Source organism: Acrocarpospora pleiomorpha (assembly GCF_009687885.1).
Taxonomy (GTDB): domain Bacteria; phylum Actinomycetota; class Actinomycetes; order Streptosporangiales; family Streptosporangiaceae; genus Acrocarpospora; species Acrocarpospora pleiomorpha.
Genome location: NZ_BLAF01000004.1, coordinates 247,260 through 304,930, shown reverse-complemented (window position 1 = coordinate 304,930; position 57,671 = coordinate 247,260). Strand labels below are relative to the sequence as shown.

Annotated in this window: 49 protein-coding genes (1 of these 49 only partly in view); 17 read left to right on the top strand and 32 right to left on the bottom strand. The window is 68.5% G+C overall.

What is annotated here, in order from left to right:
- From Aple_RS01400 to Aple_RS01385, 4 genes are all read right to left on the bottom strand, one after another.
- Positions 1-798: the beginning of an amidohydrolase gene (locus Aple_RS01400; protein ID WP_155342565.1), read on the bottom strand. The gene continues 828 nt to the left of window position 1, outside the view; only the first 798 of its 1,626 coding nucleotides appear in the window; it begins with the start codon at positions 796-798; its stop codon lies beyond the left edge, outside the window.
- Positions 788-1,909, bottom strand: a complete 1,122-nt coding sequence (locus Aple_RS01395; RefSeq protein ID WP_155342564.1) for an ABC transporter substrate-binding protein — start codon at positions 1,907-1,909, stop codon at positions 788-790. The genes Aple_RS01400 and Aple_RS01395 overlap by 11 nt, the downstream gene beginning before the upstream one ends.
- Before the next feature lie 135 nt (positions 1,910-2,044).
- Positions 2,045-4,285, bottom strand: coding sequence for a N,N-dimethylformamidase beta subunit family domain-containing protein (locus Aple_RS01390; RefSeq protein WP_155342563.1), 2,241 nt, complete (start codon positions 4,283-4,285; stop codon positions 2,045-2,047).
- Positions 4,282-4,641 (bottom strand): N,N-dimethylformamidase alpha subunit family protein, encoded by a 360-nt coding sequence (locus tag Aple_RS01385; RefSeq protein ID WP_155342562.1) that lies wholly within the window; start codon positions 4,639-4,641, stop codon positions 4,282-4,284. The genes Aple_RS01390 and Aple_RS01385 overlap by 4 nt, the downstream gene beginning before the upstream one ends.
- A gap of 60 nt (positions 4,642-4,701) precedes the next feature.
- On the opposite strand from Aple_RS01385, the gene Aple_RS01380 reads away from it, so the two are divergent.
- The gene (locus tag Aple_RS01380) at positions 4,702-5,310 is read left to right on the top strand and encodes a cysteine hydrolase family protein (protein ID WP_155342561.1); all 609 of its coding nucleotides are present in this window, start codon (positions 4,702-4,704) and stop codon (positions 5,308-5,310) included.
- Between the two features lie 9 nt (positions 5,311-5,319).
- Here Aple_RS01380 and Aple_RS01375 read toward each other — a convergent pair whose 3' ends face one another.
- A complete protein-coding gene (locus Aple_RS01375) occupies positions 5,320-6,588 on the bottom strand; it encodes an MFS transporter (protein ID WP_155342560.1) in 1,269 nt (422 codons plus the stop codon).
- 103 nt (positions 6,589-6,691) lie between these two features.
- On the opposite strand from Aple_RS01375, the gene Aple_RS01370 reads away from it, so the two are divergent.
- The 3 genes from Aple_RS01370 to Aple_RS01360 are packed head-to-tail and all read left to right on the top strand — an operon-like array spanning position 6,692 to position 11,020.
- On the top strand, positions 6,692-8,245 hold the full coding sequence (locus Aple_RS01370) for a gamma-glutamyltransferase (RefSeq protein ID WP_155342559.1): 1,554 nt from the start codon (positions 6,692-6,694) through the stop codon (positions 8,243-8,245).
- Positions 8,242-9,585 (top strand): amidohydrolase, encoded by a 1,344-nt coding sequence (locus Aple_RS01365; protein ID WP_155342558.1) that lies wholly within the window; start codon positions 8,242-8,244, stop codon positions 9,583-9,585. The genes Aple_RS01370 and Aple_RS01365 overlap by 4 nt, the downstream gene beginning before the upstream one ends.
- A 1-nt stretch (position 9,586) precedes the next feature.
- The gene (locus Aple_RS01360) at positions 9,587-11,020 is read left to right on the top strand and encodes an amidase (RefSeq protein WP_155342557.1); all 1,434 of its coding nucleotides are present in this window, start codon (positions 9,587-9,589) and stop codon (positions 11,018-11,020) included.
- A gap of 5 nt (positions 11,021-11,025) precedes the next feature.
- On the opposite strand, the gene Aple_RS01355 is transcribed toward Aple_RS01360, so the two are convergent.
- Complete coding sequence (locus Aple_RS01355; protein WP_155342556.1) at positions 11,026-12,054, bottom strand: phosphotriesterase family protein; 1,029 nt, start codon at positions 12,052-12,054, stop codon at positions 11,026-11,028.
- Between the two features lie 130 nt (positions 12,055-12,184).
- On the opposite strand from Aple_RS01355, the gene Aple_RS01350 reads away from it, so the two are divergent.
- The 5 genes from Aple_RS01350 (at position 12,185) to Aple_RS01330 (ending at position 16,642) form a co-directional block, all read left to right on the top strand.
- Positions 12,185-12,697, top strand: a complete 513-nt coding sequence (locus Aple_RS01350; RefSeq protein WP_218038048.1) for a RidA family protein — start codon at positions 12,185-12,187, stop codon at positions 12,695-12,697.
- A 136-nt stretch (positions 12,698-12,833) separates the two neighbouring features.
- On the top strand, positions 12,834-13,715 hold the full coding sequence (locus Aple_RS01345) for an ABC transporter permease (protein WP_155342555.1): 882 nt from the start codon (positions 12,834-12,836) through the stop codon (positions 13,713-13,715).
- A 4-nt stretch (positions 13,716-13,719) separates the two neighbouring features.
- Positions 13,720-14,562 (top strand): ABC transporter permease, encoded by an 843-nt coding sequence (locus Aple_RS01340; RefSeq protein ID WP_155342554.1) that lies wholly within the window; start codon positions 13,720-13,722, stop codon positions 14,560-14,562.
- Complete coding sequence (locus Aple_RS01335) at positions 14,559-15,635, top strand: ABC transporter ATP-binding protein (protein ID WP_155342553.1); 1,077 nt, start codon at positions 14,559-14,561, stop codon at positions 15,633-15,635. The genes Aple_RS01340 and Aple_RS01335 overlap by 4 nt, the downstream gene beginning before the upstream one ends.
- Positions 15,632-16,642, top strand: coding sequence for a phosphotriesterase family protein (locus Aple_RS01330; RefSeq protein ID WP_155342552.1), 1,011 nt, complete (start codon positions 15,632-15,634; stop codon positions 16,640-16,642). The genes Aple_RS01335 and Aple_RS01330 overlap by 4 nt, the downstream gene beginning before the upstream one ends.
- Before the next feature lie 13 nt (positions 16,643-16,655).
- On the opposite strand, the gene Aple_RS01325 is transcribed toward Aple_RS01330, so the two are convergent.
- From Aple_RS01325 to Aple_RS01305, 5 genes are all read right to left on the bottom strand, one after another.
- On the bottom strand, positions 16,656-20,477 hold the full coding sequence (locus Aple_RS01325; RefSeq protein ID WP_155342551.1) for a type I polyketide synthase: 3,822 nt from the start codon (positions 20,475-20,477) through the stop codon (positions 16,656-16,658).
- A 27-nt stretch (positions 20,478-20,504) separates the two neighbouring features.
- The gene (locus tag Aple_RS01320) at positions 20,505-21,545 is read right to left on the bottom strand and encodes a ketoacyl-ACP synthase III family protein (protein ID WP_155342550.1); all 1,041 of its coding nucleotides are present in this window, start codon (positions 21,543-21,545) and stop codon (positions 20,505-20,507) included.
- Positions 21,546-21,571: 26 nt separating this feature from the next.
- Complete coding sequence (locus tag Aple_RS01315; RefSeq protein ID WP_155342549.1) at positions 21,572-21,850, bottom strand: phosphopantetheine-binding protein; 279 nt, start codon at positions 21,848-21,850, stop codon at positions 21,572-21,574.
- Positions 21,847-22,914, bottom strand: a complete 1,068-nt coding sequence (locus Aple_RS01310) for a ketoacyl-ACP synthase III family protein (protein ID WP_246264025.1) — start codon at positions 22,912-22,914, stop codon at positions 21,847-21,849. The genes Aple_RS01315 and Aple_RS01310 overlap by 4 nt, the downstream gene beginning before the upstream one ends.
- Before the next feature lie 640 nt (positions 22,915-23,554).
- Entirely contained in the window at positions 23,555-24,880 is a 1,326-nt protein-coding gene (locus Aple_RS01305) for a cellulose binding domain-containing protein (RefSeq protein WP_155342548.1), read from the bottom strand.
- 518 nt (positions 24,881-25,398) lie between these two features.
- Between Aple_RS01305 and Aple_RS01300 the strand changes: the two genes are divergently transcribed.
- Positions 25,399-25,617 (top strand): hypothetical protein, encoded by a 219-nt coding sequence (locus Aple_RS01300; RefSeq protein ID WP_155342547.1) that lies wholly within the window; start codon positions 25,399-25,401, stop codon positions 25,615-25,617.
- Positions 25,618-25,715: 98 nt separating this feature from the next.
- On the opposite strand, the gene Aple_RS01295 is transcribed toward Aple_RS01300, so the two are convergent.
- Entirely contained in the window at positions 25,716-26,135 is a 420-nt protein-coding gene (locus Aple_RS01295; RefSeq protein ID WP_155342546.1) for an SRPBCC family protein, read from the bottom strand.
- Between the two features lie 110 nt (positions 26,136-26,245).
- On the opposite strand from Aple_RS01295, the gene Aple_RS56605 reads away from it, so the two are divergent.
- From Aple_RS56605 to Aple_RS01270, 5 genes are all read left to right on the top strand, one after another.
- On the top strand, positions 26,246-26,647 hold the full coding sequence (locus Aple_RS56605) for a DoxX family protein (RefSeq protein ID WP_246264024.1): 402 nt from the start codon (positions 26,246-26,248) through the stop codon (positions 26,645-26,647).
- Positions 26,648-26,881: 234 nt separating this feature from the next.
- Positions 26,882-27,553, top strand: coding sequence for a hypothetical protein (locus Aple_RS01285; RefSeq protein ID WP_155342545.1), 672 nt, complete (start codon positions 26,882-26,884; stop codon positions 27,551-27,553).
- Between the two features lie 290 nt (positions 27,554-27,843).
- Entirely contained in the window at positions 27,844-28,662 is an 819-nt protein-coding gene (locus Aple_RS01280) for a nitroreductase/quinone reductase family protein (RefSeq protein WP_155342544.1), read from the top strand.
- Between the two features lie 112 nt (positions 28,663-28,774).
- Entirely contained in the window at positions 28,775-29,497 is a 723-nt protein-coding gene (locus Aple_RS01275; protein ID WP_308805490.1) for an enoyl-CoA hydratase/isomerase family protein, read from the top strand.
- 205 nt (positions 29,498-29,702) lie between these two features.
- Positions 29,703-30,536 (top strand): IclR family transcriptional regulator, encoded by an 834-nt coding sequence (locus tag Aple_RS01270; protein WP_155342543.1) that lies wholly within the window; start codon positions 29,703-29,705, stop codon positions 30,534-30,536.
- Positions 30,537-30,607: 71 nt separating this feature from the next.
- On the opposite strand, the gene Aple_RS01265 is transcribed toward Aple_RS01270, so the two are convergent.
- The 9 genes from Aple_RS01265 to Aple_RS01225 form a co-directional block, all read right to left on the bottom strand.
- Positions 30,608-31,486, bottom strand: coding sequence for a cyclase family protein (locus Aple_RS01265; RefSeq protein WP_155342542.1), 879 nt, complete (start codon positions 31,484-31,486; stop codon positions 30,608-30,610).
- A 12-nt stretch (positions 31,487-31,498) separates the two neighbouring features.
- Positions 31,499-32,596 (bottom strand): PLP-dependent cysteine synthase family protein, encoded by a 1,098-nt coding sequence (locus Aple_RS01260; RefSeq protein WP_246264062.1) that lies wholly within the window; start codon positions 32,594-32,596, stop codon positions 31,499-31,501.
- A 54-nt stretch (positions 32,597-32,650) separates the two neighbouring features.
- Positions 32,651-33,430, bottom strand: a complete 780-nt coding sequence (locus tag Aple_RS01255; RefSeq protein ID WP_170321224.1) for an ABC transporter ATP-binding protein — start codon at positions 33,428-33,430, stop codon at positions 32,651-32,653.
- 20 nt (positions 33,431-33,450) lie between these two features.
- On the bottom strand, positions 33,451-34,305 hold the full coding sequence (locus Aple_RS01250; protein ID WP_155342540.1) for an ABC transporter permease: 855 nt from the start codon (positions 34,303-34,305) through the stop codon (positions 33,451-33,453).
- Positions 34,302-35,282 carry an ABC transporter permease gene (locus Aple_RS01245; RefSeq protein ID WP_155342539.1) on the bottom strand — a complete coding sequence of 327 codons (981 nt, stop codon included), beginning with the start codon at positions 35,280-35,282 and terminating at the stop codon, positions 34,302-34,304. The genes Aple_RS01250 and Aple_RS01245 overlap by 4 nt, the downstream gene beginning before the upstream one ends.
- A complete protein-coding gene (locus tag Aple_RS01240; RefSeq protein WP_170321223.1) occupies positions 35,279-36,151 on the bottom strand; it encodes an ABC transporter ATP-binding protein in 873 nt (290 codons plus the stop codon). The genes Aple_RS01245 and Aple_RS01240 overlap by 4 nt, the downstream gene beginning before the upstream one ends.
- Positions 36,152-36,177: 26 nt before the next feature.
- Complete coding sequence (locus tag Aple_RS01235) at positions 36,178-37,668, bottom strand: ABC transporter substrate-binding protein (RefSeq protein WP_170321222.1); 1,491 nt, start codon at positions 37,666-37,668, stop codon at positions 36,178-36,180.
- 88 nt (positions 37,669-37,756) lie between these two features.
- On the bottom strand, positions 37,757-39,739 hold the full coding sequence (locus Aple_RS01230; protein ID WP_170321221.1) for a hydantoinase B/oxoprolinase family protein: 1,983 nt from the start codon (positions 39,737-39,739) through the stop codon (positions 37,757-37,759).
- Positions 39,739-41,766 carry a hydantoinase/oxoprolinase family protein gene (locus Aple_RS01225; RefSeq protein WP_170321220.1) on the bottom strand — a complete coding sequence of 676 codons (2,028 nt, stop codon included), beginning with the start codon at positions 41,764-41,766 and terminating at the stop codon, positions 39,739-39,741. Before Aple_RS01225 ends, Aple_RS01230 begins: the two co-directional genes overlap by 1 nt.
- Before the next feature lie 275 nt (positions 41,767-42,041).
- Between Aple_RS01225 and Aple_RS01220 the strand changes: the two genes are divergently transcribed.
- Positions 42,042-42,800 carry an IclR family transcriptional regulator gene (locus tag Aple_RS01220; RefSeq protein WP_155342534.1) on the top strand — a complete coding sequence of 253 codons (759 nt, stop codon included), beginning with the start codon at positions 42,042-42,044 and terminating at the stop codon, positions 42,798-42,800.
- Between the two features lie 14 nt (positions 42,801-42,814).
- On the opposite strand, the gene Aple_RS01215 is transcribed toward Aple_RS01220, so the two are convergent.
- A complete protein-coding gene (locus Aple_RS01215; protein ID WP_155342533.1) occupies positions 42,815-44,305 on the bottom strand; it encodes a hypothetical protein in 1,491 nt (496 codons plus the stop codon).
- Between the two features lie 447 nt (positions 44,306-44,752).
- On the opposite strand from Aple_RS01215, the gene Aple_RS01210 reads away from it, so the two are divergent.
- Positions 44,753-45,097, top strand: coding sequence for a carboxymuconolactone decarboxylase family protein (locus Aple_RS01210; RefSeq protein WP_155342532.1), 345 nt, complete (start codon positions 44,753-44,755; stop codon positions 45,095-45,097).
- A gap of 22 nt (positions 45,098-45,119) precedes the next feature.
- On the opposite strand, the gene Aple_RS01205 is transcribed toward Aple_RS01210, so the two are convergent.
- The 10 genes from Aple_RS01205 to Aple_RS55385 all read right to left on the bottom strand — a co-directional run bounded on the left by Aple_RS01205 (position 45,120) and on the right by Aple_RS55385 (position 57,439).
- Entirely contained in the window at positions 45,120-46,658 is a 1,539-nt protein-coding gene (locus Aple_RS01205) for a benzoate-CoA ligase family protein (RefSeq protein ID WP_155342531.1), read from the bottom strand.
- Between the two features lie 2 nt (positions 46,659-46,660).
- Entirely contained in the window at positions 46,661-47,992 is a 1,332-nt protein-coding gene (locus Aple_RS01200) for an LLM class flavin-dependent oxidoreductase (protein ID WP_155342530.1), read from the bottom strand.
- A 15-nt stretch (positions 47,993-48,007) separates the two neighbouring features.
- A complete protein-coding gene (locus Aple_RS01195) occupies positions 48,008-50,395 on the bottom strand; it encodes a molybdopterin-dependent oxidoreductase (protein WP_155342529.1) in 2,388 nt (795 codons plus the stop codon).
- Between the two features lie 8 nt (positions 50,396-50,403).
- Entirely contained in the window at positions 50,404-51,378 is a 975-nt protein-coding gene (locus tag Aple_RS52720) for an ABC transporter ATP-binding protein (RefSeq protein WP_218038047.1), read from the bottom strand.
- The gene (locus Aple_RS01185) at positions 51,353-53,299 is read right to left on the bottom strand and encodes a dipeptide/oligopeptide/nickel ABC transporter permease/ATP-binding protein (protein WP_155342527.1); all 1,947 of its coding nucleotides are present in this window, start codon (positions 53,297-53,299) and stop codon (positions 51,353-51,355) included. The genes Aple_RS52720 and Aple_RS01185 overlap by 26 nt, the downstream gene beginning before the upstream one ends.
- Positions 53,296-54,204 (bottom strand): ABC transporter permease, encoded by a 909-nt coding sequence (locus Aple_RS01180; protein WP_170321219.1) that lies wholly within the window; start codon positions 54,202-54,204, stop codon positions 53,296-53,298. Before Aple_RS01180 ends, Aple_RS01185 begins: the two co-directional genes overlap by 4 nt.
- An 84-nt stretch (positions 54,205-54,288) precedes the next feature.
- Positions 54,289-55,800, bottom strand: a complete 1,512-nt coding sequence (locus tag Aple_RS01175; protein WP_218038046.1) for an ABC transporter substrate-binding protein — start codon at positions 55,798-55,800, stop codon at positions 54,289-54,291.
- A 197-nt stretch (positions 55,801-55,997) separates the two neighbouring features.
- The gene (locus tag Aple_RS01170) at positions 55,998-56,537 is read right to left on the bottom strand and encodes a flavin reductase family protein (RefSeq protein WP_218038045.1); all 540 of its coding nucleotides are present in this window, start codon (positions 56,535-56,537) and stop codon (positions 55,998-56,000) included.
- Positions 56,534-57,073, bottom strand: coding sequence for an NADPH-dependent FMN reductase (locus Aple_RS01165; RefSeq protein ID WP_155342523.1), 540 nt, complete (start codon positions 57,071-57,073; stop codon positions 56,534-56,536). The genes Aple_RS01170 and Aple_RS01165 overlap by 4 nt, the downstream gene beginning before the upstream one ends.
- Positions 57,074-57,316: 243 nt before the next feature.
- Entirely contained in the window at positions 57,317-57,439 is a 123-nt protein-coding gene (locus tag Aple_RS55385; protein ID WP_281361510.1) for a hypothetical protein, read from the bottom strand.
- Between the last annotated feature and the right edge of the window lie 232 nt (positions 57,440-57,671).

Genomic DNA, 57,671 nt, shown 5'->3' with positions numbered 1-57,671 from the left:
TGGTATGTCGGTGTCGGCCAGCGGCATGCCCATGGTCCGCAGGGTGAGCCGGCCCGTCCGCCAGGCGTCCTGGTAGACGGCCATCTCGTGGGGGTACAGGCCGGGCTCGCTGGCCCCGGTGACGCCCAGCGAGTGCAGGTGAGGCTGGGCCTCCTCCAGCGCGGCCGCCAGTTCCTCCGCCGAGGGCGGTGGGATCAGCGAGAAGACCAGGTCCGCCGCCGGGCGCTCGATCAGGACGCCGGTCGGCTCGCCGTTCGGGGTCCGCTCGATGCGCCCGCCGGGCGGATCGGGGGTGGCGCGGCCGATCCCGGCGCGGCGCATCGCCTCGCTGTTCACGATCGCGTCGTGGGTGCGCCGGTCCAGGTAGAGGGCGACCCCCGGGGAGACAGGGTCCAGGTCGGCCGCGGTGGGCAGCCGGCCCTCGGCGAGGTCCTCCTCGTGGAAGTGGGCCCCGGCCACGACCCAGTCGTGGCCGGGGTTGGCCGCGAGCCAGTCCCGGATCCGGTCGACCACCTCGGCCACCGACTCCGCCTCCGAGATGGTCAGCCGCCGGCGTTCGAGTCCGACGGTGAGCACGTGGAGGTGGGAGTCGATGAAGCCGGGGAGCACGGGCCCCGCCGCCTGGTGGACGGGGACGTGCGCGCCCGCCAGGGCGCGCACGTCGGCGAGGTCGCCCGTGGCGGCGATCCGGTCGCCGGCCACGAGCATCGCCTCGGCCAGCGGGCGCGCCGGATCCATGGTCCGGATGGGCCCGGCGACCACGGTCGCCGGGCCGGCCGGATCCGGGCTACTGGGCAAGCCAGCCCGTGTACCAGGCGAGGAGGGCGTCACGCTGCTCCGCACGCGCCAGGGAGTTCTGCCAGACGATCTTGTCGTGTTCTGGCGCGGTGACGATGTTGGCAAGGGTCTCCTTGGTCATGTGCTGGAACGCGTCCGGGTTGCCGGGGCCGTAGCCGGTCAGCTTCGCGAACTCGGCCTGCCGCTGCGGGTCGCTCATCCACTCCGCGAGCGCCAAGATGTTGTCCGGGTTCGGCGCCTTGGCGGGGGTGACCATCACGTTCGGCGCGACGACCGCCTGGTTCCAGGAGACGGTGATGTCCTGGCCGCCGTTGCGGAGCGCGGCGTACTGGCCGCTCGGGCCGAGGGCGACCGCGGCGGTCCCGGAGGCGATCAGCTGCTGGATCTCCGGGTAGGCGTTGTAGAAGACCATGTTCGGGCGCAGCTCGTTCAGCTTCTTGGTGCAGCGGTCGAGGTCGAGCGGGTAGAGCTGGTCGGGGGCGACGCCGTCGGCGAGCAGTGCGACCTCGCAGGTGCTGTCGTAGCTGCCGGGGGTGCCGGGCCAGGCCCGCTTGCCCGGGAACTTCTTGACGTCCCAGAAGTCGGCCCAGGTCTGCGGGCCGCCGTTGGGGAAGGTGCTGGTCAGGTAGCCCTGGGCGTGGCCGACCAGGAAGGTGCCCCACGCCTTGTCCCTGATGTCCTCCGGCAACTGCTGGTCCAGGGTGGCGCCGGCGGGCCGGGAGAGGATGTTGTCCTTGTACTTGTAGGCGTAGTCGAGGCCGACGTGCATGGCGTCGTAGTCGCCCGCGCCGCCGTTGAGCATGGTGTCGGCGAGCGCGTCCTCCTCGACGGTGGAGACCACCTCGACCCCGGTGTCGCCGGTGAATCCGTCGAAGTAGGTGGTCTGGCGGGCCTTGTTGGTGGGGCCGCCGAAGTCGGCCCAGATGACCTTTCCGGACAGCTTCTGCCCGCCGGACGGGGCGGCCGTGCCGGAGGCGGCGCTCGTGGTGGGTTCGGCGTCGCCGCCGCAGGCGCTCAGCGCGAGCGCGGCGGTGAGGGACAGCGCCACCGCGGAGAACAGGCGACGGGTGGGACGCGGGGGAATGGGACGGAGCGGCCGTGGAGCGGACATAGGCTTCGAGCCTCCAAGTCGGGACGCTGCGGTGTCGCAGATACCTCGGGGCTGTGGATTCACTTTGAGGTGTCTTGGATCCAATGTAAGCACCTAGGATGCATCCGTAGGTTAAGGACAGGTATCGGATTTCGGTCACCCGGGCTCGTCGAGCACCGGCGCCCCCGAGGCGAACCTGCGGACGACGTTGCCGAGCAGCCGGCTGACATCCCCGTCGAGCTCGCGCAGCGCCCCCGCGAACGCGATGGACCCGACCGAGAAGACCGCTCCCCCACCGGCCCGGGGAACGAGCACCAGGTCCGCGTGGACCCGCGGGTTCCGCCCGCCGCCCAGCACCCGGCTGGTCATGTTGAAGTTCTCCCGGGCCTCCAGCATGTCGTCGTCGTGCCCGACCGAGGTCGCGAGCACGATGGCCTCGTCCGCCGTGCCCAGCGGCGGGGCGGCCGAGTCGATCTCCAGTCCGGCCGCGCCGCCCGACACGCCGTCGGCGCCGAAATCCCGGGCGCGGACGCCGTCGAACACCCAGTCGGTGGCGGGGTCCCGGGCGACCCGGCGGTACGGCGCCCCCGAGCCCGGATTGCCCGCCGCGACGAACCCGACCCCGAAGGTCTTCTGCGGCGCCCGGCCGCGGAACCGCCAGATGCCGCCCTGCTGGCCGGTGAACCCCAGGTGGTACTCGCCGGGCTCTGCCTGCCAGGCCTGGGTGCCGCCCCACCGCCGGACCTCGATCACCTGCTCGTCCTGCGGATCGGCCCCGGTCACCCAGTACATGCCGTTGCCGCCGAGGTAGCAGAGCCGCCCGCCGGTGGCCGCGTACTCCTCGTAGGCGGCCAGCATCTCCAGGGTCGGGTATTCGGGATGCGTCCCGGTGAGGACGACGGCGTACCCGGACAGCAGGCCGGCGCCCTCGCGGTGCAGGTCGCGATCGGTGGCGACGTCGAACTCGACGCCCGAGCGGTCGAGCCAGTCGACCAGCTGCATGTCCCCGGTGAACTGCCAGACCGGCGCGTTGTGGTCGTAGGCGCGTTCGCGCATTGTGAGCAGCGGGCGCCGCCAGCTGGAGTAGCAGACGCCGGTGCCGTCGGCGTGCGCCTCGTACAGGGAGTAGCCGAGCTCGCGGTGGGCGTCCCGGAACAGCTCGAAGTCGTCGAGGGCCGGGACCTGCTGGGTCCACACCTGGGTGCGCGGGCTGTCCACCCCGACGTGGTCGTTGCCGTAGGCGAGGTAGCTGTTGGTCGGCAGGACGAGCAGCACCGGCGCCGGGCGGGCGCCCTCGGCCGGGCGGACGAACACCGGCACCGTGTCGGCGGCGCCGTCGTTGTCGGTGAGCTCCAGCGCGTACACGCCGCTCGGCAGGTCGGACGGCAGCCGGAGCACGGCCGGATCCCGCCAGCCGCAGTCGGTCATGTCGTCCCGGTGGAAGTGGATCGCGGCGTACTGCCCGGGGGCGAACCGGAAGTCGGTGACGTCTCCCGTCCACCGGGACGCGGTCACCGCGCGTTGCGGGTGGTGCAGCGCCGTCCCGTGCCGCCCGTGCGGCCCGGCGTCCGCGACATGACCGGTACGGCTGACGCCCCCGGGCCCGATACCCGCCGCCAGATCCCAGGCGGCGACCACGTCCGGATGCGCCGCCAGCTCGCCGCGATCACCGCGCACCCCCGCCCGCCCGACGACCACGGGGTTCTCGACCCGCCCGTCGTAACGCTCGTCCCCCTCTCCGCTGGCGCTTTCCGACCGCCGCCCCCAGCGCAGCGGAACGCCCTCGGGGGCCAGCGGTTCCCCGGCCAGCCGGGTCTCCGCCCGGGCCGGAGCGGTGCGGGGCAGCACCACCCGGTCGGCCTCGAACGTGCCGCACGCGGCGACCTCCAGCTCGACCGCCGCCCCCGCGGCTCCGCCGATCGAGGCGCGCAGCTCGTACCAGCACCCGGACACCAGCGGCGACCCGGCGACCAGCTCGGTCACGCCCGCCGCCGTGCCCACCACGAGCCGCGCCCGCCCGTCGGCGGTCAGGCCGAGCGTCCACCCCGCCGTCCCGTCCCAGTGCGCGAGCACCGTCTGGGCGTCCGCGCCCGGCCGGGTCGGCATCACCGCGACGGCCACGGTCAGCCCGGCGGGTCCGGCCGCGGGGAACCTGTCGACCCGTACGGACGAGCCCACGACCGTCTCCTGCGCGACCCCCGGACGGGTGATCGGAGCGACCCCGGGCACCGGGACGACCCGGCGGCGCACGCCCGCGCCCGGGATCGACAGCGCGAGCAGCCGGACCAGCCGGGCGCTCCACTCGGCCGCGGGCGTGCTCACGTAGCAGGTCACGTCGTCGCCCGGCCGGTAGGAGATCCGGTCGGTGTACCCCATCACCCCGGGACGCCCGCTCACGGCAGCATCCCGTAGTCCCGCAGCCTGCGCAGCAGCACCGCGTGCTCGGCCTCCCGGCGGGTGGTGTGCCGGTCGTCGCCGTCCGGCGTCGGCGGCGCGCCGCGGACCGGGGCGCGGCGGACGACCGCGAAGCCGTCGGGGGTGCGCAGCACCGCGTACCGTGGCAGCTCGGGGTCGGGGTTGCGGCGCAGGAAGTCCAGCACCTCGACCAGCGCGGCGGACCGCCTGGCGCGCGGCGGATCGGCGCGGGCCTCGGCCAGCAGCTCGGGGGTGACGAGAGCGCGGATCCGGTTGGCGCGGATGAACTCGTCCTGGATGCTCAGGCCCATGCCGGCTCCCCTCAAGAAAATGGACATTCTGGATCCTAGCAAGATGATTTAGGATCCAGATCTGACGTCTGACCCTCAAGGAGCCTCATGGAGATCATCGGAAACGCCGTCCTCATCGTGGTCGACATCCAGGGCGGCGGGGTGCCCGAGGCGGACTCCCGCACCGAGATCCCGCACATGGGCGGCCGGTCCGAACGGGTCGCGCGGGTCGAGAAGCTGATCGGCGACTGCCGCGCCAAGGGTGTCCCCGTCGTGTTCATCCAGGAGGTCCACAAGGCGTCACTGGTCGACATCGGGCGTGAGCTGGACGGCGTGGAGGGGCCGCACTGCGTCGAGGGCTGGCCGGAGACCGAGCTGGCGCCGCACATCCGGCCGCGGCCCGAGGAGTTCCTGATCCGCAAGCGCCGCTACTCGGCGTTCTTCGGCACCGAGCTGGAGATCGTGCTCAAGGCGTACCGCGCCCAGACCGTGCTGCTGATCGGCGGGCTGACCGACGTCTGCATCCACTACACGGCGGTGGACGCGCACCAGCACGACTACCACGTCAAGGTGCTGACCGACTGCGTCGGCGGCTCCTCGCAGCGCGCCCACGACGCCGCCCTGGAGGCCGTCCGGTACCTCCAGCGCGACGCGCTGGTGACCAGTGCGGAGGTGACGGCGTGGCTCGACGCCCGTGAGCTGGTGGCGACGCCCTAGCAGGGCCCGTCAAGGGCGCCGGGCACGCAGGCCGTGCCCCGGCTCGGTCGCGAGCACGCCCAGCCCGGCCACCGCCAGGGCTGCGGCGGCGACGAACGCCGACCACTCCCCCCACCAGCCGGACAGCACGCCCCCGGCGAACGACCCCCCGGCCATGCCGACGGCGATGTACGCGTTGAAGAAGCCGAGCCCGGTGGCGCGCAGGCTCGACGGCAGCCGTTCTGTGGCGATCATGGTGAGGGACGGGAACAACGGGGCGAACCCGGCGCCGAGCACCACCGCGCCCGCGGCGGCCATCGCGAACGACCCCGCCGCCGCGATCACCAACAGCCCTGCGGCCACGCAGCTCAGCGCCAGCACCGCCGACCGCCGGGCGCCGATCCTGTCTGGCAGCCCGCCGACCGCCAGCCGGGCCAGCACCACCGAGGCCGCGAAGACGGTGAACACGCTCGCCCCGCCGAACACGCCGTCCGGCCGGACGCCCCGGGACTCCAGGTGCAGTACCAGGTAGGTGAGCAGCACGCCCTCGGTCGCCCAGACCAGGCCCGCGACCACCCCGGCCCGCGTCACCGACCGCACCGCGACCCGCCAGCCGGGCGCACTGGGCACACCGGGCGCACTGGGCGAGCCGTCGGTGGGGCCCGCCGCGCCCCCGGCCAAGTTCTCCCCCGTCACCACCGCGGCCTCCTCCGGCGGCAACCCGTCCGCCCGCTGGCGGACGACCAGGGCGGCGGCCACGGAACCCAGTTGCAGCGCCCCGCAGACCAGCCAAACCGCGCCGAACCCGGCGAGATGGAAGGTGTTCTCGCCGACCACGGGGCCGAGGGCGAGCCCGATCCACACGCCGAGGCCGAACACCCCCAGCGCCTGCCCGCGCCGCTCGGGGGCGACGATCGCGAGCACCCAGGCCATCAGCGCCGTCGCGATCACCGAACCACCGGCGCCGAAGAGCACCCGGCCCGCGGCCACGCCGGGGACGGTGGCCGACACGAGCAGGAACAGCACGCCGACGGAGGCGAGCAGGCCGCTGGCCACCGAGACCACGCGGTAGCCGTACCGGTCGGCCAGCACGCCGGCGAAGGGCTGGACCACGAGCGACGCGATCGGGGAGAGCCCGACCAGCGATCCGACCAGGGCGGGCCCGCCGCCGAGCACCTCCACCACGTAGCGTGGCAGCACGGGCGCCGTGGTGCTGTACGCGACGTTGCTGAGCGCGGACGAAACGAAGATCAGCCAGAATGCGGGCGTCGAGAAGCGCGGCGCGCCGTCTCGCCTCATCCGCGGCGGTCCGAGTCGACCCCGATTGTATCCATGTGTCGATTATCAACACAGTTAGGAAATGTTCATCCCGTTCTGACGTGATTCTCCGCATACTGAATCCATGAGCACGACGATCGGATCCAAAGTTGCCCTTGCGGCACCACATCGCGCGGCGGTCGACGCCGGGCGGCACGCGGTGTCCGCGGGCGGCAACGCGCTCGACGCCGCCCTCGCCGCCGCCACCGCCCTGACTGTCGTCTACCCGCACCAGTGCGCGCTCGGCGGGGACCTGGTGGCGCTGGTCCGCCTCCCCGGACCGGACGGCCCGGGGTCGGCGGCCGTTCATGCCGTCGTGTCGGCCGGGGCCGCGCCCGCCGCCCTCACCCCAACCGGCCTCCCCGGCCCCGCCATGCCGCGCCAGGGCCCGCACACCGTCACCGTCCCCGGTGTCGTCGCCGGCTGGCAGGCACTGGCGAGCCTCGGCGCCCGGCTCCCGCTGAGCGATCCGCTCCGGTACGCCCAGGGGCTGGCCGAACGGGGATCCACCGTCACGGCCGGGCTGCGGCGCGCGCTCGGCAGCCGGGCCGAGGCCGTACTCGCCGACCCAGGCCTGCGCGCCCTCTTCGCCCCGGACGGCGACCTGCCGGCGACCGGCGCACGGTTCACCCAGCCCGCCCTCGCCCGCACTCTCGCGCACCTCGCCGACGACCCGGCGAGCTTCTACCACGGCGAGATCGCCGACCGCCTGGTCGCCGGGCTCCGCGCCGCCGGCGGCCTGCACACCGCGGCCGACTTCGCCGCCCACCACGCGGAGGTCGTGCCCGCTCTGGCCACCCGGCTCGGCCCGGACACCTGGTGGGCCGCCCCGCCCCCGACCGCGGGACCCCTCCTGCTCGGCGTGGCGGCCGCGGCCGGTGGCGACACCGCCCTGCTCGACGCCTGCCTGCGGGCCGTCCAGGTACGCCTCCGCCACCTCGGCGACCCGCGAACGGCCCCGGTGAACATCCCGGCGATCCTGGCCCTCGATTCCCGGGACGATCCCGGCCCGGCGACTCCGTGGTCCGAGCCGCCCGCCCACGGGGACACCGTGGCGGTTTCCGCGAGCGACGATTCAGGGCTCTCGGTGGTGCTGATCCAGAGTGTGTTCCAGACCTTCGGCGCGGGCCTGCTCGAACCCCGGACCGGCATCGTCCTGCACAACCGCGGCGCGGCCTTCAGTCTCGACCCGGCCAGCCCGGCCCGGCTGACCCCCGGCTCCCGGCCGCCGCACACGCTCTGCCCGCTGATCGTCGACTCCCCCACCGGGGTGCTCGCGATCGGCTGCCAGGGCGGGCGCGCCCAGCCGTGGATCCTGGCGCAGGTCGCCCCCGTCCTGCTCGCCGACCCCGAGCAGGATCCCGCCGACGTGCTGGCCCGGCCGCGCTGGGTCGTCGGCGACGTCGACCTCGGGCACGACCGCACCACCCTGGTCGCCGAGCCCGGCCTCGGTGCGGTGCTCGCCGCGGCGCGATCCAGGGACCTGCCGGTCGACGAACGCGCCGGCCCGGAGGACATCGCCGGCCACGTCCAGCTCACCCGCCACCGGGTGGCGCCAGACGGGACGACCCGGCTCGACGCCGCGAGCGACCCCCGTGCCGACGGCGCGGGCGAACTGATCGAGGAAGGACGCCGATGACCGCCGGAGCGCCAGTGATCGTGGCCGGGCACCTGGTCACGATGGATCCCGAGCGGCCGGTCGCGCAGGCCATGGCCGTGGTCGCGGACCGGATCGCCGCCGTCGGATCCCTCGCGGAGGTGCGCGCCGCCTACCCGGAGGCCGCCATCGAGAGGCAGGACGCGGGCGCCGTGCTGCCCGGCCTGATCGACGCCCACCTGCACCTGGCGCGGGCGGCGCTCAAGTTCGGGCACGACGCGGCCGGCGCGGAACCGGACGTCCCCGGCTTCCTGGAGATCATGGCCAGGGACTGGCACGGCGAGGGGTGGGACGTCCCCCGATCCCCCGCGGAACGCGCCGACGCCCTGCGCCGGGTCCAGCCGCTGATCCACGGGCTCGGGATCACCGGTGTCATCGATCCGGCGGTCACCGACCCGGAGCTGCGCGGATACCAGGAGTCGTGGCGGCGCGGCGAGCTCACCGTGCGGGTGACGGCGATGCCGTACCCCGAACTGGGCACGCCGCGGGCGCCGGCCGTCGAGGACGCGATCGGACGGCTCAGCGGGCTCGGCCTGCACACCGGGTTCGGCGACGACCTGCTGCGGATCGGCGGGGTGAAGGTCTACTTCGACGGTGAGGGCCTGAAGCGGGAGGCGCTGCTCGACGCGCCGTGGCCGTCCACCGGGTCGCCGGGACGGCAGCTCCTCTCGGATGAGGACTTCACCAGGTTCGCCCGGTTCTGCATCGAGTACGGATGGTCGATGGGCGTGCACGCGGTCGGCGGCGGCGCCGTCGCGAAGGTGGTCGACCTGCTCGCCCGCGCGGCCGGGGAACGCTCGCTGCGCGACGGCCGCTTCCAGATCATCCACGGCTACCTCGACGTCGCCCCCGCCACGATCGCCCGGGCCGCGGCGCTCGGTCTGGTTGCGAGCGCGCAGCCCTCCATCACCTGGTTCAACGGCGCGCGGCTCGCCGGCGAGCTGGGGGCGCGGACCGACACGATCAACCCGCTCCGGTCCTGGCTCGACGCCGGGGCCCGGGTCGTCCTCGGCTCCGACGGCCCGTTCTTCCCATTCGACCCCTGGCAGCTGATGTGGACGGCGGTGACCCGGCACGTCGACCGCCGGGACGAACCGCTCGGCCCGGCCGAGGCGATCACCGCCGCGGAGGCGCTCGCCGGATACACCCGCTCCGCCGCCGACGCCGCGTTCGCGGGCGGCGACCGCGGCGTCCTGCGCGCGGGCTGCCTGGCCGACTGGATCGCCGTCGACCGCGACCCCACCGCCTTCGGCGCCGACCTGCGTTCGGTACGCGTGCTCCGTACCGACGTCGGCGGCCGGACCGTCTACCGGGAGTCATGACATGACCACTTCCCCCGACGCGCTCCACCGCCAGTCGGCGCGTGACCTAGCGGCGGCCATCAGGGAGCGGCGCGTCTCCGCCGTCGAGGTGATGCGCGCCCACCTCGACCGGATCGACCAGCTCAACGGCGTGCTCAACGCGATCGTCTCGCCGCTGCCCCGGGCGACGGCGCTGGCGATGGCCGAGGAAGCCGACCGCGCCGTCGCCCGCGGGGACGAGCTGGGCCCGCTGCACGGGCTGCCCACCGCGGTGAAGGACCTCGTCGACGTCGCCGGCCTGCCGACGGTCCACGGCTCCGCGGTCCACTCCGGCGCCCCGCCCGCGGCGCGCGACAGCGTGCTGGCCGAACACCTGCGCGGCGCCGGGGCGCTCATCATCGGCAAGACCAACACCCCCGAGATGGGCCTCGGCACCCTGACCTTCAACCCGGTGTTCGGCACCACCCGCAACCCGTGGGACCTCTCCCGGCACGCCGGGGGCAGCAGCGGCGGGGCCGCGGCGGCCGTGGCCAGCGGGATGCTGCCGATCGCGGACGGCTCCGACAGCGGCGGCAGCATCCGCTACCCGGCGGCGTTCTGCAACGTGGTCGGCCTGCGCCCGACCCCGGGAGCCGTGCCGAGCGGCCGTCCCGGCAACGCCTGGAGCCCGCACGGGGTGCTCGGCCCGATGGCCCGCGACTCGGCCGACGCGGCCCTGCTGCTGAGCGGGATCGCGGGGCACGACCCCCGGTGGCCGCTGTCGTGGATCGAGGATCCGTACGGGCTGGCCCGGCTGGACGAGCTCGATCTGCGCGGGCTCCGGCTGGCCTGGAGCGCCGACGTCGGCGGTCTCCCGATCGACCCGGAGATCCGCGCCGCGCACGCGCGGGCCCGCGCCGCCCTGGAGTCCGCCGGCGCGGTCGTCGTGGACCGCGAACCGGACTTCTCCCACGCCGACCGAGCCTGGGAGACGATCGAGATGTTCGAGTTCTTCTCCTACGGCCACGAAAGGGTCGACGCCCGGTCGGCGGACTACCGCGAGGACTTCTTGCGCAACGTGGAGCAGGGCCGGGGAACCAGCGCGAGCGCGCTCGCCGAGGCGTTCGCCCGCCGTACCGACCTGTTCCGGGACACCGCCCGCCTGCTGGCGGAGGTGGACGCGCTGGTGCTGCCGGCGACCCCGGTGCCTCCTCCCCCTACGGAGCTGGAATGGGTGCCCGAGATCGACGGGGTGCGCTTCGACCGCTACTTCCGCTGGCAGCTGGTCGCGAACCGGATCACGGCGACCGGCCATCCCGCCCTCGTCACCCCGGGCGGTTTCACCGAGGGCGGGCTGCCGGTGGGCCTCCAGGTGGTCGGCCCGTCGCGCGGCGACGCCCGGCTCCTGGCGATCGGCGCGGCGATCGAGTCGGTGCTCGGCCTCGTCGGCAGGGCGCCGGCCGCGATTCCGGACTGAACGAGTCAGCCGCCGAACAGCGCCCGGCGGGGGTTGTCCACGGTGAACCTGCGGATCAGGCCGGGGTCGAGGCCGCGGTCCACGGCCAGCGGGAAGAAGTCGGTGAACAGGAAGGCGTAGCCGGGGCCGCCCTTGAGGTGCAGGTGCGAGCGGGCGCAGACGTCCTGGGAGAGGAGGATCTGATCCTCGTATCCGGCGTCGACCAGCTGGAGCAGATAGGAGATGCGGCGTTCCAGCTCCGGCATGACCAGGTGCCCGCCGATCCGGCAGGTCATCAGGCAGTCGTACTGGACGAAGACGCCCCGGCGGGCGAGTTCGAGCGAATAGCGGATGTGCTTGACCGTGTCGGCGTGCCCGATGACGATCCGCTCCGGCGGCACGCCCTCCTCGGTCAGGATGTCGAGCTGGGCCAAGCCGACGGGGTGGGTCGGCGCGTGGGTGCTGATCATGACGCCGGTCTCCCGCGCGGCCCGGCCCGCGGCGCGGAAGGAGCGCTCCTCGGCCGTGGTGACGTGGGCGTGGTCGGCGGCGATCTCGCCCAGGAAGCCCGCGCGCACACCGGTGCCCGGGATCTCGTCGACGAGGTCGCGGATCAGGAAGTCCGCGAGCCGGTTGGTCGGCGTGCTCTCGAACCACTGTCTGTGCAGGTAGCTATCGTGGTAGTGGCCGGTGCCGAGCACCACGGCGAGCCCGACGGTCTCGGCCATCGCCTTGGTGGCCAGCACGTTGGCGGGCGACCTCGAGCCGGTGACCGGGTCCTGGTGCGGACTGATCTCCAGTCCCTGCTCCTCGCCCCAGAAGAGCGGCGCGGCGAGTTCGCTCAGCTCGCCGTTGGTGACGTCGAGGATGGTGGTCCCCCCGGCCTCGGCGTACCGGCGCAGCTCGGCTTCCTGCTCCTCCCAGACGTTGAGCAGGCCGTCCCTGGGGGCGGTCCGCAGCATGTTGATGAAGACGTGCTCGTGCGGCAGGGTCACGCCGAGTTCGGCGGGTGCGATCGGTCCCGTCACGCTGTTGACGCTGGTGAGCGCAGCCATGCGATACCTCCGGTCGGGCTGAGAAGGGGGTGGCGCGGGGGCGTCGCTGCCAAGAAGTCCGAATTATGGATTCCCAATCGCCAACTTGGGATCCAATAATAGGGGTTCCGTCCGCTTTTGGAGGAGTACTGTGACCGACTTGACCCCAGAGCAGCGGGTGGCCGAGCTCGGGCTCGTCATCCCCGACTACGCCGACCCGCCGTACGGACAGCGCTACGGCACCGTGAAGGCGTTCCACCGATCCGGGCGCCTGGTCCTGCTCGGCGGGATCACCTCGGAGTCACGGGACGGCGAACGCCTGCACCCGGGCGTCCTCGGCGCCGGCCTCACCGTCGAGCAGGGCTACCTCTCCGCCCGGCAGGCGGCCGTGAACTGCCTCGGCATGGTCAGGTACGCCATCGGCTCCCTGGACGAGGTGACCGCCATCCCCCGGGTCCAGGTGTTCGTCGCCGCCGTGCCGGCGTTCGAGGAGCACCACCTGGTCGCGGCCGGCATGTCCGATCTGTTCCTGGAGGTGTTCGGCCCCGAGATCGGCACGACCGCCCGTGCCACCATGGGCGTGACCAGCCTCTCCCGGCGCAACTCGGTCGAACTGTGGCCTACCTTCGAGAGCCGGGACGCCGCGCGTGAGGCCGAGCTGTAACACGGCCGATACGCACGCCCAGTAGCTTCGGATCCGACATCCATGTTTTTGGATCCTCAATCATCGTGACTCGTTAAGGAGAACGCGTAGTGACCCCACCCCGCAAGCGATCACACGCGACGCCCGGCGGGTCGCGGTGAGCACCACGGCACTCGCTCCCCCGGAGCACGCCGCCCCGGCGGACCGGCACGAACCGGGGCGCGACCGCGCGGAGGCCCGCTGGTTGCTCTGGCCGCCGCTGGCCTTCTTCGTGGTCGCCCTCGGGGCGCCCCTGGCCGCCCTGGTCATCCGGGCCCTCGACAACGAGACCGGCGACAACAGCTTCGCCACCGCCCTGACGATGCCCGTCTTCCTGGACTCGCTGGCCAGGACCGTGGTGATGGCGTTCGTCGTCACCGCGCTGACCGTCCTGCTCGGCACCGTCTACGCGACCGCCGTCGCCGTCTCACCGGGCTGGCTGAAGATGTTGCTGGTCGCGGCGCTGCTGCTCTCGCTGTGGACCTCGATCATGGTCAGGACCTTCGGCTGGATGCTGCTCGAACTGCCGCGCGGCGCGATCTTCTGGCTCGGCGACATGCTCGGGCTGATGGACGAGCCGCTCGGGGTCTACCAGACGGCCGTCGCCATGTACCCCGCGATGGTCGCCGTGATGCTGCCGTTCGCCGTGCTCCCCATCGCCTCCGCCCTCGCCGCCATCGACCGCGAACAGCTCAACGCCGCCGCGGTCTTCGGCGCGGGACCGCTGCTCACCTTCCGCACCATCATCCGCCCCGCCATCACCCCCGCGATGATCAGCGGCGGCGTCCTCGTCTTCGTCATGGCGCTCGGCTTCTACGTCACCCCGCTGCTGCTCGGCGGCCCCACCAACATGACCGTCTCCGGCATCATCTCCGGCCAGCTGCGCACCGCCGGCCGCCCCGACCTCGGCGCCGCGATGAGCATCCTGCTGGTCGGCGGTACCATCGCGATCTACCTGGTCGCCGACCGCCTGTTCAAGGTCAGCGAGAAGTGGGGCTGACCGGATGAACGACCGTTCACTTCTCCGCGCCATCGGCTGGTACCGGACGCCCGTCATCGCCGTCGGGCTGCTGGCGAGCCTGCTGTTCTTCGTCCCGTTCCTGGTGGTCGTCGCCACCTCGTGGACGTCCGGATCGTTCATCCTCTTCCCGCCGACCGGGTTCTCCCTCCAGTGGTACGAGACGGTGCTCACCGACCGGCAGTGGCTGAACTCGTTCTGGTTGTCGGTCGTGGTGGCGGTGATCGCCACGGCGGCCTCCGTGGTGCTCGGCACCCTCGGCGCGCTCGGCCTCACCCGGATCCGCTCCCGCGCGCTCCAGCGGTGGGTGCGCACCCTGTTCATCGCGCCGATCGCGCTGCCCCCCATCGCGTACGCGGTCGGGCTCTGGTCGGTCGACCGGCAGCTGCCGTTCCTCGACGACACACTGGTCAGCCTGGTGCTCGGGGAGACCCTGCTCGCGGTGCCGTACGTCTTCGCGCTGGTGTCGAGCGCGCTCGCGGGCGGCGACCCGTCGCTGCGGCCGGCGGCGAGCACCCTCGGCGCGTCCTGGCCCATGATCCTCTGGCGGATCGAGCTGCCGCCGCTGCTGCCCAGCATCCTCGGCGGCACCCTGTTCGCCTTCACCGTGGTGTTCGACGAGGTCGTCCTGTCCGTGCTGCTCCTGCCGCCGGGCACCCAGACCCTGCCCCTGAAGATGTTCACGGCCTCGCAGGAGGCGTTCTCCCCCGAGCTCACCGCGGCCTCGACGATGGTCTCGCTTCTGGCGATCGTCGTCCTCGGCGGCGCCCAGCTCGTGTCCAACCGGCGCAACCGAGCCGCACGGCTCCGGCGAAAGGCAACGGCATGACCGTCGCGCTCTCCGTCCAGGACGTTCACGTCACCCTCGGCCAGAACCACGTGCTCAAAGGCGTCAGCCTCGACGCCCAGCCCGGGGAGTTCGTCACGCTGCTCGGCGCGAGCGGCAGCGGCAAGTCGACGCTGCTCAACGTCATCGCCGGCCTGCAGGGCATCGACCGCGGCCACGTCGCGTTCGACGGGACCAACGTCGAGAAACGCCCGCCGCGCAAACGCGGCGTCGGAGTCGTCTTCCAGTCCTACGCGCTCTTCCCGCACATGACGGTCGGCGAGAACGTCGCCTTCCCGCTGCGCGCCGCCCGCCGCCCCGCCGCGGAACGGGCCAGGGTCGCCCGCGAGATGCTCGAACTGGTCCAGCTCGGAGAGCTGATCGACCGGCGGCCCGCCCAGCTCTCTGGCGGCCAGCGGCAGCGTGTCGCGCTGGCCCGCGCCCTGGCCGCCAGTCCCGGCATCCTCCTGCTCGACGAGCCGATGGCCGCGCTCGACAAGCAGCTCCGCGAGCAGATGCAGGTGGAGGTCACCCGCATCCAGCGGCAGGTGGGCATCACCACGGTCTCGGTCACCCACGACCAGGCCGAGGCGATGACCATGTCGGACCGGGTGGCCGTGATGCGGGACGGCTGTTTCGTCCAGATCGACACGCCGGAGAACATCTACCGCAAACCCGCCACCGAGTATGTCGCCCGCTTCGTCGGCGAGGCCAACCTGTTCCCCGCGCGCGACGGCGAACTCCTCCTCGACGGCGTCACCGACGGCCGCACCGGCACCGCCGTCATCCGCCCGGAAGACCTGCGGGTCCTGACCGAAACCGAACCGGCCGGCGCGTGGTCGGTCTCCGGCGTGGTGCGGCTGCTCAGCTTCCAGGGCTCGCGGTTCCGGCTCGAGGTCGTCAGCGACGCCGGCGGGCGCGTCGTGTGCTCGCTGCCCCCGCAGACGGACGCCGCCACCCTCCTGGACGGCAGCCGGGTCCGGCTCGGCTGCGCCCACCCCGACCGGGTGCATGTGATCGCCGCGACGGCGGACGACGTACAGGAAGATGACGCGCAGGAACTGGTGGTCGCGTGATCGAGACGGTGCTCGGACCCGTCCCCGCCGAGGCGCTCGGCGCCGTCGACATGCACGAGCATCTGCTCCTGGACGCGAGCGGCCTGCGCCGGGACGGGGTGGCCGAGCCGGCGCCGACGCATGCCGAGGTGCGCCCGGAGATGCTCGGCTACCTGCGCTGGAACGCGCTCGCCCTGGCCGACAACCTGCGGCTGGACTCCGCGGACACGGCGGTCGAGGAGCTCGTCCTGGCCCGGGCCGCCGGCGTCGGCACCGTCGTCGAGGCCACCAGCGTCGGCCTGGGACCCGGGCACGACCGCCTGCCGGAGCTGGCCCGCCGCTCCGGGGTCCACGTCGTGGCCGCGTACGGGATCTACCTGTCCTCGGTGCTGCCCGAGTGGGCCGCGGCGCTCGACGAGACCGCACTCGAAAAGCACCTGACCGGCGCCCTGGAGGACCACGTGCCGGGCACCGGCTACCGCGCGGGCCTGCTCGGCATCATGGGCACCACCGGCACGGTCACCGGCGTCGAACGCGCCCGGCTCCGCGCCGCGGCCCGGGCGGCGGCCCGGACCGGAGCCGCCGTCACCGTCCGGCTGGACCCGGACGCCCGATCCGGGATCGACGTCATCGAACTCCTCACCGGGCAGGGGACGGCGGCGGACAAGGTGCTCTTCACCAACTGCGACGAGTTCCTGGACGTGCCGTACCTCGCCGAACTGTCCGCCGCCGGAGCGACCCTCGAAATGTGCTTCGGCACCGAATTCCAGCACCTCGGCCGGGTGGAGAACCCGTCGGACCGGGAACGGCTGGAGTTCCTCGTGGACTTCCTCGGCGCGTACCCGGCGGCCCGGTGGGTGATCGGCGGCTCCACCTGGACCAAGATCCAGCTCACCCGCTACGGCGGCGGCGGGCTCGCCCATCCACTCGGCCGGATGGTGCCCGAACTCGCCCGCCGCGGCATCCCGGCGGAGACGATCGCCGCCATGACGGTACGGGAGCCCGCCCGCCTGCTTGACCGATCCTGACGCCGCAACGCCCTCAACCCCCGATCGCAGGCACGGTCTCAAGAACGGCCTCCGCTTCGGCGACCGGTCTCATCGTCGCGAGAAGATCCACCAGGTGACCCGCGATCGCGGAAATGGTGGGCTGCTGCCACAGCAAGGTCGCGGGGAGACGGCAGCCGAAGCGCTTCTCCAGACGGCGCCTGACCATGACGGTCATCACCGAGTCCAGCCCCTGCTCCACGAGGTGACGCCGGATCGCCAGGTCCTCCGGAGCGAGCCTCATCACGGCCGCGATCTCCGCGCGCACCTCGATCAGGACGAACTCGCGCAGCTCCTCCGGCGGCAGGTTGGCGAACGACTCCGCGGGCTCCCGGAGCTCCTCCTCGGTCGCCGCGGGCGCGTCGATCACCGGATAGCGGAGTCCGGACAGGTGTCCCACCACACGGCCGTCGGCGTCGGCCAGGAGCGCCAGCACCGTGTCGTCGGCCGCCGGGTCGACGGCCGCCTCGATGATCACCGTCTCCGGCGGCTTGCCGGTCAGCGCCACCTCGTCGATGTGCACGACCATGCGCAGCACCGGATCGCCGGGAAACACGCAGGGAGCCACGGACATCACCGCGTCCAGCGCCGGCGCCCAGGTCGGCGGCGCCTCGACCGGCTGCGGGGTGTGGACCGTGGCGCGCAGCACTCCGTCTCCGCTCAGCAGCGTCTGGATCGTCCATTCGAAGCCCGTCGTGGGGACGCCGACGGCGGCCAGCCTCTGGTGCACGAATCCGGTGTCGATCGGGGTGAGACCGGTCGCGTCAGCGTCCGGCAGCACGTCGGGCATCACCTGGCCCGGGGCCGCCACGGACGCGGTGACGTGAATCAGCCAGGCGGGTTCCGGCTCGTCGGGGCCGGCCGGTGTACGCGTCGCGAGCCGGAACCCGGGAGGCTCGTGGACGACCTGGATCTGCCTGCGTTCCGCGGTCATCAGCGGATGCATCATCTCCACATCGGTGAGGGTGCCGTCCTCGACCGCGTGCAGGAACGTGTTGACCAGCACGGCGGCGGGCACGATCTCGACCCCGCCGACGGCGTGGCTGCCCGGGTAGGGCCGGTTGGCGTCCTCCAGGCTGGTCCGCCACACCCGCGTCCGGCTGCCCGCGAGGCTCGTCCCGGCTCCGAGCAGGGTGTAGGAGTGCACGTCGTGCCCTCGGTTCTCGTCCGCGCCGGTGGAGGAGTCACGCCAGTGGCGGCGGCGCTGCCAAGCGTACGGCGGCAGGGCGGCCAGGCCGCCGGACGGCTGCAGCCGGCTCCAGTCCACACCGACGCCATGGCAGTGCGCCGTGCCCACCGCGGCGAGGAAGGTCGATCGCTCCGGCTGGTTCCGGCGCAGTGACGTGCCCACGAACACGTCCTCGAACTCGGTCTCCCCGAGCGTCTCGGTGATGGAGTGCGCGACCACGGGGTGCGGTGAGATCTCCAGGAACGCGCGGTAGCCGTCCTGCGCGGCGGCCGTCGTGGCCGCGGCCAGCCGTACCGGGTCCCGAAGGTTCGCCGCCCAGTACTGGGAGTCGAGGACAGGCGTCGACCGGGGGTCCGGCAGCGCGGTCGTGTACATGGGAATGCGGGGCGCGCCGAACGAGAGATCGGCGGTGGCCGCCGCCAGTTCGACGGCCAGCGGCTCCATGTGCGGGCTGTGGAAGGCGACGTCGGAGGCCACCCGGCGCACCATGATGCCCTCGGCCGGCCACTCGTTCAGCACCGCCTCGACCGCGGCGACGTCGCCGGACAGCACGGTGGATGCGGGCGCCGACGAGATCGCGGCCACCAGGTCGGTACGGCCGGCCAGCCGCTCGGCCGCCTCCTCGAAAGGCAGGCCGACCATGACCATGGCCCCCTTGCCCTCGGCCTGGCGCAGCAGCCGGGACCGGCGGCAGATCAGGCGCGCGCCGTCGGAGATGCTCATCGCGCCGGCCGTCACCGCCGCCGCGATCTCGCCGACGGAGTGACCGATGACGGCCTTCGGGACCACCCCGTACGCGCTCCAGAGCCTGGCGAGGCCGAGCTGCATCACGAAGATCATGGTTTGGACGCGGTCGATTCGGTCCAGATCGCCCTCGGCCAGGACCTGCCGGGGAGAGAAGCCGATCTCCGCGGCGAAGATCGGCTCCACCTCGTCGACCAGGGCCGCGAACTCCGGCTCGGTGGCGAGCAGGTCCCGCCCCATCCCGCGCCACTGGCATCCCTGCCCGGAGAACACCCAGACCGGTCCGGGGCCCGGCACGGGCAGCACGTCCCCGGTGAGGACGGCCTCGGCCGGCAGGTCCTCCGCGAGCCTGCGCAGGTTGGCCGTCAACTCGTCCCTGTCCGCCGCGATCACGACGGCTCGACGGCCCAGATGCGAGCGCCGGAGCGCCAGCGTGTGCCCCACCGAAGCCAGGTCGAGCCCGTCCAGCCGGTCGGCCAGCGTGCCCGCGTACTGCCGCAGCGCCGTTTCTGACGCGGCCGACAGCGGGAACAGGCGCTGCCCCGTCCCCTCGCCCCGGGGCTCCTCCGGAGCCGGCGGAGCCTGTTCGAGCAGGATGTGCGCGACGGTGCCGCCGTACCCGAAGCTGGAGACGCCCGCCCGGCTGGGGTGGTCGCGATCCGGCCAGGCCGATCGTTCGGTCACCACGCGAAGCCCCGAGGTCTCCCACGCGATGGCCGGGGTCGGGGTGGTCAGCACGCTCGGGGGGATCTCACCGCGGCCGAGGGCGAGCACCGCCTTGATGACACCGGCGATGCCGGCGGCGCCTTCGAGGTGGCCGATATTGGACTTGACCGAGCCGATGAGGCACGGGTCGCCCGGGGGCCGTCCCGTGCCGTACACGGAGGACAGCGCGCCCGCCTCGAGCGGGTCGCCCAGCCGGGTCCCGGTCCCGTGCGCCTCGATGTAGTCGACCGTGGCCGGTGAGATGCCCGCCTGCCGGCAGGCCCGGACCATCACGTGTTCCTGGGCCGCCCCGCACGGCGCCATGATGCCGTTGGTGTGCCCGTCCTGGTTCACGGCGCTGCCGATGACGAGCGCGAGGATCCGATCACCGTCGCGGCGCGCGTCGGACAGCCGTTTGAGCACGATCACGCCGCAGCCCTCACCGCGCCCGTAGCCGTCGGCCGTGGCGTCGAATGACTTGGACCGCCCGTCGGGGGCCAGGGCTCCGGCGGCGCCGAGCGTGAGGGTCTCGCCCGGGGTCGCCAGCAGGTTGACCCCGCCGGCGAGGGCGACGTCGCTCTCGCCGAGCCGCAGGCTCTGCGCGGCCAGGTGGAGCGCGACCAGCGACGCCGAGCACGCGGTGTCCACCGCCATGCTGGGCCCGCGCAGGTCCAGGGAATAGGAGATGCGATTGGCGACGGCGCAGGTCGCGGCGCCGATCCCGGTCCACGCCTCGATCTGGGGCAGGTCCTCGAGCAGGCGGCGTCCGTAGTCGTCGGTGCAGATCCCGATGAACACCCCGGTGTCGGTGCCGGCCAGCTCGCGCGGCGGCAGGCCGGCGTGCTCCAGGGCCTCCCACGCGGTCTCCATCAGGATCCGCTGCTGCGGATCCATCAGTTCGGCCTCCCGGGGCGACAGGCCGAAGAACTCCGCGTCGAAGCCCTCGATGTCGCTCAGGAAGCTGCCGTGCCGTACGGCGTGGCGTAGCGCGGCGGCGTATTCGGGACTGCGGTTCTCGTACGGGCGCCAGCGTTCCGCGGGCAGCGGCCGGGTCGTGTTCCGGCCGTCGCACAGCAGGTCCCAGAATCCCTCCGGTGAGTCGGCGTCGCCGGGAAAGCGGCATCCGATCCCGACCACCGCCACCGGTTCCACCCGGACTCCGCTCGAACTATCGACCATCGCTTGTTTCCCTTCGATGACCACGTTTCAGGACCATGCGGGCGTATCGAGAATCTTGATCACGGCGCTGGAGACGGTGACTCCCGGGCCGGTGCCGAGCATCAGCAGGTGGTCGCCGGGGCCCAGTTGCCCGGTCACCAGCAGCCGGTCGAGGGCGAGGACCTGGTCACTGGCCCCGCAGTGGCCGATGGTGCGGCCGTAGTCCCAGGTCGATCGGGACATCGGCAGGTCGAGCGCCGCCATGCAGCGCTGTTCGACGATCTCTTCGGAGTAGTTCATGAAGGCCACCCGGGTGAGATCGCGGGCCTCGATCCCGCTCTCGGCCAGCGCGCGCTCGACGACCTCCACCAGCGCCCGCTGGATCTTGAACAGTGCCGCCGTGCTCTCGCCCCGGGGCATGACCTGCTGCCGAAACTGCTCGTTCCTGGCCCCGAAGCTCATCCGGCGGCCGACGGTGACGCCGGGAGGGAACAGGGGTTCGGTGCCCCGGTGCAGTTCCTCGGCCTCGGTCACGGTCACCGTACAGACCGACATCAGGCGCGCGAAACCTTCCTCCTTCGTGAGCACGAGCGCGCTGGCGGCGTCCCCGCCGATATAGCCGGGACCCATCCGCCACCGGTCCATCAACGGGGTGCCGTAATTGTCGGCGGCGACCAGCAGGGCGGCCTGCCGGCCGGGAGCGGCGTCCAGGTAGCTCGCCGCGAGTTCCAAGGCGATGAACATCCCGTTGCAGCCCTGCCGGATCTCGGTGGCCAGAACGTCCCCGCCGACCAGATGGCGCTGCAGGTAGGAATGCGGCGGCCAGCCGTCCGGACCTTGGTGCCACGTCGAGGCGTAAAGAAGGAGATCCAGGTCGGTCGCTGCCCGCCCGCTGCGCTTGAGCGCGCTCTGCGCCGCGTGCAGAGCCATCTCCGGAGCCGGCAGGTCACCGGCCACCGCCGCCCCGGCCAGGTTGTGCAGTTCGACCTCTTCGGCCGGATACCAGCCTTTGGCGACTGCCTTCTCGACGCTGACCGTCCGGGGGAGGAAGGCTCCCACTCCGCTGATGTAGGTGTCCGCCCACTGCATGACTCTGCCCTCGCTCGCTTGGACGGCTAGACGAATGAAGCCGGTTCGAGTTCTTTGATCAGCGCGACGATGGTCGCCACGTCCGTGAAGTTCTCGGCGTCGAGTCTCGCGGCGGGGATCGGGACGCCGATCTCCCGCCGGATGAAGTTCAGCAGGCGCGCCGTCCGCAAGGAGTCCAGAAGTCCCGACAACAGAAGCGGGGTCGTCTCGTCGACCTCCATGTCGACGTCGTCCGGGACCAGGTTCTTCTGGATGAAGGCGACCAGCCGGTACGCGATCTCGTCGGCGTTCCGTTCTGTCGTCATGCCGAGTGCCCCTTCGTACCGGCGGGCCGCGTGACGGGAGAGGTCGCGAGGACCCTGAACGCGGCCGCGGCGACCGAGGTTCCGGAACCGAACCCCACCATGAGCAGGTGATCGCCGGGTACGAGCCCACCGGTCGCGACCAGATGCTCGAAGGCGATGAACTGGTCGACCGCGCCGCAATGGCCGACGCCCCGGCCGTAGTCCCAGGTTGTCTGCTCGATTTCGATGCCCAGCCAGGACATTTGCCCGTCCAGGTCTTCGCGGCGGCCGTGCGGGAACGCGACCCGGGTGATGTCGGCCAGTCCGATCCCGGCCTCCTCCAGGGTCTGTTCCACCTGTTGCATCATCGTCTTCTGGATCGTCAGGTGTATTCCGGTTCCCCGCTCCTTGAGCAACCGCTGGCGGAATTCCTCGTGCCGGTCTCCGAAGCTCAGCCCCCTCCCGACGGTGGCGTCCGGGGGGAACAAGGGGTAGCCGCCGTCGTTGACCGCGTCGGCCTCCGGGATCGTCGTCGCGTTCACCGAGAGGAGCTCGGCCATGCCGTACTCCTTACCGAGGACGAGCGCGCACGCGGCATCGCCTATCACCGCCCCGGGCGTCATCCGCCAGCGGTCCACCAGCGGGGTGCCGTGGTTGTCGGCGGAGACCACCATCGCCGTGTCCCGGTCCGGGTCGGCTTGCAGATAACTCGCCGCCAGCTGGAGTGAGCTGATCATTCCGACGCAGCCGCTCCGGATCTCGAACGCCGGCACTCCCCCGCCGAGGAGATGCATCTGCAGGTAGTGCTGGGGCTGCCAGCCGTTCGGGCCCTGATGCCAGACCGACGGATAGAGCAGAAGATCGAGATTTCGCGGGGAGGATTCGCCCCAGCGGTCGTAGGCGTCCAGGACCGCGCGTCGTGCCATCTCGGGCGCGGGCATGTCGCCGGCGACCGCCGCACCGATCTGCTGGAATTGCTCAACCTCCTCGGCCGGGTACCGGCCGTCCCGAACCGCCTGCTCGATGCTCACGACGTCCGGCACGAAGACGCCGAGGCTCCTGACGAACATGTTGGATGTACGCACACGTCCCCTAACTCGTCGACGATCGCCACACCTGCCGGCATGGCGAGGAAGGGGCACCGTCGAATCGACGGTGCACCGTGGAGAACGGCGTCACCAGGACGCCGCCGGGGTTTTCCGGAAAGGCCGAGGAACGGGCCTCCGGCAGCGGGTCACGCGAACGAGGGCCCGTATCGCGCGTTCACACAAAAAGCACCGCTACATGCAGGTACGCAGTTTTGCATTGTGAAACGAGGTGAAATCCCGGAACGGGATGTCGAATAGCTCGCAGCCGAAAATTATCGGAATACGGAGCCGGTGGTCAGGCGATGTTCAGCTGGTAGTTCCGCAATCCCGGCCGACCGCCGAAGTGCCCGAACTAATTGCCGTCACGAGTTCCTCTCCCTCACCGGCCGTCACACAGGCAAGGATAGGGCGGCCCATCGAGTAACGCAATATAAACGTCCGAAATCCGAACGACGCCATTCTGTGATCGGAGTTAGGCGGAACGTGTTGAGCGGTGAAATGCACTTTTCTGCTCCGAGGCCTGTGCGGTTCTCCGCCTGACTGGCTCCGGAGTGTGTTTCCAAAATAGCTACAGCCGGTGATCCGGCTCAGCCGCTGCCGGTCCGTCATCGCACGGACCGGCAGCGGCAGACACCTCTTATCCGAACACTCTGGTACAGACGATGCCGTTGAGTTTGAACTCGGGCGGCGGGGCGTTCGTCCCGCTGTAGGTCGCCTCGAAACCGAAGCTGGTAGCGGAGCTGGCGCCGATGACGGCGTTGTGGCCGGCGTCGCGTGCGGTCACCTGAGCGCCGGTCTGGGTCACCGTGGCGTTCCAGCCAACCGTGATGTGCTGATTGCCTGGCCAGGTCCACGTCACGACCCAGCGGTCGATGGGAGTCGTGCCGGTGTTCGTGATCGTCACGCTGGCAGTCAAACCGGTGTCCCAGACGGTGGGGGCCCAGGCGACCTGGCAGGAGGTGCCCATCTTGAGCGCGCCGCGCAGGAAGCCTTCGAAGGTGTCCCAGGTGGGGTTGGGCGAGCCGACCACGGTGGTCCCGGCGCAATTCTGGGTGGTGTAGCTGGTCTGGGTACCGAAGCGGGCGGGGTCCAGGACCCAGCTCAGGCCGTGATCCGCGCCAGGTATCGAGATGAACTGGGCCTTACCACAGCTCGTCTTGATCTTGTTGTAGAGCAGGACGCTCTGCCCGTGCGGCACCAGAAAATCGGCCTGGCCGTGCAGGAACAGCAACGGCGGGTCGTTGCTGTCCACGTAGGTGAGCGGATTGGCCAGGGCCACCTGGGCGGGGCAGGTCTGGAGGGCGCAGCCGATCAGGAGGGATTCGGGGGAGGCGGGAGAGTCGTGGTTCAGCCCTCCGGTCGGCAGGTTCTGCGCGTTCATCTGGAGGAAGTCGGTGGGGCTGAAGAAGGCGAGTCCCCCTTGCACGGCACTGGAGACGCCGGTCGTGCCGATGGTGCCCTCCAGCGACGACACGCCGCCGGTCAGGGTGGCCATCTCCGTCAGCCAGCCGCCCGAGGAGGTGCCCATCATGGCGAAACGATTGGGGTCGAGCTGGTAATCGCCGGCGTGGGCGCGCAGCCAGCGGATGGCCGCCTTGATGTCGTGCACCTGGGCCGGGAAGATCGCTTGAGAGCTGGACCGGACGCTGACGCCGGCCACCGCGAACCCCTTGGCGTTGAAGATGTCGGCAATCGCGGCCGCGCCGACCTTGCCATCGTCGCTCGACCACGCCGAGCCACTGTGCCAGATCAGCAGCGGCCGTGGTGTGATGCCGATGCCGCTGGATGGCAGGTAAAGGTCCAGCAGGTGCCCCCTGGAGCCGGCCGGCTGTGCGGGCGCGTAGGCGATATCGCTGATCACCTCCGCGTGAGCCGGTGGCGCGAGGGCGAGCGACACACCGATGGTGGCCAGCATGGTCATGACCATGCCGACGATCGAGGACGTGCGGATACGAGCATGCATGGTGTGTCTCCGGTGTTTCGGGTGATCGCCGCTTCCCAGCTGGCCGTCCAGATCTCCCCCGGTGTGCCGGGGCAGCCGCGATCAGCACGCGAGCCGTAGCGCCTGTGAGAACGCACGTCTCGTTCGAGTCCTGGCCTCGCATCGATATGGGCGAGGTGACGATATGACAGGTACGCGACAATGGTCAAAGTATTCGTCGGATCGGTCCATTCCTGATGGCATGTCTTCCGGCCGAACAGGGAAACGCGGCCCATCTGGGACCGGACGGGACAAAGTGTAAGTGTCTGCCTCTAATCGCAGCAATCATCGTTGAACATGTGCTGCCCGCACGAGGACGCTGTGAAAGTTTCATCCTTCCTGCAGTTGATCAGGCCAGGTCATTATCGGTTGGACGATCATCACCCCGCCCTCAACCGGCGGTGATGCTCCGCGCCTGGCGCAGAGGTGCCACAATCCTTACCTGGCACACGGTTGGTGATATCTTGACCGCCATGATCCGCCCAGTATCAGGAGGATTGATGCGCAAGGTACGCGCGATTCTTGTCTCGGCCGTTCTGGCCACCGGAATGTCGTTATCGATCGGCGCCGCCCCGGCGCACGCCGAGACGCTGAACGGCATCTACCAGCAATACTCGGAATGCCAGCGGGTCGGAAGCTACGGCGACGACCAAGGCTGGTGGAACGACTGGAGATGCGAGTGGAAGAGCCAGTACTACTACTACTTCCTCTACGCGTGACACCGTGAAACGGATGCGCCCCCGGCTCGGGCTGGGGGCGCGCGTCAGGTCGGCGACGCCCACCTGACCCGATCTCGCCTGGCGGAGCCGCGCAGGCGTCAAGCGCCGAGCGTCCGCCGCAGGGCGTCGAGACCGCCGCTCAAGACGCGGTGGACGACGGCGATCGCTTCCTCCTCGGTGACCCCCACCGGTGTGAAGCCACCCGACCATTCCACCCGGGTTCTTCCCGGCTCGCCGGGAACCTCGTGTACGGCGATGGTGGCGCGGTAGTCCTGTACCGGGAGGGGCGGCTCGGGTGCGGAGTAGCTGTAGGTGCGGGCCCGCTCGTCGAAGTGTTCGAGGCGCTCGACGATGACGCCGCCGTCCTTGGTGGTGACCCTGCGGACGCGGCCACCCTCGAGGAGTTCGCTGCCCTTAATGGAGGGCAGCCAGTCGGGTAGCGAGTCGAAGCCGCCGATGAGCCCCCAGACGCGGTCGGGTGAGGCGGCGAGGTCGGCGGACGCGGTCGTGCTAGCCATGATGATCTCCTGAAGCCGGGGGCGCTCATGTAGTGGGCACGGCGCGCCGCTTTTTCGCACGCGCACTCCTGTACGTATCCGTACTCGGACCCGCAATCCAGCTTCGCGCCATGCTTGGCCACCTTCGGCCACGTTTGGCACCTGCTGCTGGGGGTGCGTCCCGCCGCGACATCCCACTGCGCGAGAAGACCCATCCTCCGTTCGTCCCGTTCCCCGCCCTCGTGGTCTACCTGACCGGCGTCCTGGAACTTGCCGGTGCGGTGGGCCTCGTGCTCCCGGCCACTCGGCGAGCGGCCGGGATCTGCCTGGCGCTGCTGTTCGTGCTCATGCTTCCGGCCAACATTCACGCCGCGCTGGCCGGGGCGACCTTGGCAGGAGAGGCGGCCACGCCGCTGTGGCAGCGCATCCCCGAGCAGGTCCTCTACATCGGCGTAGCGCTCTGGGCGGCGGGCGTCGCGGGAGGCCGTTCAGGCCATACGACCTCCGCGAGCACCGCCGTCCCAGTGCCTTAGAGCCGGTTTTCCGTTCCGATGTTCGTCAACCCCCGAGAAATCCTCATGAGTTGCAGCATCGGTGATCGTAGGGAGAGGATCGCAATGTCGCTCTTCCCGCACGACCCTGGCCATGCGGAGTCCTTGATGAGCTATCCATCCGGTCCTCACCTCCGGCAGCCGTATGGCCACCATCCACAGCAGCCCGACCGGCCACCACCACCCAAGAGCGTGACCTCCGCCATCGTCTTGACGATGGCCGCAGTCGCGGCAGTCCTGCTGATCGGCGGCTTTGCCATGTTCCTCGGCCTCAGCTCCGGCCAGGCGCCCAACCCCTCCGCTGTCCCCACACCGGCTTCCTCGCCACCGGCGGCGGCGCTGACGTCGACCGGCTACGTTCCGTTCTTCCCGCCCAGGACCCACCAGGGGCAGGGGCCCGCACTGCTGCGCATCGACCCGACCACCGGCCAGGGGCTGATAACGCTCACCCATGCCGGCAGCGCGAACTTCGTCGTCACCACCGTGGATGCGGCCGGCGCTGAGCTGGACCTCGTCAACGCCACCGGCCACTACGAGGGCACCCGACTGATCGGCTCAGACAACTCACAGATCATCGCGTTACGGATCCAAGCAGATGGCGCGTGGACCGCCACCACCAAACCCTTACTCGATGCACAGGTCTGGAATGGGCCGACCATCCAGGGCCAGGGCGATCAGGTGCTTCGCCTGGACCGCCCCATCGGCAGACACACCCCCGCCCGGGCCTCGCACCCCAGCAAGGGCGTCTTCATCGTCCACGTGATCGGCGACAGCACTGAACTCCAGATCGACGCCGACGACGCCTTCTCCGGAGAGTTCCTCCTCAAGACCGGCACCACCTTCGTCGACATCCACGCGGACGGACCGTGGACGCTCAGCCGCAACTAGAGCGGCTCACGGCACCTCCGCGGAGTTCGTACGCCTTGACACTTCTTTTGGAATGTGGGCGTAATGGCTGTCGCGTCGCGTGTCGCCGCCGGGAGGACGGACGGAGGCATGGAGGCGCCGAATCAAAGGGGATGACACTATGGCCACTCACGCCGTCGGTCGTGCCTGAGCACACCGCGCCCGCGCGTCGTCCCATGCCTCTTGCGGTGTCGTAGCACCCGCTTGCGCCAGCATGCCCGTGCGGGTTTCCCATGTCATCGACACCCGCCCGCAAGGAGCCAGAGTTCAGCATGCCCATGGACTTCAACCAGCAGATCATCGACGAATACCGTGCCAACAAGGGCCAGGTCGGCGGCCCTTTCGAAGGAGCCCGGCTGCTCCTGCTGACCACCGTCGGCGCCAGGACGGGCGCCGAGCACACCACGCCGCTCGGCTGCCTGCCCGACGGCGACCGCACTCTCGTCATCGCCTCGGCCGGCGGCGCGCCCCGGCATCCGGCCTGGTATCACAACCTGCTCGCCAACCCACGGGTCACCGTGGAGGACGGCGTCTTGACGTACCAGGCCAAGGCGGTCGTGCTCGAGGGCGAGGAACGCGAGCGCATGTTCGCCCGCGCCGTCGAGGCGGACCCCGGCTGGGGCACGTACGAGGAACGGTCGGGCCGTGTCCTGCCGGTGGTGGCATTGGTGCCGATCGACCACGGGCCGCCCGCCGGCTCTTTCGGCGACGCGCTGATCACCATTCACGACGCCTTCCGCCGCGAACTGGCCCTCATCCGCGCGGAGGCGGCCCGGTCGGGGCCCCGCGTGGCCGCGCAGCTTCGGGTCAACTGCCTGACCATGTGCCAGGGCCTGCACGTGCACCACTCGAAGGAGGACGAATACATGTTCCCGGCCCTGGCGGGCCGCTATCCGGAACTGGCCGCGGTGATGGTTCGGCTGCGAGCCGAGCACGGGGTGATCGCGCGACTGCTTGACGAGCTCAAGACGCTGCTGGCCGCCGACGATGTCACCTCTGAGACCCTGCTGAGCGAGGTGAACCGGCTCACGAAGGAGCTGGAGGCCCACCTGGACTATGAGGAGGAGCACCTCGTACCGCTGCTGAACTGATCTTCCGGGGCGCCCCGGAGGCGGTCGCCCGCTTCAGCAGATATTCGACATTTTGGTGTGATTCCATGATAGTTATGTAGACTATGGTGGAGGAGCTGCTCTGAACGACACGGTGAAGGTCGAGGAAGGGCCGGGCAGGATGCTTGTCCGGCTGAACCGGCCGCAGGTGCGCAACGCGATCGACGCCGCGATGGTGGCGGACCTGCACGAGGTGTGCGCCGAGCTGGAGCGGCGGCCACGCGTCCTGGTGGTCACGGGCACCGACGGCGTCTTCGCCGCGGGCGCGGACATCCGCGAGCTGCGTGAGCGCCGCCGCGAGGACGCGCTGGCCGGCATCAACAGCGGACTGTTCGACCGGATCGCCCGGCTGCCGATGCCCACGATCGCCGCGATCGACGGCCCCGCCCTCGGCGGCGGCGCCGAGCTGGCCTACGCCTGCGACTTCCGCATCGCCACTCCGCGCGCCCGATTCGGCAACCCGGAGACGGGGCTGGGCATCATGGCCGCCGCGGGAGCGTGCTGGCGGCTGCGCGAGCTGGTCGGCGAGCCTCTCGCGAAGGAGATCCTGCTCGCAGGCCGGGTGCTCGCCGCCGAAGAGGCGCTGGACGTCAGGCTGGTCAACCAGCTGGTCCCCGAGGACGAGCTGCCGGCCGCGGCGGACCGGCTGGCCGACAGGATCGGGAGGAATGCCCCGCTGGCGCTGCGCCTCACCAAGCTCGCCCTCGCCGCTCCCCCGGGCGCCCATCCCCGCTTCGACGACGTGGCGCAGGCCGTGCTGTTCGAGACCGAGGACAAGCACGAGCGTATGACCGCGTTCCTGGAGCGCCGCCACTGACAACCGGCTGGCGCGCTTCAACGCCCAACGCCTGCACCTCACTCCGCTTTGCGGATACGCCTGCAGAGCCCAGCCGACGGTTGACAATCGCGTTGTGTGGGATGGATCAATAGTCGCGAGGTTGCGGGCGGACGCGCGATCGATCCCCTCGCCGGGGTTGAGAAAGACCATTGTGCACTTCACCCGCAAAGCGGATACTTGGGTCATGGCGGATCGAGACCGCAACTCCTCCCAGACAGTTGAGAAGGCGATGCGAGTGCTTCGCTTTGTCGGCACGTCGGAGCGGCCCGTCTCGGTCGCCGAGATCTCGGCCGGCACAGGCTATAGCGCGACCTCCATTCAACGCGCGATCCGCGCTCTCGAGAAAGAGGGAGCCCTGGCGCGGTGTACGGCCAGTTCTCGCGTCCAGATCGGATGGATGATCCGGGGACTCTCGCAGGGGCACGAATGGCACGACCTGCTCAAGGCCTCGTCACGAGCGGTGCTCAGTGCGGTGCAACGCCGATGCGGCGAAGAGACGGTGGGGCTTTATGTCGGGATCGGCACCGTCCAGTTCATGTGCATCGACACCTTGGCGGGACTTCACGGCCTGACCCATATTGAGCGTCTCTACCAACCGATTGAGATGGCGCGTGGTGCGACCAGCCAGGTCTTCCTGGCCCAGCGGCTCGCACGCTTTGGGTTGGAGCCGTTGCGCGAGTTCATGAAGGAGAACTTTCATCTCGACGATGCCGACGAAGCCAAGTTGGAGTCGCTTATCGGCAAGGTGCAGGACACGCGGAGCCTCGGGTACTCGGAGTCCGAGAGCACTCGCTTCCCGGGCTTGCACGCGATCAGCGTCCCGGTCCTTTCCAAGCGCGGAGAGACCTTGGCGGCTTTGACCGTGTCCGGGGCATCCAGTCGATTTGTCGGAGCCGACACGAAAGGCTGGGTGTCACAGTGTTTGCTCGCCGCCGAGGAGATCTCCAGCCGATACCACTCGGAGTTGGCGCGTGAACAGGCTCGAGAGGGAGGCACCGGCATCACGCACCCGGTTTGACCCCTCCTGGCTGGTCCCCACAACAAGATTGAACCGCTTGCGTGCAACCCCGCAGGCAAGCGGTCGCGTGTTCAGAACGTGGCGACCGGATTGACCGGGGATCCCGTGCCCTTCTCGAGTAGCAACGGGGCCACGGTGAGCAGGAACTCGTAGCGGCCCAGCTCACGGCAGGTGTCCGCGAGCCGCTCCACCTCTGGGTGATCGAGGAGGATCAGGCCCATCGACACCAGCCCGATCGCATGCAGGGGGTAGGTGAACCGGTCGCTGGGGTACGGGATCGGCTCGGTGCAGTCGCCGCCGTAGACGGCGATTTCCCTCTCGTGCATCCATTCGTACGTCTCGGGCAGCAGGCCGGGACGGGCGGATGGAATGCCGTGCCCGGCGACGTAATCGAGGAATCCGCAACGGACAAAAAGCGCGTCGCCGCGGCCTACGGTGACACCGGCCATCTGCTCGGCGGCTTCCAGATCGGCAACGGTGATGCCGGACCCGGGCGGGAACCACTCCAGCCCCAGGGCACCGGCGACATCCAGCAGAACTCCGCGGGTGAATATCCCGTCACCCTGCGCGGTGATCGCGCCATAGTGGACCCCATCCCTCTTGAAGGACTCGGTGATGGGCACCCCGTTGTACATGCGGCCCTCGAACTGTGAGTGCGCGAGAGCGTCCAGATGCGTGTTCACCAATCCGTGGCAGGCGACACCGAAATAGTCGTACGCCGACGCTTCGCCGCTCCCGACGAAGACCATGTGCTGCACGTCCGGTTTGAACGGACGCGACAGGGAGACGGACAACCCCTCGGTGACCAGGCGCGCGGCCTCGACTCGTTTGGCGGCGTCGATGAAGTTCAGCGTGCCGAGCACGTCATCGGAACCCCAGCGATGGGTATTGGACACTTTCTCGAAGATCGCCTGCAGAGCGTCGTCGTCGCGCACGAGCTTTTCGAGCATTTGTGGTTCTCCTCACACAGAGTGCTTGTCGTGGGCGAGCAGCGCGTGGAGGTCGTCCTGCACGCCCGAGATGTCAATGCCTTCCTGGGCCAGCCAGTCGTCGTCGTAGTAGGTGTTCGCGTACCGCCGGCCTGAGTCGCAGATCAGTGACACGATGCTCCCGGACCTGCCCGCGGAGACCATCTCCGCCGCGAGCCGGAGACAACCCCAGACGTTGGTTCCGGTTGATCCCCCCGCTGTGATGCCGGCCTCTTCGTCGAGCCACCTCATCGTGGCGATGGAGGCGGCATCCGGAACCCGCATCATCCGGTCGACCACCGACCCGATGAAGCTGGGCTCGACCGTGGGACGTCCGATGCCCTCGATTCGGGAGCCGCGGCCGACAGCGCAGCCCGAGTGCTTCCACCCGTCGAAGTAGGCCGAGCCTTCGGGGTCGACGACCGCCAGCCGGGTCGGCACTCCCCGGAAGCGGATGTACCGGCCGATCGACGCGCTCGTGCCACCGGTTCCGGCGCCGAGAACGACCCACTCGGGCGTCGGATATCTTTCATGACCGAGTTGTTCGAGGATGATCGCTCCTAAGCCGTTCCTCCAGTCGGTGGCCCGTTCCGCGTAGGTGAACTGATCGATGAAGTGGTGGTTGGGGCGCTGGGCGATCTCGGCCGCGACCGCCGTCGGGTGACGTCCATCCCCTACCAGGTGGCAGACCCCACCGAACTGCTCGATGAGCCGGACCTTGGACAGAGAGGTGCTCTTGGGCACTACTGCGACGTAAGACAGACCCAGGAGCCGGGCGAAGTATGCCTCCGACACGGCCGTCGACCCGCTCGAGGACTCCACGACGGTGGTGCCCTCACGGATCCAGCCGTTGCAGATGCCGTAGACGAACAAGGAGTGCGCCAATCGGTGCTTGAGGCTTCCCGTCGGGTGTGTCGACTCGTCCTTGAGGTAGATGTCGACGCCGCTGCTGGAGAAGATGTTCAGTTTCAGGAGATTCGTCTCGCCGGTACGTGCCGCGTCAGCGGTGAGTCGTGCCAGCGCCTCCCGCGACCAATCACGATCGGCGGCGTCGGAGAAGCGGTCCTCGGCCATGGCTGCGGCGTCGGGCATGCTGCTCACTCGGGGGCTCCTTCGGGTAGCGCGGCGATCAGTTGCGGGGGCGGTTCAGACCTCAATGCGAGGAACCGAGGCGAGGAGGGACTGGGTGTAGGCGTGGACGGGGTCGAAGATGACCTGCTCAGCCCGTCCGAGCTCCATGATCGCTCCATCTTTCATCACACAGATCCGGTCGCAGAGATCACCCGCGAGTAGCAGGTCGTGTGTGATGAACAGCATCGCCATGCCCTCTTCGCGTACCAGGCCGGCGAGGTGGTCCACGACCTTCGCCTGGGCGGAGACATCGAGGGCCGTCGTGCACTCATCGGCGATCAGGACGTCCGGGCGGGCGACCACGGCCAACGCGATCGCGACACGCTGCCGCATACCCCCCGACAGCTGGTGCGGGAAGACCCGGAGCACGCGATCCACGTCTCGTAGAGCGTTGCGCTCAAGCAGGTCCTGCGCGAGATGACGTCGCTCGCGACGCGAGAGGTTCGGCCGATGTCTGCGGATCACCTGATTCAGCTGGGTTCCTATCCGCATGGTCGGGTTCAGTGAGCTCAGGGCGTTCTGGAACACGTAGCCGACGTGCGACCCGCGGAATTGGCGGGTGCGGTCGCCCCGTGGGGACATGATCACGCTGTTCCCGAGCCGGATCTCGCCGTCACGCACTTCCGCGTTGGAGGGAAGCAGCCCGATGATGCTCCGGCCGAGGGTGGACTTGCCGCTGCCCGACTCGCCTACGAGGCCGAGGATCTCGCCCGGGTTGAGCTGAAATGTGGCGTCGCGGAGGGCCGGCGCGGCGAGCTCACCGCTCACACGGTAGGCCACGGTCAAGTTGTCCACCTGTAGCCCCTGCGCGTCCACTAGCGGCTCCTGGGATCGTGGCGGTGCCTGAGGCGGTCGCCGAAGAAATTGATCGAGAGAACGACGAGCGTGATCAGCAATCCCGGGATGACGGCGAGCCATGGTGCGGTCTCGAGGAAGCTCCGGCTCTCGGCGAGCATGACGCCCCAGCTCGTGGCCGGGGGCGCCAGCCCGATCCCCAGGAATCCCATCGCCGACTCGGCCAGCAGCATGTGGCCGACCTGAAGGCTGCCCAGGACCAGAATGGTGTTGAGAACGTTCGGCAGCAGGTGCCGCACCATGATCCGGGCCGGTCCCATGCCCGCGGCCTCCAGGCCGCGCACGAAGGGGCGCTCCCGAAGGGACATCACCTCCGCGCGAACGACGCGTGCGTACTGGGCCCATCCGATGATGGCCAGTGTGACGACGATGACCGGAAGGCTCCGCCCGACCGACGTCACGATCGCCATCGCCAGCAGAATCGAGGGAAACACCAGCTGGGTCTCGGTGAGACGGGAGATCACGATGTCGACCGGGCCGCGGCGGTAGCCGGCCAGAAGGCCGAGGAGCGTGCCGAAGGCGGCGCCGAGAAGTACCGACAGGGACGCGATCATCAGGCTGAGCCGGCACCCGACCACGAGTCGCGCCAGCACATCGCGTCCCAGCTGATCGGTGCCGAGTGGATGGTCCCACGTTCCCCCGTCCAGGAAGGCGGGAGGACGCAGCCGCGAGGTCAGGTCCTGGGTGAGCGGGTCGATCCCCGGCAAAAACGGGCCGATACTTCCCACGACTGCAAAGACCACCAGGACCCAGGCACTCAGCGGGAGACGGCGCAGCCCGCCGCGGAGATCCGATTTCCTCTGTACGCCGGTCATGAAGACCCAATCCTTGGATCAACGATCCGATACAAGATTTCGATCAGCAGGTTGACCGCAAGGAAGATCACGGCCACGACGACAACGATCGCCTCGACGAGAACGAGGTCGCGGGTGAGCACTGCCTGTGTCGCCAGGCTTCCAAGACCGGGCCAGCCGAACACCACCTCGACCGTGACCGCGCTGCCAAGGAGCGTGCCCACCTGGACCCCGACTACCGACAGGACCGGTATGGAGGCGTTTCTCAGGCAGTGGGTCAGCAGGACCGTGCGCCGGGGAAGCCCGTGTGCCAGGGCCGACTCGATGTAGCTCTCGTGCAGCACCTCGATGACCGAGGACCGCATCACTCGCGCGATCTGCCCCATGGGATAGGTCGACAGCACGATCGCGGGCATGATCAGGTGATCCGCCCCTCCGGCGCCCCCGACGGGGAGAAGTTCCAGGTGGACGGCGAAGATGTAGATGCCGAGCAGTCCCAGCCAGAACTCGGGGACGGATTGCATCAGTACGGTGACGCCCGTGACCAGGCGATCGCACCACGATCCTTTCCTGACACCGGCGAAGGCGCCCAGCGGGACGCCCACCAGCACAGCTATCGCGAGCGCGAGGCCGGCCAACTGGAATGTGTACGGCAGCCGAGCCATGACGAGTTCCAGGTTGGGCGTGGAGTATTGCGCGGAGACGCCCAGGTCTCCCCTGGCGAGGTGCGACAGGAAGGAGCCGTACTGGGCGATCAGCGGGCGGTCGAATCCCATCTGCTGTCGCAGTGCCTCGACCTGTTCCGCGGTCGCGCCCGGCCCGAGCTTGGCGGCGGCCGGGTCACCGAGGACCGAGCCGATGAAGAACACCGTTGTGACAACGAGCCACAGGGTGACGGTGTAGCCCAGCAGAACAGAGCCGATTCGCTGGGCTCGGAATCGGCCGCTCTTCGGAGCTCGCGCGGGGGCCGGTGGCTTGCGTGCTTCCGTTTGGGTCATCGGACAGCGCCCTCAATACCGTCGTCGGCATCTATGTGCTTCCCCTTCGCGGGAGAGTCCCTGACGGCCAGGCGACGTTGCATCGCCTGGCCTGGGCTGGCCGCGAGTAGCGTGCGTGTGTACGCGTGCTCCGGATGGCGCAGGACGGCGTCGGCCGGCCCGATCTCGCATATCTTCCCCGACGCCATCACCGCGGTTTCCTCGGCGATGTGGGTGACCAAGGGCAGGTTGTGGGTAATGAACAGGACCGCTACTCCGGTCTCGTCGATCAACCTGCGGAGCAGGGCGATGACCTGCTGCTGCACTGTCACGTCGAGCCCGGACGTGGGTTCGTCGGCCACCAGAAGCTTGGGCTGGAGCATCAGTGCCCGCGCGAGCACGATTCGCTGAATCTGCCCCCCGCTGAGCTGATGGGGGTACCGGACCAGAGCATCGGCGGGCAGTCCCACGCGCCGCAGCAATTCCTCGTCACTGGCGTCGACACAACGTTCCGCGTGCAGCCGGCGGAGTTCGGCGAGGCCGGAAGCCACCGACTGGCGAGGATCCAGCGATGCCTGGGGATCTTGGAAAACCATCTGAACGCCGGTTCGCCGGCGTCGGCCGCGACGGGTCGAGAAGTCGGCGACATCGTGGCCGAGCACCTCGAGGGTGCCGTCTGTCACTGGTGCGAAGCCCATTGTGGCCATCGCCACGCTCGATTTGCCCGACCCTGACTCCCCCACCAATGCGAGGCATCGCCCCTCCTCGATCGAGAAGGTCACCCCATCGACGGCGATCACGGACGGGTGGCCCGCGCGCCGGTACTCGACGCGCAGGCCCTCCGCTCTCAGAACCGCCTGCCGGTGTGTGGCACTGGCTGTGTCAGTCACTGACAGCGACTGTTCTGGCTGGATCATCAGGTGAATGTCAACTTGCGGACATCGATGTACTGATCTGCCCTCTGCTCAAAGCCCTTTACCCGGTTTGAGACTGCGACGATGTCCTGGAAGTTGAACAGCGGCATGACGCAGACGCGGTCGTTCAGCACCTCGTTCTGAAGCTCGGAGTAGCGGGCGCTTCTCTTCTCGCGGTCGTCGATCTCGCGCACAGCGGCGACCTCCTTGTCGAGCTCGGCGTCTGCGCAGTAGTTCTCGACGCCGTTCGTCTTCAGGATCGTCTGCGCGATGGCGTCCTCGGAGGGGTAGAGCGGTGCGATCCCGATCATGATCAAGCCGGCGGGTCCACGACCGAGCACCTGCTTGATGAACGTGTTGTACTCCAGGCCGTTCAGGTCGACCTTGACGTTGGCATCGCCGAGCATCGCGCCGATGGCCTCTGCCATCTGCGAGTCCTGGGGATATCGGCCGATCGTGTAGATGAACGGGATACTGGAAACACCGGCCTTCTGGAAGTCGGTGGCGGCGGCGTCCTTCGAGACGGTGAGATTCTGGCCTCCCGACGTGCTGCTACCGAAATTCGGCGGCCAAAGCGAGGGGGTGGCCCCTTGGTCGGCCAGCAATGAGGTGATGGCGCCGCGATCGATCGCCTGCACCACGGCGCGGCGTGCCTCGACCTTGTTGAACGGCGGCTCGAAGACGTTCATGAGGAGATACATGGTTCTTTGCCCGAGCCGGCTTTTGACCGTGACGTCCGCGGAGTTCAGTTGGCCCGCGACAGTCGGGTCGACGTTGTCGACGATGTCGACGGCTCCGGTGGTGAGCTGCGACACCTGGCTCGACGCCTCGGGGGTCCACGTCAGGGTGACGCCCTTGTAGCCGACAGCGCCACCCCAATAGCGGTCGTTACGGGTTACCGAGATCGATTGGCCCTTCGTCCAAGAACCGAAGACGAACGGGCCGGTGCCGATCGGCGACGTACCGAACCCGTCTCGGCCCACCTGCTCGTAATACTTCGGCGGAAGTGCCGGCACGATACTGAGGATGTCAGGCAGGATGCCGAGCGACTTCTCTGTCGTGACCTCGACTTTGTAGTCTGCGGTCGCTTTCGCGTCGACGCCCGAGAGGTAGGCGGCGAGAATTCCTTCGGAGTCTCGGGTGAGGGTGATCGACTGAGCGACAGCCTCCGCGTCGAGTTTCTCGCCATTGGAGAATTCCACGCCCTCCCGCACCGAGAGTTCCCAGGTGACCGGTGAGGACCTCGCCCAGGCGGTGACGAGTCCCTCCTTGTTGGGAACTCCGGACTCGTCGGTGGCGATCAGGTATTCCACTACCGTTCGCTGGATGTTTCCGGCGCCCTTGCCGACATCCACGACGGGGTTGAGGCTCCGGGGCTCGGTCGCGGTGAGTATTTTGAGGATCTGGTCGCCGGGCCCACTGGCTCCGTCTGTTGAACCGCCGGTCGAACCGCTGGCGCAGCCAGCGAGGGCCAGCATCACTGACCCGATCACGGCAGCGACCGTAAACCGGCCCCTTGCCTTCCCTATAATGGACATTGCACTAACCTTTCGATGGTACTCAGTAAGCTTCGACCGCAGCTCAGGCCATCCGGAAGAGCTTTTTGATCTCTCTCCACTCGGCTTGGATGAGTTCCGGCGAGACCGATTCCCCCGAGGTAATCCGGTGACTTGCTCGTTCGTGCAGCAGTTCACGAATGTGCATCTGCACCGCAGCAGGTAGCGCTTTGACCACTGCATTGAATTCAGCGCGTGCGGCGTCGGGCCACGCCGTGTCGTACTCGGCGCGAGCCGATCCGAAGTCGAGGCCACCGGGCCGATCCGAGTCGGCCATGACGATGCGGACCGCCGTGGTGGCGTCCATGTTCACCTGGCCGTCTTCAATCACCACTCCGTAAGCTTCACGAGCGTGCTCGACGCTGATAAGGCCGCGCTTCGCGTCATCTGCGATGGAGTTCACCGCACGGTCCAGTGGGTTGCCGTGCGCGCCGCCCGATGCCGACTCGAAGCGGACGCGCTCACCCGGAGCGAGCCGAAGGACGTCGATCTTCCCAATCGGCTCGACGGTTCCGTCCACTCGAGTCACGGTTGTGCGGCCGGTCGACCCGGCATGGCCGCCGTCGATGCCCCAGGGCTGGAAGCGAAGGCGCTCCATGCCGCGGGCGGTCAGGGCCGTGCCGGGAGCGGTCGCCTCGACCTCCACGTGAATCGCCGCACCCCCTCTGAAACGGCCGGGAGCGCACGAGTCCGCGACCAGCCCGAACGAGCGCATCACAACCGGAACGTCCATCTCGAACCGTTCCGCCGGCACGTTCTTCCCCTGTGACAGGCTCAGGCCCCGGCCGTCGATCCCGTCCCGGTCGGGGCGTGCTCCGGAGCCGCCCACGATCGGCGAGACGGTGCTGAGGAGCATCCCGTTCTTCTTGAGTGCGGGAACGGAGACGAGCGGGATGGTCACCTGCCCCGACGACGCGGCGGGCACGACGGACGGCACCGCCAGAGCCAGGGTCGCCCGCAGCACGTCCTGGACCCGGAATACCGTGGCGGCTCGCACGCCGACCGCGGCGGATGGGCCTGGGTGCAGGATTGAGCCCTCCTCGATCACCGCGCGCAGAGGTCTCAGGACTCCGCTGTTCAAGGGGCAGGTGGGGTTGATGGTGTGCAGGTACATGAAGAAGGACATCGCGATGAAGTAGTGCATCTGCCCGTACAGAGGCACGTTCATCGCCGAACGGACCTGCGCGTCGGTACCGGTGAAGTCGAACTCGCACTCGGCGCCCCGCACGCGGAGCGTGAGTTCGATGCGTACAGGTCGATCGGAGTGCATGTCGTTGTCGAGGTAGTCGACGCAGTGGTACTCGCCATCGGGGATCGCCAGGATCGCGGCTCGTGCCGAGTCTTCGGCGTAGTCGACCAGGTCGTTCATGGCGGAGGTGATCGCGGCACCGCCGAACCTGTCCACCATGCCGTGCAGCCGCTCCTCCGCCGTGTTCATCGCCGCGAGGATCGCCTTGATGTCTCCCCAGTTCTGCTCAGGGATCCGGCAGTTGGCCATGAACAGGTCGAGGATGTCGTGGTTGATCTCGCCCGCCCGGTAGAGCTTCTTCGGCGGGATCCTCAGTCCCTCCTGGTAGATCTCGGTGTTCGCGGGCGAGATGCTTCCGAAGACACTTCCTCCCACGTCCGTGCTGTGGATGAAGCAGGCGAGGAAACAGACGATGTCCTCGCCGTCGAATACCGGCTTCCACAGGTAGATGTCGGGCAGGTGGGTGGACAGGCCCCCGGAGGAGGCCGGGTCGTTGGTGATGGCGATGTCGCCGGGCTGGTAGGGCCCGGCCGCTTGGAGTGCCTCCTTCATGGACTTCGGCGTGATGCTCACTCCGAGCCGCTGGGAGTAGGCGATGGTCTCCCCCGCCGGGTTCACCAGGGACGCGGAGAAGTCCAGGGCGTCCTTCACGTAGACGGTGAAGCCCGTGCGCTGGATGATGTAGGCCATTTCCTCCGCGATCGCCTGCAACCGGTTCCCGAATACGTCCAGCAGGGCTCGGTCGCTGAGGCCGCGCATCACTTGCTCCCCTTCTCGGTGATCACGAGATTGAAGGCGTCGTCGACCGTCGCTTCGTAGGCAGCGGTTACATAGGTCGTCGTGTCGTACTGCTCGACGACGCACGGTCCAGGCAGCAACTCGCCGGGCCGTAGATCTTCCCTGGCGTGCACGGAGGCATCCAGGTACTCCCCCTTGGAGTAAACCTTGCGGGTGCGCTGGACCCGATCGTGGTGTTCTCGGGCGAGTGGCCTCGCGGGGGCCGGCGGTCGTGCGATCGTTCCCACGATCTGCAGGCGCACGGCGAGTATCTCGATCGGTGATGCCGGGTCGGAGTAGCGGAACAACCGCTCGTGGCGCTGGTGAAACGCCTCCTGGAGCGCGGTCAGGTCCGCGGGGCCGTCCCCGGCCGGCCATGGCACGTTCAGGTAGAAGCCCTGTCCGACGTAACGGATGTCGGCGCTGGATTGAACCTCTACGCCGGTCGTCTCAAGGTTCTGGCCAGACAGCCAGGCGCGGGCTTCTGTCTCCATGGTGCGCACCGCCTCGACCATGTCCTCCCGTCGGACATCCTCGAGCTTGTCGTAGACGCTGCGGACGTAGTGCGTTTTGATGTCCGTGGTCAAGGCCCCGAGAGCACACAGCGTTCCGGGCGCGGGCGGGACGACCACCCGGCGGATCCCCGTCTCCTCCGCGAGCATGCAGGCATGCGTGGGCCCCGCGCCGCCATAGGGCAGCATCGCGAAGTCCGCCAGTTCGATGCCCTTCTTGGCCGCGAGAGGGACCAGGCCCGCGTACATGTTGGTCGTCGCGACCTGCACGATGGCGTCGGCCGCGTCGACCGCGCTGACGCCAAGCCGAGCGCCGAGCGCTTCGAGCGCGACGTGACTCAGATCCCGCCGCAGTTTCAGTTCGCCGCCGAGGAAACGATCGGGGTCGATGATGCCCAACTCGACGTATGCGTCCGTGACCGTGACCTCGGTGCCACCCCGGCCGAGGCATACCGGTCCGGGCTCCGAGCCCGCGCTGCGCGGACCGACCTTCAGTACGCCACCGGCGTCGATCCAGGCGATGGAGCCGCCCCCCGCACCGACCGAGTCCACGTCGACAGCGGGCATGACGGCCGGGAAGCCCCCGACGCGACTCTCGTTGCTCAGCACCGGGTCCCCATCGATCACCGAAACCTCGGCGCTGGTCCCGCCCATGTCGAAAGCAACGATCTTGGCGACCCCGGCGACATGGCCGGAGTAGGAGGCGCCCACCACACCGGAGGCCGGACCGGACAGGAGAGTCTCCGCTGCCGAACTCGCCGCCGTCTCGGCGGTCATGACGCCGCCGTTGGAACGTGTCACCAGCATGTTCGCCGTGACGCCCTTGTCACGCAGACCCGCTGTCAGGTCCCGGAAGTAGGCCGCCATCCGCTTGCCCACGTAGGCTTCGATGACGGCTACGATGCCTCGCTCGTACTCCGAGAGCTCGGGCCAGATCTCGGAGGAGACCGCCACGTAGAAATCCTCAAGGTCCATCCTCAGTTCCGCGCCCGCGGCTTGCTCGTGTGCGGGATAGCGGTAGGAGTGGAGAAAACAGACGGCCAGCGCCTCGGCGCCGTCGTCGACCAGGGCGCGACCGGCGTCCCTGACCTGGGCCGGCTTCAGGGGGATGTCCACCGTGCCGTCGGCGAGGATTCGTTCGTCGATCTCGACGACGTCGTTACGGGAGACAAGCGGGAGTTGGGCCTCGATCGCGAAGTCGAGCAGATCATCCATGCGGACTCGGCCGAGCTCCATGAGGTCACGGAAGCCGCGGGTGACCAGAAGACCCGTGCGCGCGCCGTTGCGCTCGATGAGGGTGTTGGTCGCCAAGGTCGTCCCGTGAACGAAGTATGTGATCTCGTGCGGCTGGACGCCATGCTCCCCGGCGAGGCGATCGATCACCTCAAGAACCGGCTTCCACGGTGCCGACCTCGACGAAGGCACCTTCAGATTGATGGTCTTGCCGGTTGATTCCTCGATGAGCACCGCGTCGGTGAACGTGCCACCGATGTCCACGCCGAGTCGGAAGGACCTTGCTCCTGCCTTTGCAAAGCTCAACTGTCTACCTGTCGCTCTCCAGCCCCGCCACTATGACGGGACCTGCCGGAAGGATGCTCAGCGAACTGGAATGGCGTCAACATGCCCGTGACTGCCGTCCGCATAGAGGACGAAATTTTGTTGTTCTTTGCCTGGGTATTGACACATATGGCGTAGGCCCATCTAGATGAGCGTACGCAGAGCGGACACCACCAGGCACATGGGTGCGCTTCACAAGGGGAGGGCGCGAACCGATGCCGGGCCAAGGGAAGGAGACCGTTCAGTCGGTGGAGAAGGCGATCGCGATCCTGCGGATCGTGCTCACCGCCGAAGACCCTCCCACCCCGACGCAGCTTGCCGCTCGGGTCGGAATCAGCCGCGCCTCGGTGTACCGCTTACTGGAGGCACTTGAGCGGACCGGCGCGCTGCAGAGATCCGGCAGGAGGACGATCGCCGGGCCGCTCTTCCGCGACCTCCAGGTCAGGCCCCCGCTGAACTCGAGGCTGATCACCGCCGCTATCGGTCCGATGCGGAGGTTGCGCGGCGCCGCCAACGGGGAGTCGGTAGGGCTGTACGTACCGGTCAACTCGGCCGAGTTCACCTGCGTCGAGTCCCTGGCGGCGCTGCACCCCCTGGGGTACAGCGAGACCCTGCATCAGCCGATCCCCATACGCGCCGGGGCGACAAGTATGGTGTTCCTCACAGCCCTGCGTCATCGACACGGGTACGAGGGCTTGGACAGGGCATTGCGCGGGCTGCTCAACAACCCCACCGCGGCCACGCTCAGCGCGATGACCGGAGCCATCGAGAAGACGATCCGCGATCGATACTGTATTTCGCGAGGTCAGAGGATCCCCGGATCGACGGCCGTCTCGGCTGCCGTGACGTGGGGGGAAACCCACGAGCCGCAAGCGGCGATCACGCTCTCGGGCCCGACCAGCCGTTTCTCACCTCACCCCCACATCGGGGCGGTTCTGGAGGCGGCACAGGCCATCTCGCAGGCAGCGCGATAGAGGGACCCGCCCCGTCATCCATGGCAGCTGGGGGACCCGTCACCGGAGATCATGCGCATGAACAGCGGGTGCCACTTACGGCAGATATCGAGCTCGGTCATGGTGAAGTCCATAGGGTCCGAGGCGAAGTCGCGGTCATAGTCGCCCGGCAGGTTCAGTCCCGGGACAGCGGGGATCCAGTCCTCGCGAAGCAACTCGTCAGGGTCGCCGTACTTCGCCGCGATCGCCCGGATGGCGGGGTCGTCGAGGGCTTTGAGGCGGCCGTTCTCGATGACGACACGGTCACCATGGGGCGTGCCCTCGGCTACGTAAGTGGGGTAGTTCAGGTGCACATGCCAGTGGCCGACCGTCAGGCCCTCGCGTGCCGCCTGCCGCTCCGTGTCCGCCGAGATCACGGTGCCGAACCCGATGTGGATGATGCCACTGCGCGTCCGCTCGTAGAGGCCACAGTTGTAGCCCTGCGCGTAGCCGGCGCGGGGGCGGTGCACCTTGGGATTGGTCCCGATCGACGCCTCCCACCACTGCATCAGTCCCGTGGTCCCGAAGCCCGGGTACTGGACATGAGCGTTGGCCGCCATGACCTGGCGTAGCTTCTCGCCGAACTCTCCCCCACCGACGATCTCGACGATCTTCGACTTCTCGATCCGCAACTCCATCCGCGGGTACGGCGCGATGTGGTTCATGGTGCCGGCGATGACACCCGTCCCGTCCTCTTCCGGGATGTGGAAGTGCGGCCGGCCCCAGATGTGGCCGGGCAGATAGGTCTCGCCGTACGCGACGTTGCTGGAGTAGGACTTCTCCACGTGTTCGCGGCTGTATACAGAGCGACTCTCGTCCCAGTAGGCGTGATGGTTGGTGAACCGCAGATCCGTGCCTTCAGGGTCGGTGATACGCACGGTTCGCGCTTCGCGGACTGCCGCCCACGTCCACTCGTCGATGGCGATCAGCAACTCGGCCGGGAACAGATGCGCCGGCGACGCCACCATCTCGCGGGTGATGAAGGGGAACCGCTGGATCTTGACGTGGCGGTCGCGCAGGATCGGACCGCCGTATCCCATGATGATCTTGTCGTAGGCGCCGGCCTTGTCGAGTTCCTCCCACTCGTCAATCCAGCGCGCGAGCTCCGGGGTTCGGGCGAGGTAGTACTCCACCTCGTCATGCCCCTGCCACGCCGGGATCGGGCCCTTCTCCTCCACCTCGATCGTGTACTCGACCCCGAACTTTTCGAAGGTGAGGCGGGCAGCCTCCACAACCAGGGGATCGTGCCAGTTGGTGACACGGAGGAGGACTCGTTCCCCCTTCTTCAGGTCCCAGGCAGGCCAGAGTCCAGGGCTGTACGGCCGGCGCGCGACACTTTCGAAATAGGGAAGAAGTTCCTCCACCCGCGTCACCTCCGACAGATGAGGACAGCGAGCCTGTGGAACCAGCTCAGGCTGGATCTTCTCGTTGCCGGGCGCGAACGGGAAGGACCGGCCGTCCTCCTCGCGGGAGTCACTGAGGCTCATCGTCGTCAACTTTCGTGAGGGGAACAAAGAAATGAGGAGCGGCGAGGGGCATCGCGCCGGCCGCAACAGTGATCCAAGCGTGATTGCCTCCACCGGGTCGCGGCAAGCGGCGACACCGATTTCCATCACAATCGTCCGCCATGCGGATCTCAGGTGCTCGAAAGAACTCCACGCGCGCCGTGGCGTCGTACGGGGAAAGCTAGGGTTGTCTTTACGGAGATTCCATCACGCAAAGTCACACGCGGGTCCTGTGCGGACCTTGCTTATCCGCCATGCGGAGGATGAGCCCGGATGGTTACAGCTCGGGTGACCTAGCCACCTACAGTCGGACCGGATCCTTCGGAAACGCTGGTGATACCCGCCGTCGGACCTCTGAGAGATCTCTCACGCCCAGATTCGAGCCCGGCCCCCGACAGAGGGCGGGCTCCCTCCCCAGACGAGGAATCGATGACCACTGACATTCACGAGCACGCCGCCGATCGCGCGTACACGCCCCAGCTCCGCCGTTCCGCACCGGCGGAGGCGGCATCATTTTCGGCGTTCATGGCCAGCACCGTCGGTCGGAAGGACGGCGCGATCCCGCCGAAGTATCGCGAGCTGATAGCCCTCGGAGTCGCCCTGACCACGCAGTGCCAGTTCTGCATCTCCTCACATACCGGCGTGCTGAAGAAGCTCGGCGCGACTGAGGAGGAGATTGCGGAGACCGTCTTCATCGCGGCCGCGCTGCGAGCGGGGGCGGCATACACCCACGGGATGGTGGCGATGCGGCACTTCGACAACGCCGCGGAATAGCCCAGCTGGAGTCGCCCCGGTTTCACATCGGGTTGGAGAGCTGGTCACGCACGCGGAACCGCTGGAGCTTGCCGGTCGCGGTCTTGGGGAGATCGTCGGCAAAGACGACCTTGCGGGGAGCCTTGAAGTGCGCGAGCCCCTGACGGCACCAGGTGATCAGCTCTCCTTCAGACACTGCGGGGTCGACCACCACAACCGCGACGGGTTTGTCGAGGCCGTCGGCGTCCGGGATACCCACCACGGCGGCCTGACGCACAGATGGATGGGCCAGCAGCCGGCTTTCCACCTCGGTGGGCGAGACCCAGATACCCCCGGCCTTCATCATGTCGCTGTTACGACCGAGGCAATGGAAGAACCCTTCGTCGTCGACGAAGTAGGTGTCGCCGGTGCTGAGCCACTCACCCTCGAACACCAGACGAGACGCGTCGGTGCGCCGCCAGTAGCCCAGCGCGATCGACTCGCCTCGGACGTGGAGTGTTCCCGGCTCGTTCGCCGGGGCCAGGCCGCCGCCGGCAAGCCGGACCTCGACGTTATAGCCGGGCACGGGGCGGCCGGTGGTACCCGGCCGAATCTCCCCCGGCCGGTTGGACAGGAAGATGTGCAGCGCCTCGGTCGAGCCGATGCCGTCGATGATGTCCACCCCGAAACGCGAGGTGAAGCGCTCCTGCAGTGGTGCCGGGAGAGGTTCTCCCGCGGACGTGGCCAGGCGTACGGACGCGAAGGTGTCGTCGGCCAGCCCGCTGGCGACCAGTGCCGCGTAGAAAGTCGGCACCCCGAAGAAGAGTGTCGGGCGGTCGGCGTTCACCCGCTCGGCGACCACGTCCGGGGTCGGCCGGCGCGGCTCGAGAATGGTCGTCGCGCCGACCGAGAGCGGAAAGAAGACGGAGTTGCCGATGCCGTACGCGAAGAACAGTTTGGCGATGGAGAAGGTCGAGTCCTCGGAGGTGATTCCCAGCACCTCGGCTCCGTAGGTCTCGGTGACGTGGCGAATGTTCGCGTGCCGGTGCATCGCGGCTTTCGGGGTCCCGGTCGTGCCGGAGGTATAGAGCCACAGGGCCCATGAGTCATCTGTGGTCTGCACCGGGGCGTCGTCCTGACCTTGGCCGACCAGTTCCTCCCAGGTGTGAACGGCCACGCCTTCGGGCACCGGGCAAGGCGTGCCGTCGAAGACGACGTGCTCCACGGCCGGCGCCATGCTGAGCGCCTGGGCGGCCGTCTCCGCGAACTCGCCGGAGACGAGCAGCACCCGGGCGCCCGAGTCGGCGAGGATCTTGCCGAGTTCGGAACCGTTGAGCATCGTCGAGACCGGTACGGCGACGTAGCCCCCGCGGAACGCGCCGAGAATGCCCGACAGCATCGGAACGTCGTCGACCATCACCAGCATCACGCGGTCGTCCCGGCGCAGGCCGAGTCCGCGGAGACCTGCGGACACTCGCGCGTTGAGATCGTCAAGCTCCGCGTAGGTCAGGGTCTGCGTTCCGCGCACCGCGACCCGCTCGCCCCGGCCCTCCTCGACGTGCCGTCCGACCAGGAATTGCGCCGCGTTGAAGTGATCGGACATGGTCACCCCCGGACCGCCTGACGTGCCGACGAGTCCGCTCCGTAGTGCCCTCGCAGGGTGCTGGTGGCGTACTCGGTGCGGAATATCCCTCGGTCCTGAAGCAGCGGCACCACCTCCTTGACGAAGGACTCGACGATCGTGGGTTGCAGGGCTCCGAGCAGGTTGAATCCGTCGGCGGCGCCCTCCTCGAACCAGGTGTGCATGTGGTCCGCGATCATCTGCGGCGTGCCGACGACCACACCGTGGCCTCTCAGCCCGCCGATGCGTGTGATCAGCTCGCGCACGGTCGGCCGCTCCGCTTCGATAAGGTCCCTGAGCATCACGAAGCGACTTCGGTTGCCGCGCACATGCTCGACATCCGGTAGCGGAGGCACCTTCGCGTCAAGCTCGGAGCCGATCAGGTCGACCTCCAGTTGCACGGACAGCTGAGCCAACGCGTAGTCCACCACGATCAATTCGTTGAGCTCACGAACGAGCTCCTGTGCCTCGGCGACCGTCGGCGCCACGATCGGCACCAGCCCTGGCAAGATCGTCACCTCCGCCGGCCGCCGGCCGAACGCGGCAGCGCGGCGGTGAATGTCGAGGCGGAACTCGCGCGACTCCTCCATCGACTGCTGTGCGGTGAAGATGGCGTGTGCGCGGGACGCGGCCAGAGTTCTGCCCGCCGGCGAGGAGCCCGCCTGGACCAGAAGCGGCGATCCCTGGGGCGACCGGGGCACATTCAGCGGCCCGCGCACACGGAAATGCTTGCCCTGATGATCCAGCGAGCGGACCTTTGCCGGATCGGCGAAGACGCCCGATGCCTTGTCCATGACCAGGGCGTCAGGCTCCCACGAGTTCCACAGGCCGACCACGACATCGACGAACTCGGTGGCCACCTCGTAGCGTTCCGCGTGGTCGACGTTGACTTCCAGCCCGAAGTTCTGGGCCTCCAGCGGGTCCGCGCTCGAGGTCACGATGTTCCAGCCCGCGCGCCCGGAGCTGAGGTGATCCAGGGACGCGAACATGCGGGCCAGGTTGTAGGGCAGGTTGAACGTGGTGGAGGCCGTCCCGATCAGTCCCACCCGCTCGGTGACCGCGGAGATGGACGAGAGCAGGGTGATCGGTTCAAGGACCGTGTGCACGTTGTGTTTGATCCGGTGGCCGAGGGCCAAGATGTCACCGAAGAAGATGGAGTCGAACAGTCCGCGCTCCGCGAGCTGCGCCAGTTCGTGATAGTAACGCGGGTCCAGGATCCGCGCCGGCGTGGAAACCGGATGACGCCAGGCCGCCTCGTGGTGTCCCACTCCCATGGGGAAGAGGTTCAGGTGCAACTGTTCTCTGTTCTTCGTCATGGCGTTCGTTCCCGCTCAATCGGTCGTGGATGAGGTGAGTGGCCGGCTCGGTCCCTCGTTGAGCCGAGCCGCGATCGCATCGGCCAAACGGACACCGCGGTCGGCAGGTGGGGGTGGCAGCCAGGCGCGAACCGCCGGGGGCTCAGCGTCAAACCGTTCGACCTCGACGAGGCAGCTCATGGCTATCGGCGCCTGCCCCAACCGCGTCGTGCCCTTGTCGAGGGTGAGCACATTCGGGTTGCCGTGCGCGCAGGGCGATCCCGCCGTCGCCGGATCGACGGGGTCGAACCAGGCACCGGTGGCGAGGTGCACGACCCCCTGTCTCACCGCGTCGTCCAGGACCGCGCCGGCGAAGCAGCTGCCCCGTTCGTTTCGGACCAGCACGACGTCACCAGGTGAGATACCTCGCGCCGAGGCGTCTCCCGGATTCAATCGGATCGGCTCGCGATTCCTGATCTTCGCGGCGGCGCTGACGGATCCGGCGTCCAGCTGACTGTGCAGGCGGGTGGCCGGCTGATTGCTGATCAGATGCAGCGGGTACGTCGTGGCACCGGGACCGTTGAGCCACTCGGTGGGCTCCCTCCAGTGCGCCCGGCCAGGGATCTCCGGATAGCCGAAGCCGGCCACAGTCTGGGAGAAAAGCTCGATACGCCCGGACGGCGTATTGAGCGGCGCGCCGCCCGGGTCACTGATGAATTGTCCGAAGAGGACTGTGTCAGCCGGCTCGTCAGGAACGCTCAGCCAGCCGCGCCGCCAGAATTCGCTGAACGACGGCGTGGGAAAGTCCACGGACTCCTGAAACCGGCCGTACAGATGCCGCAGCCACGCTTTCTCGTCGCGACCCTCGGTGAACGCGTCCCCGAAACCGAGCCGACCGGCCAGTTCTGTGAAGATGTCGAAATCGGTCCGGGATGAGGCAAGCGCGGGCAGAGCCTGGGCCATGGCTATGAGGTAGTTGTCACGTCCCGAAGCGCCGAGATCGTTGCGTTCGAGTGCCGAGGCGACAGGCAGGACGATGTCGGCGTGCTTCGCGGTCGCGGTCCAGTGCAGGTCGTGCACGACCACGGTCTCGGGCCGCTGGAAAGCCTCAGCCAGGCGGCCCAGGTCCTGGTGGTGGTGGAACGGATTCCCCCCGGCCCAGTACACCAGGCGGATGTCCGGATAGGTGTGCTTCCGTCCGCCGTACTCGTAGCGCCCGCCGGGGTCCAGCAAGGCATCGGCGATCCGGGCGACGGGGATGCTCTCGGTGACGGGGTTGAGTCCCTGTGGAAGCGACGGCCAGCGCACCCGCCTGCGACCGTTCCCAGGACCGTTGACAGCGGAGTATCCGATCCCGAAGCCGCCTCCGGGCAGACCGATCTGGCCGATCAGGCAGGCCAGCGCCACCACTGCCCAGCACATCGACTCCCCGTTCTCCCCGCGCTGGAGAGCCCAGGCCATCATCACCATCGAGCGGCCGCCGGCCAGGGAACGCGCCAAGGCGACGATGTCCTCCGCCCCCACGCCTGTGTGAGCGCCGGCCCATCGTGCGTCCTTCGAGACCCCGTCCACCGCGCCCACCAAGTAGGCCCTGAACTCGTCGAATCCCACGCAGCGCGTCGCCGTGAAGTCGCGGTCGTACAGGCCCTCGACTACGAGCGTGTGGCATAGTGCCAACACCAGGGCGAGGTCCGAGCCGGGGACGACGGGCACCCACTGCGCGTTGAGCTCCTCCGGGCAGTCGTCGCGGAGTGGCGACACGTTGACGACTCGGATCCCCCGGGCCGCTACGCGCCGCAGGTGCCCGGGCGTGTGGTGCTCACCGAACCCACCTGAACCGACCTGGGCGTTCTTCGCGGGTAGCCCGCCGAACGCGAGGACCATATCGGTGTTCTCGATGATCGTGTCCCAGTCGCTGTGGCCGTCGACGCAGCCGTCCGTGGAGCCGATGACATGAGGAAGAACGGCCTGGGCGGCGGCGAATGAGTACGCACCCCTGGCCGTCGTCGCACCTCCCAGGAGGTTCATGAACCGTCGCAGCTGACTCTGGGCGTGATGGAACCTGCCGGCGGAGGCCCATCCGTAAGAGCCCGCGTATATCGCCGTGTTGCCGTGACACGTGCGCACGCGGTCAAGTTCCCAGGCGACGAGGTCGAGCGCCTCAGCCCAGGAGACCTGCACGAATCGCCCCGCCCCGCGCCTGCCCGGACCACGCCGCGGACTGCGGAGCAGCCACGACTCGCTCACCATCGGACAGCGGACCCGGGTGTCACCGAGCATCCCGTCACGGATGGACGCACCGAGGTACGACGGCGCCGGATCTCGCTCGAACGGCAATACTTCGACTACCTCGCCATCGACGACGACGGGCTCGAAGACACCCCAGTGCGTACTGGTCAAGCGGGCTGGCACAGCGCGGTCCATCTGAGTTCCTAGCGTGAGAGGGCCGACGACATCGGGTGGTGGCACGCGACAGTGGCACCGGCTACCGGAACCGGCTCCGGCGGCAGCGATCGGCACACATCGGTCGCCTTCCAGCACCGCGTGTGGAACCGGCATCCGCTGGGTGGGCTCGACGGGCTGGGGGTATCGCCCTGCAGGACGATCCGCTCGGTTGCCCGCCTGGTCGTCGTCGGTACCGCCGACAGCAGGGCGGCCGAGTATGGGTGATTCGGGGCCGTCAAGATCTGCGATGTCTCGCCCGACTCGACTACTTCGCCCAAATACATGACCGACACCCGTTCACACACATACCTGACCACTGCAAGGTCGTGTGAGATGAACAGGTAGGCGAGCCCGAATCTGTCGCGCAGGTCTTGGAGCAGGTTGATGATGTGCGCCTGCACCGAGACATCCAGGGCGGACACCGGCTCATCGAGAACCAGGAGACGCGGGCGGACAGCGAGTGCGCGCGCGATGGCGATGCGTTGCCGCTGCCCTCCCGAACATTGGTGGGGGTACTTGAAGCGGAACGATGGGTCCAGCCCGACCTGCTCAAGCAGCTCCCTGACTTGGCGCTCCCCGCCGTCGGACTTCTGCAGCCCTCTGATCCGAAGAGGTTCGGCGATCACGTCGAGTACGGTGAAACGGGGGTTCAGCGATCCGTAGGGATCCTGCCAGAGCATCTGAATACCGTGTCGTAGCCGTTTGGATCCGGAGCGGCTGCGGGAGTCATATGGGCTTCCGCCGAAGTTGATACTTCCGTCTGCGGGCTCAAGCAGTCCGCAGATCACCCGTCCCGTCGTGCTCTTTCCGCTTCCCGACTCGCCGACGAGCCCGACGGCCTCGCCTTCACCGATCGCCAGGGACACTTTCGACAAGGCCTGAACCGGAGCCACACCCCGGCGCTTGGATGGATAGGCGAACGAGACGCTGTTCAGCTCAACGAGCGGCTTCAATGTGGTCACCTTCCTGCATGCGCTCGGACCCCTCGTTAACGGAGTCCGCCGCTCCGAGCGTTTCCGCGCGATGACAGCGGACCTGGAGCCCGTCGACGAGTCGAAGCGTCGGCGCCTGCGTCATGCAGCCCGCCGACTCGAGCACCTCCGCGCAGCGTGGTGCGAACCGGCAGCCGGAAAGCGTGTCTCCCGGACCGGGCTGCCGACCTGGGATCGGCCGCAGCCCTCCGAGCGGGCCATCCAGACGAGGGCTGGAGGCCAGGAGCGCTCTGGTGTAGGGATGCCGGGGGTTCTCTACAACGCGACGCGCCGGCCCTGTCTCGACCACCTCTCCGCTGTACAGTACGCACACACGGTCGGCGTACTCCGATACCACTCCGATGTCGTGCGTGATGAGGACCGTCGCGGCCCCGGTGGCTCGCTTGGCCACGTTGAGCAGGTCCAGCACCTGTGCCTGGACGGTCACATCCAGCGCGGTGGTCGGTTCGTCGGCGATCAGCAGGTCCGGCCGATTAATCATGGCCATAGCGATGGCGACGCGTTGCAGCATTCCGCCCGACATCTGATGTGGGTACTCGTCACAACGCCGGGCCGGGTCGCTGATTCCCACCCCGGCCAACGCCTGAATCACCTGGGAGCGCACTTCGCCCCTGCTCAGCCCCGACTGATGCAGCGTCAGCGCCTCGCCGATCTGCGCGCCGATGGTCATGAGCGGATTCAGTGCCTTCATCGGATTCTGCGCGATGTAGGCCAGCCGTCCTCCGCGCAGGTCCCGAATCTCCCGCTCGCTTGCCCGCATCAGGTCGATGCCGTCCAACTGCGCCTTGGCGGCCGCCACCCGAGCCGGAGGGCTTGGTAGCAGCCCGAGCAGGGCGGACGCCGTAGCGCTCTTGCCGGAGCCGGATTCCCCCACGATGCCGAGAGTCTCCCCGGGGCGTAGGGAGAAAGAGATGTCGCGTACCGCTTCGCGCCCATCGAAACTGACCGTGAGTCGCTCCACGTTCAAAACGGCATCGCCGCCCTGCTCCCGAGAGGCGGAGAGCGAGCGTTTCACCCCTCGCCGGGTGGGGGCCAGCAGTGACGCGTTCGAAGTTCCCAGCCTCGGGTCCAAGGCGGCCTGAAGCCCGTCGCTGAGCAGCATGAACGCCACCACCGTTACGATGATCACCAGGCCTGGCACCGTGATCTGGCCGGGGTGAGCGAAGAACGCGTTTCTCGCCGCGCCCATCATGCTTCCCCACTCAGCGTCCAGAATGCTTCCGCCGATCCCGAGGAAGCCCAGGCCGGCGATGCTGAGGATGGCGTATCCCATGCTCAAGGAGGTCATGGCGATCAGTGAACCGCCGATGTTCGGCAGGAGATGGGAGCGCACGATCCGCCCCGTGGAGGCTCCCTGGGCGCGGGCGACCTCGATGTAGAGCTCGTTGCGTACCGAGAAAGTCAGACTGCGCGAGAGCCTGCTGAACACAGGGATAAGGCTCAGACCCGCGGCGATCACGACGTTCGTCCACGAAGGACCGAACGCCGCGGCGAGCAGCATGCCGAAGATGGTCGCGCTCAGGCACAGCAGCACATCGGTCACCCGCTGGATGCCGGTGTCGACCCACTGCCGTAGCAGGCCTGACAGGACTCCGAACGCCGTACCGATCAGCAGCCCGATGGTGACGGCCGCGAGTGAGATCCCGAGGGTCAGCCGGGTTCCGTAGACAAGGCGCGTGTAGATGTCACGCCCGGTCGCGTCCGCGCCCAGGGGCCGGTCCCAGGACCAGGGTGCGAACCTGGCGGCGATGTCGACCGTGTCCGGCGAGTACCAGGTGAGAGCCGGCGCGAAAACTCCGGCCAGGACCAGGAGCAGCAGGTAGACCAAAGCCAGCGCCGCCAGCCTCTGCTGGAGGAAACGGCGCGGGAAGGAGGTCGGTCTGGGTCTCATGAGTGCTCGATCCTTGGGTCCAGCAACCCGTAAGTGACATCGACGAGCAGGTTGACGAGAACGAACAGGAACGCGAAACACAGGACGCCACCTTGGACGACGGCCAGGTCCTGGTTGGTGATCGCGTCCGTTACCAGGCTTCCCAGACCAGGCCAGCTGAAGGTGGCCTCCACGATGACCGACCCCCCGAGCAGCGCGCCGAGCTGTAGTCCGATGACCGTCAAGACGGACAGGGAGCAGTTGCGCGCACCGTGACGCCACACGGCGCGACTGGGTGAACACCCCTTGGCCAGCGCGGTCCTGACGAAGTCTTCGTGCAGGACCTCGATCATGGCGCTGCGCACGATCTTGCCCACGACCGCGAAGACATAGACCGCCAGTGTCAATGCCGGCAGGACGATCGCCAGGGGCCCTTGCTGACCTGAGGCCGGGAACACCTGGTGGTCGACGGCCAGGAACTTGATGAGCAGCAATCCCAGCCAGAAGGCCGGGATCGCCACTCCGGCCCCCGTTGCCACCGACAGCGCCCGGTCGACCCATCGCCCTGGGAGCCGGGCGGCGCGAACTCCCAGGAAGCCACCCGCGGCGGCTCCGATCACCACCGCGAGCAATGCGAGCATCAGGGTGTCGGGGATCCGCTCGCCCACGACCTCCGCCACCGGCCGGCCGTTGAGGGCCGACCGGCCGATGTCGCCTCGGAGAAGACCCCCCAAGTAGTCGAGATACTGCGTCAAGATGGGCTCGTCCAGGCGAAGCTCTTCGCGGATCTGAGCCACTCGCTCCGGCGGCGCGTTCTCCCCCGCGAGGGTCCTCGCCGGATCGCTCGGCAGCACGCGGATGATCAGGAAGACCGTGCTGACGACCAAGACCAGCGTCATGAGGCCGTACAGCGCTCTCCGCGCCACGTATGTCAGGAGTCCCCGAGGTAGCGCGATCCGTCGCCCTGGATCCGTTGGAGTCGCGGGTGTGGCAACCGCCGCAGCCATCGCTTACTGCTCCGTGAGCTGGGTCACGCGCAGCTGGAGGTCCGGCTGCATGACGACTCCGCGGACGTCGGCACGCGAGACCAGGACTCCGTTGACGGAGAACAGGAACAGCAATGGGGCCTCGGTCAGGAGGGCCTTCTCACCTTCGCAGGACAGGCTGGAACGATCGGCGATGTTGGCCGCCTTTCCGATCTGCTCGACCTTCGCGTCGTACTCCGCGTTCGACATGAAGGTCCCGTCGCGGCCGTCAGGGGGAAGCTCCGACGAGGTGAAGAAACGCAGGAAGTCGTAACTGTCCAGAGTCATTGAACGGTTGGTGAGAACCAGGTCCCAGGCGGCATCGGACGGCTTGACGAGCTGGCCGGCCGAGTAGTTGGTCGCGGTGGGGTTCTCCAGGTCGATCTTGACCCCAACCGCCCCGAGCATCCCGGTCAAGGCGGTGGCGACCTCGTCTGAGCCGAGGAAGGCCCCCTGGACAGAGGCGAACTTGAGCGTGAGGTCTGATACACCCGCCTCGGACAACAGCTGACGTGCCTTGTCCGGGTCGAAGGGGTAGCCCTCCTGCTCCTGCTCGCAGTTCGCCAGCACGCTGGGGACACCGGTCCTGTACGCAGGCACGGCCAGATCCCCGTAAATCGCCTTTGCCAGGGCGTCCTTGTCGATCGCGTAGTTGAGTGCCTGGCGAACACGGACGTCGTCGAGCGGTGCCCGCTGAGTGTGCAGGTAAAGCAACGAGGAACCGGCCTGGCCCGCACTCGTGGTGACCCGGACGGCGGAGTTCGAGGCCAAGGACGTCAAGTCGGTGATCGGTGGGTCACGAATAAGATCGACCTGACCGGAGAGCAGCAAAGACTCCCGGGTGTTGGCGTCGGAGACGTACTGATAGGTGATGGTGCTGTAGTACGAGCGGCCGCCCCAGTAGTCACTGAATTGCTTCATGCTCAGCGAGGAGCCCGCCTCGTATTTCTCGAACGCGAAGGGCCCGGTGCCAACAGGGTGCACGTACGATTTCGACGAGTTTCCCAGCGACGTGAACGACTTGGGGGAGAGAATCATGAACCCGGCAGAGGTGAGCGCCGTCTTGAGAACCGGGTCCGCCGCCGACAGCGTCAGCTGTACGGTCAGATCGTCGACTACCGTCACGTTCTCGATCGCCCTGATGTAAGAGCTGTAGAAGGTCGGCGTCTCCAGCCAACGGTCGATGTTGTACTTAACGGCTTCCGCGTCCAGCGGGGTGCCGTCGTGGAAGGTGACTTCTTTGCGGATCGGCAGCGTTACGGATAGGCCGTCGGCGGACACCTGGAAGTCGGTCGCGAGCCATGGCTCGACCTTGGTGAAGTCGTCAATACTGCGGCGGAACAATGGTTCAGCGATGTTCTGGACCACCGCATTGACGTTAGGGCTGGAGGTAAGGTACGGGTCGAGCGAAGATGGCGCGACTGCCACCGCGACCTTCAGGCCACGGGCACCGCTCGTACTGCTCTCCGCATCCGTGCCGCAGGCGGCCAGCAACACTGACAGCGCTACGGCAAGCGCGGCCCGGCGACCGCTCCCTGGAATGCCAGCGAACACGATCTTTTCCTTTCTGAGGCGGCTTCCGCTGGACTGTTGTGCGAAGCATCAGCCGACCGCGGATATATAAGGTGGCGCGTCGCGCCACTAAAGGAGCTGGTAATGCATCACCACAATGCGAATTGCGGATGATGCGGCTGTCAGATGACCGCTTCCGCGCCGCGAAGAACCCGGTAGGCGCCTCGGTAGTACAGGAGCGGACCCTCAGACTGTTCCTGAGGCCGGTCAAAGGCCGTCACCTCACCCACGACCAGCGCGTGGTCTCCGGAGAGGTGTTCGGCGACGATTGTGCAGTCGATCCACATGAGCGAGCCGGGGATGATCGGGTTGCCGGCCGGCGAGGCAGCCGGCTCCAGCCCTCGCCAACGATCCTCAGCGGATGCGGCGAACCGGTCGGACACCCACCGCTGCCGCGCCGTCAGCACGTTCACGCAGAACTGACCGCTGGAACGGATGTTGGGAAAGGTGGACGATGATTGACTCACACTGACTGAGATCAGCGGAGGCTCCAGCGAAACGCTGAAAAAGGATTGGCAGGTCATCCCGAGGCGCTTGCCGTCATGTTCGCCGGTCAGCACGGTGATACCCGATGCGAAATGTCCGAGCGCGTCACGGAACGGCCGCCTGAAATCGCTGTCCGCGGCTGACACCGCGGCCCCGGCGGCGAGGTTGCCGTTCAACCGACAGTCACCTGCCCGGCTTCGCTCCTGACCCCGACGGCCGCGCGCAATGCCGTGATGGCGAGCAAATTCTCCGCCAGCCATCCCTCGACCACCGCGTCCATCTCGTGCATGCGTGAGGTCAGGAAATAGAGCGACGCGCATGGCACCACCGCACCGAGTTCGATCAGCAGGGGCCGCAGGTGCGCTTCCGGCGACATGGCATGATCCATGCCACCACCGGTCATCACCGCGACCGCCAACGTGTTGTGAAGAGCCCTGTGTGAGTATCGGTCGAGGAACGCCTTGAGCAGGCCGGAATAGGACGCCTTATAGGTCGGAGTCGCGACGATCAGCAGATTGCTGGCGGCCACCCGGTCAGACAGCGCCGCCATCGACTCCGAAGGCCATGAGAAGATCTCATCCGTGTGGAGCGCGAGATCCAATTCGAATGTACTCTCGAAGTGATCGGGGGTCAGTGCTCGCGCGACAGCACGAGCCAAAGATAGCGTCCGGGAATTGGGCTTGGGATTTCCGACAACCACCGATGTGTACATGGCGATCCTCTCGCGATTTGGCGAAGGCGGCCGGCAGAGGCGTCGGAGTGCACATCAGACACCCTCATAGCGTTATCGGCCGAACTCGTCTGAGTTGCGGGGAAATCCACCGGGGGTCTTGTGTCTCGATGGCAAACAGCGTCTTACGCTGCGGTGTCCACCGTAGTTTCCAAACCGCAGGGCCGTAAAGAGTTCGCGGTCTCCTCTCCGCATAGCGGTGAGGTCAGGTAGACGGTCTTTCCCTCAGCCGTCGATCCTGCGCAGTTCGTTCCGGTAACGCCTGGCGTTGCCGCGATACTCGCGCACTCCGTAGCCGATCCACTTCCTCTGCACGGCGCCGTCAAGCGGCCTGGATCGTGCGGGCACACCGAGCGCCAGGTGGCCGGGTGGATCTCGATGCGGCCGAAGTCGCCGCGCAGCACCGCCATGGCGTAGATGGGCATCGCTCACTCCTGACGTTCCGCGACCAGCAGGGTGTCCACGCCGATGGGGCCGGTCCGTTGCGCGCCGCCCGGCGTGCCGATCGGGGCGTCCCGGCCGGGCAGCACCTCGATGAAGAACCGGCGGTTGTCCGCCACGAACGCGACGTGCTCGGCGG

Coding starts and splice junctions, on each gene's coding strand:
- Aple_RS01270 (WP_155342543.1), top strand. CDS start 29,703: ATGGCGGATCGAGACCGCAACTCCTCCCAGACAGTTGAGAAGGCGATG.
- Aple_RS01220 (WP_155342534.1), top strand. CDS start 42,042: ATGCCGGGCCAAGGGAAGGAGACCGTTCAGTCGGTGGAGAAGGCGATC.
- Aple_RS01315 (WP_155342549.1), bottom strand. CDS start 21,850: ATGACGACAGAACGGAACGCCGACGAGATCGCGTACCGGCTGGTCGCC.
- Aple_RS01305 (WP_155342548.1), bottom strand. CDS start 24,880: ATGCATGCTCGTATCCGCACGTCCTCGATCGTCGGCATGGTCATGACC.
- Aple_RS01205 (WP_155342531.1), bottom strand. CDS start 46,658: ATGTCCGATCACTTCAACGCGGCGCAATTCCTGGTCGGACGGCACGTC.
- Aple_RS01210 (WP_155342532.1), top strand. CDS start 44,753: ATGACCACTGACATTCACGAGCACGCCGCCGATCGCGCGTACACGCCC.
- Aple_RS01265 (WP_155342542.1), bottom strand. CDS start 31,486: ATGCTCGAAAAGCTCGTGCGCGACGACGACGCTCTGCAGGCGATCTTC.
- Aple_RS01360 (WP_155342557.1), top strand. CDS start 9,587: ATGACCACTTCCCCCGACGCGCTCCACCGCCAGTCGGCGCGTGACCTA.
- Aple_RS01370 (WP_155342559.1), top strand. CDS start 6,692: ATGAGCACGACGATCGGATCCAAAGTTGCCCTTGCGGCACCACATCGC.
- Aple_RS01325 (WP_155342551.1), bottom strand. CDS start 20,477: ATGGTCGATAGTTCGAGCGGAGTCCGGGTGGAACCGGTGGCGGTGGTC.
- Aple_RS01215 (WP_155342533.1), bottom strand. CDS start 44,305: ATGAGCCTCAGTGACTCCCGCGAGGAGGACGGCCGGTCCTTCCCGTTC.
- Aple_RS01230 (WP_170321221.1), bottom strand. CDS start 39,739: ATGCGCGGCCTCAGCGACCGAGCCCTGCTGGACGTATTCGGGAACCGG.
- Aple_RS01245 (WP_155342539.1), bottom strand. CDS start 35,282: ATGACCCAAACGGAAGCACGCAAGCCACCGGCCCCCGCGCGAGCTCCG.
- Aple_RS56605 (WP_246264024.1), top strand. CDS start 26,246: ATGCTTGGCCACCTTCGGCCACGTTTGGCACCTGCTGCTGGGGGTGCG.
- Aple_RS01380 (WP_155342561.1), top strand. CDS start 4,702: ATGGAGATCATCGGAAACGCCGTCCTCATCGTGGTCGACATCCAGGGC.
- Aple_RS01195 (WP_155342529.1), bottom strand. CDS start 50,395: ATGGACCGCGCTGTGCCAGCCCGCTTGACCAGTACGCACTGGGGTGTC.
- Aple_RS01285 (WP_155342545.1), top strand. CDS start 26,882: ATGGCCGCAGTCGCGGCAGTCCTGCTGATCGGCGGCTTTGCCATGTTC.
- Aple_RS01185 (WP_155342527.1), bottom strand. CDS start 53,299: ATGAGACCCAGACCGACCTCCTTCCCGCGCCGTTTCCTCCAGCAGAGG.
- Aple_RS01335 (WP_155342553.1), top strand. CDS start 14,559: ATGACCGTCGCGCTCTCCGTCCAGGACGTTCACGTCACCCTCGGCCAG.
- Aple_RS01260 (WP_246264062.1), bottom strand. CDS start 32,596: ATGCCCGACGCCGCAGCCATGGCCGAGGACCGCTTCTCCGACGCCGCC.
- Aple_RS01200 (WP_155342530.1), bottom strand. CDS start 47,992: ATGACGAAGAACAGAGAACAGTTGCACCTGAACCTCTTCCCCATGGGA.
- Aple_RS01395 (WP_155342564.1), bottom strand. CDS start 1,909: ATGTCCGCTCCACGGCCGCTCCGTCCCATTCCCCCGCGTCCCACCCGT.
- Aple_RS01320 (WP_155342550.1), bottom strand. CDS start 21,545: ATGCAGTGGGCGGACACCTACATCAGCGGAGTGGGAGCCTTCCTCCCC.
- Aple_RS01375 (WP_155342560.1), bottom strand. CDS start 6,588: ATGAGGCGAGACGGCGCGCCGCGCTTCTCGACGCCCGCATTCTGGCTG.
- Aple_RS01385 (WP_155342562.1), bottom strand. CDS start 4,641: ATGTCCATTTTCTTGAGGGGAGCCGGCATGGGCCTGAGCATCCAGGAC.
- Aple_RS01340 (WP_155342554.1), top strand. CDS start 13,720: ATGAACGACCGTTCACTTCTCCGCGCCATCGGCTGGTACCGGACGCCC.
- Aple_RS01165 (WP_155342523.1), bottom strand. CDS start 57,073: ATGTACACATCGGTGGTTGTCGGAAATCCCAAGCCCAATTCCCGGACG.
- Aple_RS01355 (WP_155342556.1), bottom strand. CDS start 12,054: ATGGCTGCGCTCACCAGCGTCAACAGCGTGACGGGACCGATCGCACCC.
- Aple_RS01300 (WP_155342547.1), top strand. CDS start 25,399: ATGCGCAAGGTACGCGCGATTCTTGTCTCGGCCGTTCTGGCCACCGGA.
- Aple_RS01295 (WP_155342546.1), bottom strand. CDS start 26,135: ATGGCTAGCACGACCGCGTCCGCCGACCTCGCCGCCTCACCCGACCGC.
- Aple_RS01280 (WP_155342544.1), top strand. CDS start 27,844: ATGCCCATGGACTTCAACCAGCAGATCATCGACGAATACCGTGCCAAC.
- Aple_RS01365 (WP_155342558.1), top strand. CDS start 8,242: ATGACCGCCGGAGCGCCAGTGATCGTGGCCGGGCACCTGGTCACGATG.
- Aple_RS01250 (WP_155342540.1), bottom strand. CDS start 34,305: ATGACCGGCGTACAGAGGAAATCGGATCTCCGCGGCGGGCTGCGCCGT.